The 56857-nt window shown below is 68.7% G+C and carries 53 protein-coding genes and 1 pseudogene (2 of these 54 only partly in view); 34 read left to right on the top strand and 20 right to left on the bottom strand.

Annotated features, from left to right (window positions below):
• Positions 1-135, top strand: the 3' end of a protein-coding gene (locus J2850_RS25835; protein WP_209988462.1) for a polyphosphate kinase 2 family protein. The gene continues 723 nt to the left of window position 1, outside the view; the window shows 135 of its 858 coding nt (coding positions 724-858); its start codon lies beyond the left edge, outside the window; it ends in the stop codon at positions 133-135.
• Positions 136-274: 139 nt separating this feature from the next.
• Here J2850_RS25835 and J2850_RS25830 read toward each other — a convergent pair whose 3' ends face one another.
• From J2850_RS25830 to J2850_RS25815, 4 genes are all read right to left on the bottom strand, one after another.
• Complete coding sequence (locus J2850_RS25830) at positions 275-1069, bottom strand: hypothetical protein (RefSeq protein ID WP_209988459.1); 795 nt, start codon at positions 1067-1069, stop codon at positions 275-277.
• Positions 1070-1448: 379 nt separating this feature from the next.
• A complete protein-coding gene (locus J2850_RS25825; RefSeq protein WP_209988454.1) occupies positions 1449-4223 on the bottom strand; it encodes a hybrid sensor histidine kinase/response regulator in 2775 nt (924 codons plus the stop codon).
• A 391-nt stretch (positions 4224-4614) separates the two neighbouring features.
• Positions 4615-5016 (bottom strand): VOC family protein, encoded by a 402-nt coding sequence (locus J2850_RS25820; RefSeq protein ID WP_209988451.1) that lies wholly within the window; start codon positions 5014-5016, stop codon positions 4615-4617.
• Positions 5017-5192: 176 nt separating this feature from the next.
• Positions 5193-5558: a winged helix-turn-helix transcriptional regulator gene (locus J2850_RS25815; protein WP_209988449.1), complete on the bottom strand. Its 366-nt coding sequence runs from the start codon at positions 5556-5558 to the stop codon at positions 5193-5195.
• A gap of 99 nt (positions 5559-5657) precedes the next feature.
• On the opposite strand from J2850_RS25815, the gene J2850_RS25810 reads away from it, so the two are divergent.
• Both J2850_RS25810 and J2850_RS25805 read left to right on the top strand, forming a co-directional pair.
• Positions 5658-6773, top strand: a complete 1116-nt coding sequence (locus J2850_RS25810; protein WP_209988445.1) for an NADH:flavin oxidoreductase — start codon at positions 5658-5660, stop codon at positions 6771-6773.
• Between the two features lie 35 nt (positions 6774-6808).
• On the top strand, positions 6809-6946 hold the full coding sequence (locus tag J2850_RS25805; protein WP_209988443.1) for a hypothetical protein: 138 nt from the start codon (positions 6809-6811) through the stop codon (positions 6944-6946).
• A gap of 58 nt (positions 6947-7004) precedes the next feature.
• On the opposite strand, the gene J2850_RS25800 is transcribed toward J2850_RS25805, so the two are convergent.
• Positions 7005-7778, bottom strand: coding sequence for an SDR family oxidoreductase (locus tag J2850_RS25800; protein WP_209988437.1), 774 nt, complete (start codon positions 7776-7778; stop codon positions 7005-7007).
• Positions 7779-7836: 58 nt separating this feature from the next.
• Between J2850_RS25800 and J2850_RS25795 the strand changes: the two genes are divergently transcribed.
• Entirely contained in the window at positions 7837-8751 is a 915-nt protein-coding gene (locus J2850_RS25795) for a LysR family transcriptional regulator (RefSeq protein WP_209988434.1), read from the top strand.
• 209 nt (positions 8752-8960) lie between these two features.
• On the opposite strand, the gene J2850_RS25790 is transcribed toward J2850_RS25795, so the two are convergent.
• Positions 8961-9470 carry a hypothetical protein gene (locus J2850_RS25790; protein ID WP_209988431.1) on the bottom strand — a complete coding sequence of 170 codons (510 nt, stop codon included), beginning with the start codon at positions 9468-9470 and terminating at the stop codon, positions 8961-8963.
• A 28-nt stretch (positions 9471-9498) separates the two neighbouring features.
• Entirely contained in the window at positions 9499-9876 is a 378-nt protein-coding gene (locus J2850_RS25785) for a VOC family protein (protein ID WP_209988429.1), read from the bottom strand.
• 298 nt (positions 9877-10174) lie between these two features.
• Here J2850_RS25785 and J2850_RS25780 point away from each other — a divergent pair, with 298 nt between their 5' ends.
• Entirely contained in the window at positions 10175-10417 is a 243-nt protein-coding gene (locus tag J2850_RS25780; RefSeq protein WP_209988426.1) for a DUF4167 domain-containing protein, read from the top strand.
• Positions 10418-10597: 180 nt separating this feature from the next.
• Here the strand turns inward: J2850_RS25780 and J2850_RS25775 are convergent, their stop codons facing one another.
• The 4 genes from J2850_RS25775 to J2850_RS25760 form a co-directional block, all read right to left on the bottom strand.
• Entirely contained in the window at positions 10598-13798 is a 3201-nt protein-coding gene (locus J2850_RS25775; protein WP_209988423.1) for an efflux RND transporter permease subunit, read from the bottom strand.
• Positions 13799-13810: 12 nt separating this feature from the next.
• Positions 13811-15031, bottom strand: a complete 1221-nt coding sequence (locus tag J2850_RS25770; protein ID WP_209988421.1) for an efflux RND transporter periplasmic adaptor subunit — start codon at positions 15029-15031, stop codon at positions 13811-13813.
• Between the two features lie 711 nt (positions 15032-15742).
• The gene (locus J2850_RS25765; RefSeq protein WP_209988419.1) at positions 15743-16495 is read right to left on the bottom strand and encodes an SDR family NAD(P)-dependent oxidoreductase; all 753 of its coding nucleotides are present in this window, start codon (positions 16493-16495) and stop codon (positions 15743-15745) included.
• A 112-nt stretch (positions 16496-16607) separates the two neighbouring features.
• Positions 16608-17372, bottom strand: coding sequence for an SDR family oxidoreductase (locus J2850_RS25760; protein WP_209988416.1), 765 nt, complete (start codon positions 17370-17372; stop codon positions 16608-16610).
• Between the two features lie 121 nt (positions 17373-17493).
• Between J2850_RS25760 and J2850_RS25755 the strand changes: the two genes are divergently transcribed.
• The 7 genes from J2850_RS25755 (at position 17494) to J2850_RS25725 (ending at position 23739) form a co-directional block, all read left to right on the top strand.
• The gene (locus tag J2850_RS25755) at positions 17494-18432 is read left to right on the top strand and encodes a LysR family transcriptional regulator (protein WP_246513547.1); all 939 of its coding nucleotides are present in this window, start codon (positions 17494-17496) and stop codon (positions 18430-18432) included.
• Between the two features lie 247 nt (positions 18433-18679).
• Positions 18680-19315, top strand: a complete 636-nt coding sequence (gene catB / locus J2850_RS25750; RefSeq protein ID WP_209988409.1) for a type B chloramphenicol O-acetyltransferase — start codon at positions 18680-18682, stop codon at positions 19313-19315.
• 240 nt (positions 19316-19555) lie between these two features.
• Positions 19556-20029 carry a DUF305 domain-containing protein gene (locus tag J2850_RS25745; RefSeq protein WP_209988405.1) on the top strand — a complete coding sequence of 158 codons (474 nt, stop codon included), beginning with the start codon at positions 19556-19558 and terminating at the stop codon, positions 20027-20029.
• A gap of 1 nt (position 20030) precedes the next feature.
• A complete protein-coding gene (locus J2850_RS25740) occupies positions 20031-21521 on the top strand; it encodes a YncE family protein (RefSeq protein ID WP_307354531.1) in 1491 nt (496 codons plus the stop codon).
• Between the two features lie 64 nt (positions 21522-21585).
• Positions 21586-22110 carry a sigma-70 family RNA polymerase sigma factor gene (locus J2850_RS25735; RefSeq protein ID WP_209988402.1) on the top strand — a complete coding sequence of 175 codons (525 nt, stop codon included), beginning with the start codon at positions 21586-21588 and terminating at the stop codon, positions 22108-22110.
• Positions 22107-22898, top strand: a complete 792-nt coding sequence (locus tag J2850_RS25730; RefSeq protein WP_209988399.1) for an anti-sigma factor family protein — start codon at positions 22107-22109, stop codon at positions 22896-22898. The genes J2850_RS25735 and J2850_RS25730 overlap by 4 nt, the downstream gene beginning before the upstream one ends.
• Positions 22899-23148: 250 nt before the next feature.
• Positions 23149-23739, top strand: a complete 591-nt coding sequence (locus J2850_RS25725) for a LysE family translocator (protein ID WP_209988396.1) — start codon at positions 23149-23151, stop codon at positions 23737-23739.
• Between the two features lie 3 nt (positions 23740-23742).
• Here J2850_RS25725 and J2850_RS25720 read toward each other — a convergent pair whose 3' ends face one another.
• Both J2850_RS25720 and J2850_RS25715 read right to left on the bottom strand, forming a co-directional pair.
• The gene (locus J2850_RS25720; protein WP_209988393.1) at positions 23743-24579 is read right to left on the bottom strand and encodes a helix-turn-helix transcriptional regulator; all 837 of its coding nucleotides are present in this window, start codon (positions 24577-24579) and stop codon (positions 23743-23745) included.
• Positions 24580-24781: 202 nt separating this feature from the next.
• Positions 24782-25516, bottom strand: a complete 735-nt coding sequence (locus J2850_RS25715; RefSeq protein WP_209988390.1) for an SDR family NAD(P)-dependent oxidoreductase — start codon at positions 25514-25516, stop codon at positions 24782-24784.
• 85 nt (positions 25517-25601) lie between these two features.
• Here J2850_RS25715 and J2850_RS25710 point away from each other — a divergent pair, with 85 nt between their 5' ends.
• The 3 genes from J2850_RS25710 (at position 25602) to J2850_RS25700 (ending at position 28560) form a co-directional block, all read left to right on the top strand.
• Positions 25602-26048, top strand: a complete 447-nt coding sequence (locus J2850_RS25710; RefSeq protein WP_209988387.1) for a winged helix-turn-helix transcriptional regulator — start codon at positions 25602-25604, stop codon at positions 26046-26048.
• 328 nt (positions 26049-26376) lie between these two features.
• Complete coding sequence (locus J2850_RS25705) at positions 26377-27627, top strand: hypothetical protein (RefSeq protein ID WP_209988384.1); 1251 nt, start codon at positions 26377-26379, stop codon at positions 27625-27627.
• Between the two features lie 264 nt (positions 27628-27891).
• Positions 27892-28560: a hypothetical protein gene (locus tag J2850_RS25700; RefSeq protein ID WP_209988382.1), complete on the top strand. Its 669-nt coding sequence runs from the start codon at positions 27892-27894 to the stop codon at positions 28558-28560.
• 50 nt (positions 28561-28610) lie between these two features.
• On the opposite strand, the pseudogene J2850_RS25695 reads toward J2850_RS25700, so the two are convergent.
• Positions 28611-29368 (bottom strand): annotated as a pseudogene (locus J2850_RS25695) (IS5 family transposase).
• Positions 29369-29579: 211 nt separating this feature from the next.
• Positions 29580-30734 carry a hypothetical protein gene (locus tag J2850_RS25690; protein ID WP_209988374.1) on the bottom strand — a complete coding sequence of 385 codons (1155 nt, stop codon included), beginning with the start codon at positions 30732-30734 and terminating at the stop codon, positions 29580-29582.
• A gap of 613 nt (positions 30735-31347) precedes the next feature.
• On the opposite strand from J2850_RS25690, the gene J2850_RS25685 reads away from it, so the two are divergent.
• Positions 31348-32796 carry a methyl-accepting chemotaxis protein gene (locus J2850_RS25685; protein WP_246513545.1) on the top strand — a complete coding sequence of 483 codons (1449 nt, stop codon included), beginning with the start codon at positions 31348-31350 and terminating at the stop codon, positions 32794-32796.
• A gap of 121 nt (positions 32797-32917) precedes the next feature.
• Here the strand turns inward: J2850_RS25685 and J2850_RS25680 are convergent, their stop codons facing one another.
• The 5 genes from J2850_RS25680 to coxB (J2850_RS25660) all read right to left on the bottom strand — a co-directional run bounded on the left by J2850_RS25680 (position 32918) and on the right by coxB (J2850_RS25660) (position 39863).
• The gene (locus J2850_RS25680) at positions 32918-34522 is read right to left on the bottom strand and encodes an MFS transporter (protein ID WP_209988369.1); all 1605 of its coding nucleotides are present in this window, start codon (positions 34520-34522) and stop codon (positions 32918-32920) included.
• The gene (locus J2850_RS25675; RefSeq protein ID WP_246513543.1) at positions 34519-35697 is read right to left on the bottom strand and encodes an HlyD family secretion protein; all 1179 of its coding nucleotides are present in this window, start codon (positions 35695-35697) and stop codon (positions 34519-34521) included. Before J2850_RS25675 ends, J2850_RS25680 begins: the two co-directional genes overlap by 4 nt.
• Positions 35698-35937: 240 nt before the next feature.
• Positions 35938-36300, bottom strand: coding sequence for a hypothetical protein (locus J2850_RS25670; RefSeq protein WP_209988366.1), 363 nt, complete (start codon positions 36298-36300; stop codon positions 35938-35940).
• A gap of 21 nt (positions 36301-36321) precedes the next feature.
• Positions 36322-38865 (bottom strand): cytochrome c oxidase subunit I, encoded by a 2544-nt coding sequence (gene ctaD / locus J2850_RS25665; RefSeq protein ID WP_209988363.1) that lies wholly within the window; start codon positions 38863-38865, stop codon positions 36322-36324.
• Positions 38862-39863 (bottom strand): cytochrome c oxidase subunit II, encoded by a 1002-nt coding sequence (coxB, locus tag J2850_RS25660; RefSeq protein WP_209988359.1) that lies wholly within the window; start codon positions 39861-39863, stop codon positions 38862-38864. Before coxB (J2850_RS25660) ends, ctaD (J2850_RS25665) begins: the two co-directional genes overlap by 4 nt.
• 492 nt (positions 39864-40355) lie before the next feature.
• Between coxB (J2850_RS25660) and J2850_RS25655 the strand changes: the two genes are divergently transcribed.
• From J2850_RS25655 to J2850_RS25570, 18 genes are all read left to right on the top strand, one after another.
• Positions 40356-41009, top strand: coding sequence for a cytochrome c3 family protein (locus J2850_RS25655; protein WP_209988356.1), 654 nt, complete (start codon positions 40356-40358; stop codon positions 41007-41009).
• Positions 41006-44089, top strand: a complete 3084-nt coding sequence (locus J2850_RS25650) for a TAT-variant-translocated molybdopterin oxidoreductase (RefSeq protein WP_209988350.1) — start codon at positions 41006-41008, stop codon at positions 44087-44089. The genes J2850_RS25655 and J2850_RS25650 overlap by 4 nt, the downstream gene beginning before the upstream one ends.
• A complete protein-coding gene (gene nrfD / locus J2850_RS25645; RefSeq protein ID WP_209988345.1) occupies positions 44073-45455 on the top strand; it encodes an NrfD/PsrC family molybdoenzyme membrane anchor subunit in 1383 nt (460 codons plus the stop codon). The genes J2850_RS25650 and nrfD overlap by 17 nt, the downstream gene beginning before the upstream one ends.
• Positions 45452-46030: a DUF3341 domain-containing protein gene (locus tag J2850_RS25640; RefSeq protein WP_209988342.1), complete on the top strand. Its 579-nt coding sequence runs from the start codon at positions 45452-45454 to the stop codon at positions 46028-46030. The genes nrfD and J2850_RS25640 overlap by 4 nt, the downstream gene beginning before the upstream one ends.
• The gene (locus tag J2850_RS25635; protein WP_209988340.1) at positions 46027-46596 is read left to right on the top strand and encodes a c-type cytochrome; all 570 of its coding nucleotides are present in this window, start codon (positions 46027-46029) and stop codon (positions 46594-46596) included. The genes J2850_RS25640 and J2850_RS25635 overlap by 4 nt, the downstream gene beginning before the upstream one ends.
• The gene (locus J2850_RS25630) at positions 46593-47726 is read left to right on the top strand and encodes a hypothetical protein (protein WP_209988337.1); all 1134 of its coding nucleotides are present in this window, start codon (positions 46593-46595) and stop codon (positions 47724-47726) included. Before J2850_RS25635 ends, J2850_RS25630 begins: the two co-directional genes overlap by 4 nt.
• Positions 47719-48228 carry a hypothetical protein gene (locus J2850_RS25625; RefSeq protein ID WP_209988335.1) on the top strand — a complete coding sequence of 170 codons (510 nt, stop codon included), beginning with the start codon at positions 47719-47721 and terminating at the stop codon, positions 48226-48228. Before J2850_RS25630 ends, J2850_RS25625 begins: the two co-directional genes overlap by 8 nt.
• Positions 48225-49037 carry an SCO family protein gene (locus J2850_RS25620; protein WP_209988333.1) on the top strand — a complete coding sequence of 271 codons (813 nt, stop codon included), beginning with the start codon at positions 48225-48227 and terminating at the stop codon, positions 49035-49037. Before J2850_RS25625 ends, J2850_RS25620 begins: the two co-directional genes overlap by 4 nt.
• On the top strand, positions 49034-50059 hold the full coding sequence (gene coxB / locus J2850_RS25615; RefSeq protein WP_343206897.1) for a cytochrome c oxidase subunit II: 1026 nt from the start codon (positions 49034-49036) through the stop codon (positions 50057-50059). Before J2850_RS25620 ends, coxB (J2850_RS25615) begins: the two co-directional genes overlap by 4 nt.
• Entirely contained in the window at positions 50056-51699 is a 1644-nt protein-coding gene (ctaD, locus tag J2850_RS25610; RefSeq protein WP_209988330.1) for a cytochrome c oxidase subunit I, read from the top strand. Before coxB (J2850_RS25615) ends, ctaD (J2850_RS25610) begins: the two co-directional genes overlap by 4 nt.
• Positions 51692-52360, top strand: a complete 669-nt coding sequence (locus tag J2850_RS25605) for a cytochrome c oxidase subunit 3 family protein (protein WP_209988327.1) — start codon at positions 51692-51694, stop codon at positions 52358-52360. The genes ctaD (J2850_RS25610) and J2850_RS25605 overlap by 8 nt, the downstream gene beginning before the upstream one ends.
• A complete protein-coding gene (locus J2850_RS25600) occupies positions 52357-52704 on the top strand; it encodes a cytochrome C oxidase subunit IV family protein (protein WP_209988324.1) in 348 nt (115 codons plus the stop codon). The genes J2850_RS25605 and J2850_RS25600 overlap by 4 nt, the downstream gene beginning before the upstream one ends.
• Positions 52705-52744: 40 nt before the next feature.
• Positions 52745-53224, top strand: a complete 480-nt coding sequence (locus J2850_RS25595; protein ID WP_209988323.1) for a hypothetical protein — start codon at positions 52745-52747, stop codon at positions 53222-53224.
• Between the two features lie 164 nt (positions 53225-53388).
• Entirely contained in the window at positions 53389-53643 is a 255-nt protein-coding gene (locus tag J2850_RS25590; protein ID WP_209988318.1) for a hypothetical protein, read from the top strand.
• Between the two features lie 148 nt (positions 53644-53791).
• Positions 53792-54610 (top strand): formate/nitrite transporter family protein, encoded by an 819-nt coding sequence (locus J2850_RS25585; RefSeq protein WP_209988315.1) that lies wholly within the window; start codon positions 53792-53794, stop codon positions 54608-54610.
• A 126-nt stretch (positions 54611-54736) separates the two neighbouring features.
• The gene (locus J2850_RS25580) at positions 54737-55588 is read left to right on the top strand and encodes a TIGR02587 family membrane protein (RefSeq protein ID WP_209988312.1); all 852 of its coding nucleotides are present in this window, start codon (positions 54737-54739) and stop codon (positions 55586-55588) included.
• Between the two features lie 22 nt (positions 55589-55610).
• Positions 55611-56066 (top strand): TIGR02588 family protein, encoded by a 456-nt coding sequence (locus J2850_RS25575; RefSeq protein ID WP_209988309.1) that lies wholly within the window; start codon positions 55611-55613, stop codon positions 56064-56066.
• A 485-nt stretch (positions 56067-56551) separates the two neighbouring features.
• Positions 56552-56857, top strand: partial view of a LysR family transcriptional regulator gene (locus J2850_RS25570; protein ID WP_209988307.1) — the 5' end (the start) only. The gene runs 723 nt beyond the window's last position; only the first 306 of its 1029 coding nucleotides appear in the window; its start codon is at positions 56552-56554; its stop codon lies beyond the right edge, outside the window.

The following is a 56857-nucleotide window of genomic DNA, read 5'->3' as shown; positions in this document are numbered from 1 at the left end:
GCGCTGAAGGCCGGGGTGAACGTCGCGCCGCCGCCGATCGACGGCAACGTCGCCCGGATCGCCGCGGAGGTGCTGGGCGTCGACCCGGACACCGGCCAGGGCCGGGAGAAGGCCCGGTCGAACGGCGACAAATAGGCGGCGGGGCGGGAGCGGCGCCGGTCGCGCTGCCGTGACGCCCTGGGGCCGGCCGGCAGGCGGTGGATGGGATGGAACGTTTGAAACCGTGTGAACCATCGCCGGCCCCCTGTTCACCGTTCACCCGCGGGAGCGGCGGCTATCGCCAGCCGGACCGGCCGAACGCCCCCTGCCCGCCCCTGCGCTCCCCCGCCGAGCCGAGGCTGGGGAAGAGGTCGTCCGGGTTGTGGGTCCAGGGAAAGACCCCCTTCGGCCCCTCGGCCTCCGGCCGGGCGAGGATGGCGGCGATGACCCGCGGATCGGGCGGGTTGCGCTCGCGCAGGGCGCCGGGGATGTCGTCCTCGTCGTCGAGGAAGGCGGTTTCGGCAGCGGCTGCTGCAACGACGGCGGCGGCGATGTCGGCAGCGGCGGCCGGCGTTTCCGGGATGGGGCCGGGGATGGGGGCGGGGATGGCGTCCCGGTCGCGGGCGGGTGGAACCGGCGAGGGCATCGGGGACGCCGCGGAAGCGTCGCGCCCGTCGGGGAGTGCGAAGAGCCCGAGCTTGTCGGCCAGCCAGCGCACCGTGGCCGGGTCGCCGGCCGACACCAGCCGTTCGACCTGCTCGGCCACCAGGGCGCGCAGCGAGGCCAGCCGCAGATCGGCTTCCCGGTTCAAGGCCTGCCGTTCCCACCAGACGCGATGCCGGAATGCCTGCGAGCCGTAATAGGCCCGCCACAAGGTGGTGCGGCTGCAGCCCATGGAGCGTGACACGGCGAGAAAGGAAGCCCCGCGAGCCAGCATCCCGGCGGCCATGACCCACTGTTCCTCATGGAAGCGCGAGCCAGGAACCAGCGACCCTTCGGGCGGCACCGGCGGCTCATCGGCCCAATGCGGAAAGCTGCCGGCGGGCGGGGTGGCGGCCTGGCCGGCGGGATGAAGGCAATCGGGGGACATAGAAACCTCCGCGGCTGGAATGAGGTTATAATTCCTATTATAGGATGGAATCGGCCGCAATGCCTGGTTTTAAAAAGCACCGAAGGCTGGAGCTTGAGGCGGCCGAGAGAAGTGACGCAAGTGCAAGAGGAGTGCGCAAAGCGGTGCCGTTTGGGAGGCCAGCGGGTCAGGAGAGCGCCAGAGAAGCCGTAGACAGAACTCATGAACCAAGCTGTCGTTCTCGCGAGAGTGCCCATTGCATTGCGGGGAAAGCGGCTGTTTGACACCAAGCACGTTCAATGAAAGCTCTCGGGAGCAAGTGCCCCCAAGATCGTCCACAAGCAGAACCAAACCCGTCGGCCGCCCAGATGGTGTCGCCGATGATCTCCAGCCGTTGCTGCTACATACGCCGTCGTGTCAATCGGCGGAGCACACGCGATACATCGTCAACGGCGTAGGGCTTTTGCAGCAGTTCGAAGCCGTGCCGCCCCTCTTCGGCCAAGACATGGCTGTAGCCGGAGGTCAGCACCACCGGGAGACCTGGAAAGCGCTGCCGTATCTCCCGTCCCAGCTCAATGCCATTCATCCCAGGCATTACGACGTCCGAGAATACCACGTCGAAGCGAGCAGCATCCTTATCAAGGAGTGTGAGGGCCTCGCGCGCATTCGCCGCCCAGGTCGGTTCATAGCCGAGGTCCTGGAGAAGCTGTGTCGAGAAACGCCCCACCTCGATGTTGTCCTCGACCACCAGCACGCGCCGTCCACCGCCATCCTCGTCCTGCCCGGCATCACGGCAGTGGTCCGGGGCGCCGCCCGGTTCGACGTCCCGCTCGACCATCGGCAGGTAGAGGGTAAAGGTCGTGCCTTTCCCGAGTTCGCTCGCAACGGCGACGTCGCCCCCGGACTGTTTGGCAAAGCCGTAAACCTGGCTCAGGCCCAATCCCGTGCCCTTGCCGATTTCCTTTGCCGTGAAGAACGGTTCGAAAATCTGGCCGAGCCGATCCGCCGGGACGCCCGACCCGGTATCGCCGATGGACAGCGCCACGAATTTGCCGGAGCCGCCGGCATGCCCGCGGATCGGCGGCATCTGCGCCTGGGGATTGACATGAACCGTCAGGATCCCCTCGCCATTCATGGCATCACGGGCGTTCACCACCATGTTCACGACAGCCGTTTCGAACTGGACGACATCCGCTTCGGCAAAGCACCGAAGGCATGTGGCGTCGATTACGATCTGGATGCGGCCTCCGACGATGGTGCGCAACATGTCGGTGATGGCCTGGATCCGCTCAGGCACGTCGAATACCTCGGGCTTGAGCGCCTGCCGCCGGGCAAAGGCCAGCAACTGTCCGGTAAGCTTGGCAGCACGGTCCACGGTGTCGGTGATCGCATCGATGTAGCGGCGGCGGCGATCCTCCGGGAGATTGGGACGGCGCAGGAACTCAACCGACGACCGGATGATGGTGAGCAGGTTGTTGAAGTCGTGAGCCACACCCCCCGTGAGCTGCCCCACCGCTTCGAGTTTCTGCGATTGGCGCAGGGCGGCCTCGGTCTTCTCACGCTCGGCGACCGCGTGGAGCACGCGGGTTTCCAAGTCCTCATTGAGGGCGCGCAGGGCTGCCTCGGCCTCGCGACGGTCGGTGACGTCGAGAACGAACTCCACCACTTCGTCGCCGACCTTGCGCGGCGCGAACAGCCCCCACCAGCGCGAGCCGTCCTTGCGGAAATACTGCTTCTCGTAAGGTGTGGCCTCGCCCTTCGTCATCACCTGCTCGACCGCCCGCAAGGACTCCGGGAAGAACTCTTCCGGCGTGAGCTCCTGCCAGGTCTTGCCGAGCGCCTCCTCGCGGCTGAAGCCGGTCATCGCCAGGAACGCGTCATTCACCTCGGTGAGCCCGAAACCCGGCCCCCAGAACAGTACCCCGACGGTGCTGATTCCCATGGCTGTCCTGAGGCGCTCCTCGCTGCGGCGCAACGCCTCCTCGGCGCGCACCCGCTCGCTGATGTCGCGGTAGAAGACCGCCACTCCGCCCGGCACCGGGTAGATGCGCAGCGCGAGCCAGAGGTCGTGTCCGGTCGCCGCATCCTGGTAGTGGTGGTTCAATTCCACCGGCACGCGCTCGGCCATGACCCGGTGGTAGGCCGCCTGGACCGGGGTTCCGATCGAGGCGGGGAACAACTCCCAGTGGCTCTTTCCCAGGATCTCGCTCTTGGGTCGGCCGTCGATCCGCAGGCCTTCGGCATTGATCTCGGTGACGCGGTAATCCTCGTCGAGAACAAGGAAGCCCTCGCTCATCGCCGCCAGCACGCCGCCGTATCGTGCGTTGCTGGCGTCGATGGCAGGCTGGGCCAGATGCGCCTCGGTGACATCGTGGCCCTCGCAGAAGATCCCGGTGACGCGACCGGCCTCGTCCCGCACGGGCTCGTAGATGAAGTCGAGGAAGCGCTCCTCCGCCATCGAACCGGGCGAGCGCCGGAAACGGACCGGCTGGTGATGGGCAGCGAAGCGCTTGCCGCTGGTGTAAACGTCGTCGAGCTGCTCGAAGAAGCCTTGCCCGACGAGTTCGGGGAAGACCTCGCGCACGGTCCTGCCGACGAAGTCACGGTCGCCGAACAGGCGCCTGTAAGCCTGGTTGACGAACTCGAAGGTGTGATCCGGCTGAGCCAGCACCGCCACGAAGCCCGGCGCCTGTTCGAACAGCCGTTGCTGCCGCTCGGTCTCTGCTGCAAGCCGCCGCTCGGCCATGATCTGACCCGTGATTTCGTTGCAGGGGCAGAAGAAACCGGTGATGGCTCCGGCCTCGTCGCGCACCGGCCTGTAGGAAAAGGCGAAGTGTGCCTCCTCCAGATAGCCGCGGCGTTCCATCATGAGGGTGATGTCATCCATGTGGACCGGCTCACCACCATAGGCCTGCTCGACGATGGGCAGCAGGTCGGTCCGGATTTCATGCCAGACCTCCAGAAAGTCGCGGCCCAAGGCAGCCGGATGCTTCCGGGCAAGGATTTCGGCATAAGCATCGTTGTAGAGCAGCGTGCGGTCCGGACCCCAGGTGACGAACATCGGCTGGATGGACCCCAGCATGACCCCGACCAGGGTCTTGAGGCTGGAGGGCCAGCCGGCGGGCTCCCCGAGTGGCGTTGCCGTCCAGTCATGGGCACGGATGAGCGACGCCATGCCGTCCCCACCAGAGAGGAAGTCCAGTCTGCCGTTCGGTCCAAGGCTGCCGTGCATCGCGTCCGATCTCGTTGGTACGCCGGATGGTGAGCCGGTATGGGCCAACTCAAGCCCAACCAGGCAAGACGTCAGTCCCGGCTCATGGAAGAAGGCGTGAAATGGGAAACCGAGCGGGGGCTGTAAAGACGCCGTGCGGCCATCGGCTCCATATTGCTCCGCTGCTACCCGCATCTTCAGAGGAAGAATGAGGCCCTAAATCCCGCGCATCATCGAGATATAGTGCATGCAGCCCCTCAGAAACGGGCCAGGGGTCGGCCCGTGCCTGGGAAACGGCAAAGATCGGCGGCTGAGCGCCGGCGGCTTCGCTGCCGCGAATAGATGGGGACAGGCATCAAAGGGCCATGGCTTCTACGCCGATTCGTAGGCCGCCGCCATTCCCGCATCCCTGCACCACCCCGGCCGGGGTGGAAAGCGGACGATCCGCCTTTGTTGATGTCTTGGATCTTTCGGACGTGCGGGGTTCGATCAGGTCCCAGCGATTTCCGTAGAGGCGCTCGAACTTGGCGACCATCCCGTACGGCTCCGATCGCGGTGGTTCGCGGAATACGACGCCCACCGCGAGGTGACGGGCATGATCGCGGGCGAAGTCGTCCGCCTCAAGGAACAGGAAGACCCGACCGCCGCCCTGCCGGCCGACGGTCGCCCTCCGCTGTTCCCCGATCGAGCGTCCGGCCGGGCCGTTCGGTGTCCGGGTGGCGCCTAACGCCTGATCGGCGCCAGCCGGGCGGAACATCTGCGCGAGAATTCGGCCGCGCTGGGCATCGTGCTGTGCTCCGAACAGCAGGCGTGCATGGTCGCGGCGGGGATGCTGCCCAGGCTCGACTCCTGCTTCATCGTCAACCTGCCGCGTCCCGCCATCTTCGGTGGGGGGACGTCCGGCCGTGGAGGCGAGATCGGCGGCGCCTCAGGTCACTCGGCGGCGCGGGCGTCGAACGCCTGGCGCGCCTGCTCCACCTCATCCAGATGCGCAATCATCCAGGCATAAAGCGCCTTGAACGGCGGTTGCAGCGAGCGCCCGAGCGGTGTGATGGCGTATTCCACCCCGATCGGCGAGGCCATGATGACCCGGCGGGAAATGAGGCCGTTGCGTTCCAGCCGCCGCAGGCATTGCGTCAGCGCCTTCTGCGTCACGCCCTCCAGGTGCCGCTTGATCTCGTTGAATCGCATCGGCCCGGCGTCCAGCACGGTGAGCACCATCATCGACCACTTGTCGGCGATCTGGTCGAACAGCAGGCGGCTGGGACAGTTCACGTCGAAGTGCTGGCAGACGGGCATGGGGGTTTCCTCGGCGATACCTAGGCGATCGCAAGTGCGTTCTTGCACCTTGGTATCACATGTATACCTTTCACGCAAATCAACGAGCGAGGCTTCCCCATGTCTTCGACAGACGTCCTGTTCCGCCCTTTTCGCATCGGCTCGATGGAGCTGGCGAACCGCATCGTCATGGCCCCGATGACGCGCAGCTTCGCACCCGACGGCATTCCCGGCCCGGCGCATGCCGCCTATTACCGGCGGCGGGCCGAAGGCGGCGTCGGCCTGATTCTTTCGGAGGGCACGGTGATCGACCGGCCCGCCTCCCGCAATGACCCGGGGATCCCGTTCTTCCACGGCGAACGGGCGCTTGCCGGCTGGAAAGGCGTGGTCGACGCCGTCCACACGGCGGGTGGCCGCATGGGACCGCAGTTGTGGCACACCGGCGGGGTCAAGAGCTTCCTCACCGACTGGGTCCCCGACGCGGCGGTGGAAAGCCCCTCGGGGCTCGATGCGCCCGGCATCGCGCGCGGGAAAGCGATGAGTGACGCGGACATCGCCGATACGATCGCCGCCTTCGCCAAGGCGGCGGCCGACGCGAAGCGGCTCGGCTTCGACACGATCGAACTCCATGGCGCCCACGGCTACCTGATCGATCAATTCTTCTGGAGCGGAACCAACCTGCGCGGCGACCGCTACGGCGGCGCCACGATCCGCGAGCGGTCCCGCTTCGCCGCGGAGATCGTCGCCGCGATCCGCGCCAGCGTCGGGCCGGGCTTCCCGATCATCCTGCGCGTCAGCCAGTGGAAGCCGCAGGACTATGCCGCGCGCATCGCCGAGACCCCCGATCTGATGGCCGACTGGCTGCAGCCGTTGGTCGAGGCGGGCGTCGACGTGCTGCACTGCTCGCAGCGCCGCTTCTGGGAGCCCGAGTTCCCCGGGATCGACGGCACGCAGGGGCTCAACTTCGCCGGCTGGGCCAAGAAACTGACCGGTGCCGCCACGATCAGCGTCGGCTCGGTCGGCTTGACCGGCGACGTCATGACCGCCTTCAGCGGCGAGGGCTCGACCAGCGTCGGCCTCGACGCGCTCGTCGAGCGGATGGAGCGTGACGAGTTCGACCTCATCGCGGTCGGCCGCGCCCTCATCAGCGACCCGGCCTGGGTCAGGAAAATCCGGAGCGGCGATACCGAGGGTTTGAAGGGGTTCGACGCCAAGGACCTCGCCGAACTGGTGTGAGCGGCGGTTGTTTTCCCGTGGTGCCGGACCGATCCATGCTGGTCGACGGACCAGCTATCGCCGGCATCACGGTGCTCTTCGCGATGGGAAAGGCCTGCCGCTACGCGCGCGGCAGGCCAAGTTTAGAGGTGGTTTTCCAAACCATCGCCCATGGGCCGATGCCGGAAAGCTGACGGCGGATCACCGCCAAGTGTTCATCAGGCCGGTACCTGCGCCCGCCGCGCTGGTCCGTCACACCAGACGTCCGCCACCATCGACATGCAAGACCTCGCCGTTCATATGGCCGTTCACGAGCAACAGCAGGATCGCCTGAGCGACCTCGTCGGCTTGGCCAATCCGGCCGCCGGGCAGGCTGCGAGCGGCCTGGACCAACAAGCCGTTGCGCGCAGCCTCGCCCATGACGTTGAACAGCGGGGTGTCCACGAAGCCGGGCGCGATGACGTTTACGCGGATGGGCTTCAACTCCAACGCCAGAGCCTGCGCGAGAGCCTCGATCCCGCGCACCGCTGCGGCCACCACTGAGAAGCCGGCGGACGGACGGTCGGAGAACTGGCCACCGGTCAGAACGATGGATCCGGTCGGCGACATGAGCGGCAAGGCGGCCTTGATGGCGTAGAGCGGCCCGGCGATCCGCTCCTGCAACGCGGCCAGCAGGACGTCCGGGTCGGTGACGGCGATGGGGCCGCCGCCCAGGGCACCGGCGGTGATAACCAGATGGTCGATCGGATCGCTCTCAACGAACACGGCCTCTACCGCGCGACGATCGGTGATATCGGCAATGGCGGTCCGCGCGCCAAGAGGTGCTGCAGCGGCGGCGAGTTTGGCCGGGGTGCGTCCAACCAGGGTCACACGAGCGCCGCGGGCGTGTGCCGCGGTGGCAGTGGCAAGGCCGATCCCTGTGGCGCCGCCAAATACGACGACGTGTGCACCTTTCAAAGGGTCGGGAGCAGTCGGGTTCATGCAAGGGCCTTTCGAGCGGAGTTGACGGCTGCTGGAATAGGCCATTCCAATTCTTCTCAGAACTGGGTATAGCTGACTAGGCCTTATGCCAAGGAGGCATGAGTTGGATCGGCTTCACGCCCTGCGGCTGTTCACCCGCGCCGTCGAACTCGGCAGTTTTTCCGCTGTCGCCCGTGAAGCGGGCGTTTCCCAGCCAACGGTGAGCAAGATCATTGCCGCCCTGGAGCGGGATATCGGCGTGCGGCTGATCGAGCGCACGACGACCAGCCTCTCCACGACCAACGAAGGCCGGCGTTTCTATCAGCGCTGTCGGCAAATCGCCGACGACTATGCCGACGCCATCGCGGAGGTGCGCGGGCAAGTGCAGCAGGTGATCGGCAAGCTCACGGTCAGCGCTCCCCTGGGCTTCGGCGAACTCCGGCTCAACGCGCTGGTGACGGCCTTTCTAAGCCAACATCCGGGACTCGAAGTCGAGCTGATCCTGAACGATCGGATGGTCGATCTCGTCGAGGAGGGCGTCGATGTCGCGGTCCGGCTAGGGGGGCCATTGCCGCCGGAAGCCGTGGCGCGCGAGGTCGCGACCTCTCCGCGTATATTGGTCGCCTCGGCTGTCTACCTCGCGGGAGCGCCGGTTCTACGCCACCCCGATGACGTTGAAAGCCACCCCTATATCGGGTACGCCGGGCTGGAGCCCCGCGGGACCCTCACCTTCACCAACGGTGCAGAGCATGTTTCGGTGGCCACCGTCGGCCCCTATCGGGTCAACAGCTCCCTGTCGTTGCGGCAGTGCTTTCTCGATGGCATTGGAATCGGCAGTGCGCCGGCTTGGCTGGTTCAGGACTTGATAGAAAAAGGTGACCTCGTTCAACTGCTACCGGAATGGACATTGCCCTCCCAACGTGTCCATCTGCTGTACCCGACAAGGCGCTACCTCCCGCGCCGGACCCAGGTGTTCCTTCAGTCGATGACGGCGGCCATCCGTGCACTCCCGGGATTTACCTTGCCGGCCGCCGCCTGATCCGACAGCGTGAGCCCAAGCGAAGCCCTCATTCACCGACCGCCGGTTTACCGGCTATGTGTCCGATGCCAAGGGCATGCCGACAAGTGACGACAGCCGCCTTTCAGAGGCGCTTTCCAGAGCCCTCATCCGACGATCACACCTGCGGAAACCAGCTCAGCAGCCCACGACTGTCGCCGGGTCTTGCCGACGGACGCTCGATCTGACTATCAAGTGCAGGGGCGGGGCACCGCCACACGGCGGTCAGCTTTCAGATGCATGCCGTTCCACGGTCCCGAAACGGAGCAGAGCGTCGCCAGCGGCAAGGGACATTGCGGGATGCCGATGCACTCTTCGCGAAGATCTCGCACGATCCGGCGGGAAACATCTCCGATGAGCAGATGTCGGGCCGGCTTGCCGCGCGGGTGGATCCGGACAGTTTCGGAACTGCCCTGTCCGATTTCCTGAACATCGATCTGTCGCCACCGGATGCGAAACGGCAGTTGCTTGGCCGGCTGACGGGCATCGGCTTGACCAAGGATCAAGGCGGCAAGCGTCTCCGGGCAATCGGCTGGAAACACCGGAAACCGACGATCCCGCCCTCCCTGGGTCAGGACGCTGATGCTTGGCGGCGTTCGGGCACGGCGTTGGAGGGTGGGGTTGGCGGCGGCCTCCAGTGCCAGGACGGCCTCCGAGCGGCCTTCGAGCGCGTCGGGGACGATCCCGGCGGGTCGCCGCATTCTCGCGGCACCGTCCCCATCGGAAAGGCTATTTCGCGGAGTAGGTGACAGCTTCCAGCTTGTGTCCGTCAGGATCGCGGACGAACGCCCCATAATAGTGAGCGTCGTATTCCGGCCGCAGCCCAGGTTCCCCGTCGCCGACCCCGCCATTGGCAAGTGCCGTTGAGTAGAAGCGGTCAACCATATCGCGTTCCTCTACCGCGAACGCAATGTGGGTGCCGTTACCGACCGTGGCCGGCTTGCCGTCGATGGGGGGTTGAACACTGAAATGAAACGTACCGCTCCCATAAGCCAGACCTTCTCCGGTGCTGGTCATCGGCATCATGCCGACGACGGGCAGCACGGCATCATAGAACCGTCTGGCTCTCTCGACATCGTTGGTGCCGAGCGACACATGGTGGATCATCCGTCATCCTCGCCTGTTTTCTGGAGCATACACGTCGCCGGGCCGATCCGCACATGCCCGAAACTCTCCACGAACGCCGGTGTCCGTTTGGCGATCCGGATGCCGGCGGTGAGGGTCCGGATGGCGGGAGCAATCGGTGCCTGGGCGGCCGGCCGTGCCCTCGATGTCGGCCGGCGCGTCGGCAGGCGTTGGCGCCGCCGCGTCACCGGAGAATTTTCGCGCATCCTGGCAAATTGCAGCGTAGACTCTGCCGGGTCACGGATGACCCCGTACTCTTTCAAGGAAGTCGGTAGGCCCCATGCCACCCTCCAGGCCCCGCGTACCAGTGCCGCGACCGAATTTCAGCAAGTCCCGCCACACCACTGCCGCCTCCTCCGGGGGGCGGCCAGCACCCGCCCGTGTAAACGGGTCGGCGCTTCAAAAACAGTCCCAGTGGCTCGCCCGCGCTGCCGACGCCGAACGCGTCGGCGACGGCATCGAGGCCGAGCTGTGCCGGCAGTATGCCGAGCATTGGTTCCGCGTCTCCCGCGGGCAGGATTGACGCCGAAGCGTTGCGAAAGCGGGGCCTGCTGCTTCCAGGCAGCAGGCCCGATGCCTGTCGAACAATGAAGGCGTGTCGTCGGTCGAACCGGATGACGGCCGATCGGCCGATTCGGCTTGGCGGGCGGCGGGCGGCGGGCGGCGGGGACGATGCCCTGCCCCGCCCTGCCCCGCCAAGCCATCACTCCCCAGGCTGATGCCGCGATTGCAGGCCGACCTCTTCCTCGGCTGCGGCGGGGTGCTGGTTGACCGCCAGCGGTCCGCTGAAGAGGCGGCGGACGACCGTGTAGAACACCGGGGTGTAGATCAGGCCGAAGATGGTGACGCCCAGCATTCCCGTGAACACCGCGGTTCCCAGGGTCTGCCGCATCTCCGCCCCGGCTCCCTGCGCGATCATCAGCGGCACGACGCCGAGGATGAAGGCGAGGGAGGTCATCAGGATCGGGCGAAGCCGCGTGCGCGCCGCCTCCACCGCCGCCTCGAAGCGGTTCTTCCCCTCGAACAATTCGTTCTGGCGGGCGAACTCGACGATGAGAATGGCGTTCTTGGCGGCAAGGCCGACCAGGACGACGAAGCCGACCTGGGCCAGGATGTCGACGGCCATGCCGCGCATCATCAGGCCGGTCACCGCCGCCAGCAGGCACATCGGCACGATCAGGATGACCGACAGCGGCATGGTCCAGCTCTCATACTGGGCGGCAAGCACCAGGAAGACGAACAGAACCGACAGGCCGAAGACCATCAGGCCGCTGTTTCCCGCAGCCCGTTCCTGGTAGGCCAGCTCCGTCCACTCGAAGCCGAAGCCGTCCGGCAGCACCTCGGCGGCCGCCTTTTCCATGGCGGCCAGGGCGTAGCCGGTGGAGACGCCGGGCAGCGTGTTGCCCTGCAGCTCCGCCGCCGGGTAGAGGTTGTAGCGGGCGGCGCGGTAGGGGCCGGTGATGTCGGTCAGCGCCGCCACCGCACCGATCGGCACCATCTCGCCGCGCTCGTTGCGCGTCTTCAGGTTGGCGAGGTCTCGCGGGTCCTGGCGGAAACGGCCGTCGGCCTGCGCGGTGACCCGGTAGGTGCGTCCCAGGAGGTTGAACTCGTTGACGAAGGCCGAGCCGACATAGATCTGCAGCGCCTCGAACACCTGATCGGCGGTCACCCCCAGCATCTCCGCCCGCTGCCGGTCGATATCCGCGTAGATCTTGGGTGTCTTGGTGTTGAACAGCGTGAACACGCCGACCAGTCCCGGGATCTTGTTGGCCGCGGCGGACAGTTCGGACACCGCCGCATCGAGGGCCGGCAGGCCGCGGCCGCGCTTGTCCTCCACCATCATCTTGAAGCCGCCGGCGCTGCCGATGCCGCGGACCGGCGGCGGCGGGATGGTGATGATGAAGGCGTCCTCGATCGAGGCCAGCCGCTGCCTCAGGTCGGCCAGCACCGCATCGGCGGAATGACCGTTCCTGATGCGATCCTCGAAGGGGGCGAGGGTCACGAAGATCGCCCCGGCGTTCGGCGCGTTGGTGAAGGTGGCGCCGTCGAAGCCGGCGAAGGGGACGGCATGGGCGACTCCCGGCGTCTTCAGCAGCACGTCCACCGACTTGCGCACCACCTCGTCGGTCCGGGCGAGCGAAGACCCCGGCGGCAGTTGCACCACGGTGATCAGGTAGCCCTGGTCCTGGTTGGGGATGAAGCCGGTCGGTGCCCGGCTGAACTGCCAGCCGGTCACGCCGAGCAGCAGCAGATAGACCGGCAGGACGATGAACGGCAGCCGCACCAGCCGCCGCGTCAGCCCGGCATAGCCGTTGGACAGCCGGTCGAACCCGCGGTTGAAGCCGCGGAAGAAGGCGGCGACCGGCCGCATCGGCAGCGACGGCCTGGGCGGGTTTTCCCGGTGCGGCTTGAACAGCAGGGCGCAGAGCGCCGGGCTGAGCGTCAGGGAGACGAGGCAGGAGATCACCGTGGCGCTGGCGATCGTCACCGCGAACTGCCGGAAGAACTGGCCGGAAATGCCGCTGACCAGGGCGGCGGGAACGAACACCGCGGTCAGCACCAGGGCGATGGCGATCAGCGCCCCGCCGACCTCGTTCATCGTCTCGTGCGCGGCATCCTTGGGCTTCATGCCGCGGCTGATGAAGCGCTCCACATTCTCCACCACGACGATGGCGTCGTCGACCACGATGCCGATCGCCAGCACCAGGCCGAACAGCGACAGCGTGTTCAGCGAATAGCCCAACGCCGCCAGCACGGCGAAGGTGCCGACCAGCGAGACCGGGATGGCCAGGATCGGGACGATCGAGGCGCGCCAGGACTGGAGGAACAGGATGACGACGATGACGACCAGGATGACCGCTTCGTAGATCGTCTTGTAGACCTCCTCGACCGACTGGGCGATGAACTCGGTGGGGTTGTAGACGACGTCGTAGCGCATGCCCTCGGGGAAGCCCTTGGAGAGGTCGGCCATGGTCGTCAGGATGCGGTTGGCGGTGTCCAGGGCGTTGGAGCCGGGCCGCTGGAAGACCACCAGCGGCACCGCGGACTGGCGGTCGAGGTAGGCGTTCAGGTTGTAGTCCTGGGCGCCGAGCTCGATGCGGGCCACGTCGCGCAGGCGGGTGACGGCGGCGCCGTCGGTCTTCACGATGATGTTGCCGAATTCGCGGGCGTCGGTGAGGCGGCCCAGCGTCTCGACATTGAGCTGGAAGGCTCCGGGCGTCGGGACCGGCGGCTGGTTGATGACGCCGCCCGACACCTGGACGTTCTGCGCCTGGATGGCGCGGACGACGTCGCCCGCGGTGAGCCCGCGCGCCGCCACCCTGTCGGGGTCGAGCCAGACGCGCATGGCGTAGTCGCGGGCGCCGAACACCTGCACGTCGCCGACGCCGTCCAGGCGTGCCAGCACGTCCTTGATCTGCAGCAGCGCGTAGTTCGACATGTAGAGCTGGTCGCGCTCGCCGCCCGGCGAATTCAGGTGGATCACCATCAGCATGTCGGGCGAATTCTTGCGCACGGTCACGCCGATGCGCCGCACCTCTTCCGGCAACCGCGGCTCGGCGACGGCAAGGCGGTTCTGCACGAGCACCTGGGCGGTGTCGAGATCGGTGCCGAGCCTGAAGGTGATGGTCAGTTGCAGGCGGCCGTCGCTGGTCGCCTGCGAGGTCATGTAGAGCATGTTCTCGACGCCGTTGATCTCCTGCTCCATGGGAGCGGAGACGGTGTCGGCGACGACCTGCGCCGAGGCGCCGGGGTATGTCGTGTTCACCACGATGGTCGGCGGCGCGATCTCGGGATACTGCGCCACGGGCAGGGTCAGGTAGGCGAAGATGCCGACGAGGGTGATGACGATGGACAGGACCGCCGCGAAGATCGGCCGGTTGATGAAGAAGTGCGAGATGTTCATGGCTGTCGCCCCTCACCCGGCCGGAGGTTTTGGCGGCTCGATCGATCCTTCCTGCGGGGTCACCTTGGCGCCGGGCCGGGCACGGACCAGCCCGTTGATGATCACCCGGTCGGTTTCCGCCAGTCCGGAGCGAACGACGCGCAGGCCGTTTTCCATCGGGCCGAGCCGTACCGGCTTTGGCACCACGGTGCCGTCGTCGCCCACGGTCAGCACGATCTTGCTGGCCTGGTCGCTGACCACCGCCTGGTCCGGGATCAGCGTCGCGGTGTAGCGGTCGGACCCCGGCAGCCGCAACCGCCCGAACTGGCCGGGCGTCAGGACGCCGGTGGGGTTGCTGAAGACGGCGCGCGCCCGGATGGTGCCGGACCCGGCATTCACCTGGTTGTCGACGAAGTCGAGCGTGCCTTTCAGCGTCCAGTCGCGCTCGTCGAACAGGCGGGCCTCGACCTCGATCCCGCCGTCGCGCTGCGAGCGCAACCTGCCGTTCTGGGCCGCACGGACATAGGCGAGGAAGTCGGCTTCGCTCATGTCGAAGGTGAAATAGATCGGGTCGAGCGACACGATGGTGGTCAGCAGCGTCGCCGCCCCGGCCTCGCCGCCGGCGATCAGGTTGCCCACGCTGACCTCGCGCCGGCTGATGCGGCCGGAAAGCGGCGCCAGGATGCGGGTGAAGCTGAGGTTCAGTTCGGCGGTGCGGACGGCTGCCTTGGCGACTTCGACCCCGGCGGCGTCGACGCGGACCTGCTGCTGGCGCTCGTCGAAGACGCTGGCGGCGACATTGTCGCTCCGCCGCAGTTCGGCGGCACGGGCGAGCTGGCGGTTCGACAGGTCCAGCCTGGCCTCGGCCTGCTGCAACTCGGCCCGCACCGAGGCAAGCGTCGCCTCGAAGGGGCGCGGGTCGATGACGAACAGCAGGTCGCCGGCCTTGACCATCTGGCCGTCACGGAAATTGACGGAATCGAGATACCCGCTGACCCGGGCGCGGATCGCCACGGAATCCACGGCCTGGAACTGGCCCGTGAACTCGTCCCACTCGATGATGTCCTGGCGCAACGGCCGGCTGACCGTCACCGGCGGGGCGCCGGCCGCCTGGGCACGGGCCGGAGCCGGACCGCCGCCGGCCGGGCCGGCCAGCCACAGGCCGGCGGCCGCGGCGGCGGCCAGGAGCAGCCCGCCGCGGCCGGCCGCCGCCGGCCGGGCCGGGGCGGTGTTGGACGCCGGTGCCGCGATCATGGCGCGCCCCCGCCCGCTGGGAGGCCGGTCCCTATGTCGTGAGCCATCGCTTTTTCCCCATTCCGCTGGTGCCGGTTGCATCGGGTGCCGATGACGCCCGGGACATCGGCGTTGAAACGCCGGGGACAGACCTGGGCCGGGCCATCGCCCCGGAAACCCTTCATGCCGACGACCGGCATCCGGGCCTCCCGGACATCGCCGGACGGCCGCCGGCCGTGGGAGGACAGTATGAGGCGCCCCGGCCCCGGCCCCGGCCCCGGCCCCGGCCCCGGCCGTGGTACGCGATCCTGGCTCCATCCGTGAGGCTGATGACGTCCATCATCATGACTCCTTTCCAGTTGGATCTGGTCGGCTTGCCGGTTCCGTGCCCTCCCGAAGGAGCAGGCGCAACGAATACCCGCGCTATGTTCCGTAACGGCGCCACTGAAGCGAAGCTAGGCGATCTGTCCGCCATTTTGTCGAAAGCGCATCTTCCATGCGGCGAACCTGCGCCGAACATGTAAAAACAAACGACTCTTCAAGTCTTGTCACAAGCAGACACGGCGTCCGACGAACATTTATGCACGGCAACCGCGGTGATGGAAGAGGATATCGCGCCCGGCATCGAAATCAGGCATCCGGCGTCTTCCACCGGCATTTCACGGCCCCACCCCACCTCTTGGCTCAAAGCGGCGCCCGGCATCCGCCGTCGAGGTCGCCGCCATCCCGCGTTCACAGGGACAGGCCACCATCGACGGTCAGCGTCGCGCCGGTGATATAGCCGGCCTCCGGCCCGACAAGGAAGGCGACCGCGGCGGCAACGTCCTCCGGCTCGCCGTAGCGGCCGAGCGCGGACATGCCTTTCAGGATATCCGCGACAGGACCCTCCTTGGGGGCCATGTCGGTGTTGATGGGGCCGGGCTGGACGACGTTGACGGTGATGCCGCGCGCGCCGAGGTCGCGCGCCCAGCCGCGGCTGTAGGCCGCGACCGCCGCTTTCGAGGCGACGTAATCGGCGATCCCCGGAAAGGCCGCGCGATGGCTGGCGCCGGCCGTGCCGATGGACACGATGCGGCCACCGTCGCCGAGCAGGGGGATGGCGGCCCGGACGGCTCCGACCACGGCCTTCAGGTTGATGTCCAACTGGCGGTCGAGCGCCGCCGGGTCGGTGGCGGGATCGCCGGCGACGCCCGTTATGAACACGCCCGCCGATTTGACCAGGATGTCGAGCCGGTTGAACGCCCCATGGGCGGCCTTCACCAATCCCTCGACCTCCGAGCCGACCGCCTGATCGGCCCTGATGGCGACGGCCCGGCGGCCGAGGGCCTCGACCTCCCCGACCATGCGCCCGGCCTGCTCCGTCGACGAGCCGTAGCTGAACACGATGTCCGCACCGTCGGCGGCGAGCCGGCGGACGATTGCGGCGCCGATGCCCCGCGAACCACCGGTGACGAGGGCAACCTTGCCCGAAAGCGTTTGCGTCATGATCCTGTCCTTATCCTGTCGCCGCATGGGTGGCGCGGCCTTGCCGGCGCCGAGGTCGGCCCGAGCCCACGCGGCACCGAGATCGACGGTGAGCGACACCGGCCCCTTGCCGTCAGACGAGGCGGGCACCGCCGTCGATGTGCAGCGTCTCGCCGTTCATGAAGCCGTTGCCCATCAGGAACACCGCCGCCGCGCCGACCTCGTCCGGCGTTCCCAGGCGGCGAAGCGGCAGCTTCTCCTTCAGGCCCGCCACATAGGCGTCTCGCCCGTCACCGAGCGTCCGCCGCAGAAGCGGCGTGTCGGTGGTGCCGGGCGACAAGGTGTTGACGCGGCGCGGCGCCAGTTCGAGCGCCAGCCCCCGGGCGAAGGCCTCCATGGCGGCCGACGCCGCCGCCAGGATGGCGGTGCCGTAGGCGTTCGGGCGGTCGGCGAGCACACCGGACACCAGGGTGATGGAGGCGTCCGCCGCGAGACGGTCGCCGAGGGTGCGGATCGTCGTCACCGCCGCCCAGATGCGCTCTTCGAACGCCCGGCGCAGGTGGGCGACGTCGGCGTCCAGGATCTTGCCGGCGACGAAGGTCCCGGCCAGCAGCACGAGATGGTCGACGTGGGGAATGTCGGCCAGGGCCGCCTCGATGGCCCGGCCGTCCGTCACGTCGGCAGCGCGCCAGCCGTCGAACCCATGGTCGGCGGCCGCCTGGGCGGCACGGTCGGGGTCGACGCCGATGACGATGACCCGGGCACCGGCGGCCTTCGCCTGGATCGCGGTCGACAGGCCGATCCCCGACGTGCCGCCGATGACCACGACCTTGCGGTCGCGAAGTGCGGCAAGGCCGGCCGGCGGGAGCGGCGGGGCGGCGGGGGACAGTGTGGACATGCTATGCTCCTGGATGGCGGGGCGCCCCGGTGGGGCTGTTGGAAGAACCCTAGCCGAGTGAGTCCAGGTTGATAATCGCGCCTGATTTCGCTTTACTCATTCCATGACGGAACAAATTGGTTTGGAGAGGCTGACCGGCCTCATCGCCTTCGCCCGCGCCGCGTCGTTGGGCAGCTACACGGCGGCGGCGCGGGCGCTGTCCGTGTCGCCGTCGGCAGTCAGCAAGAGCGTTCAGCGGCTGGAGCAGCAGCTTGGACTGTCGCTGTTCACGCGCACCACGCGGTCCCTGACCCTGACGGCCGAAGGACGCGACCTGCACGAGCGTGCCTTGCGCCTGCTTCAGTATGCCGAGGACATCGAGCAGGCCGCGATGGCGGCGCGTGCCGAGCCGGCGGGCACGTTGAAGATCACGGCCCCCCTGCCGATCGGCGTGCATGTCCTGTCACCGGCGCTTCCACGCTTTCGGGCGCGCTACCCCAAGCTGGCGATCGACCTGCGGCTCGGAGACCAGGTCTTCGACATCATCGAGGCCGGGATCGACGTCGCGATCCGTGTCGGCGATCTCGCGGATTCGCGCCTGATCTCACGCCGGCTTGCCTCGCAGCGGCTCTGCGCCTTCGCGTCGCCCGACTATCTCGCCCGGCGCGGCGTGCCGCAACATCCGGACGAGCTGGTGAACCACGACTGCGTGAACTTCCGCTACCAGAGCTCCGGCCAGGCGCTCCGCTGGCCCTTCCGGATCGGCGACCGCGTCGTCGAGATCACGCCGCCGACGGGGATCGTGATCGACGTCAGCGACGCCGTCGCCTCGACCCTGGCCGCCGGGGGCGGCATCGGCATCTCGCCGACCTACATCGCCGCCCCCTATGTCGCCCGCGGGCACCTGGTGCCGATCCTCACCGCCTTCGCGGTCGACCGCTTCACCATCACCGCCCTGTGGCCAGAAAGCCGGCGCGGCAGCCCGAACGTCCGGGCCTTCCTCGCCTTCCTCGACGAGGTGTTCCCGTCGCCGGCGCCATGGGATGCCTGCCTGCAGGCGGTGCCGCACACGGCGCCCTGAGCGCTGCGGCCGCGGCGTCGCCGCCCCGGTACGGCCCGGCCGCAAGCCCTTCATTGGCAACCGGCCTCCGCTGCTGTAGGATCCCAGTCATGAAGGCGAGTCCAAGTACCACCTGCATCGTGCTCCCGCGCGCCTGACGCCGGGAGCTGAGCGCGAGCCACCGTAACGGTGGCCCGCGGTGTCCGCCTGCGCCCGGGCGCAGGCAGGAAGCCGCCGACTCGGCGGCCCTCACGCAGCGAGCGACTCGATGACCAATTTTTTCGAAAGCCCCTTCAAGGGCGTCCTGTTGGAAAGACAGGTCGCCAACCCGAACATCATCGTCGGCCGGTACAGCTACTATTCCGGCTATTATCATGGTCACGGCTTCGATGACTGCGCCCGCTTCCTTCTCCCGGACGAGGGTGCCGACAAGCTGGTGATCGGCAGCTTCTGCTCGATCGGGTCCGGCGCGGCCTTCATCATGGCGGGCAACCAAGGCCACCGGAACGACTGGGTCAGCACGTTCCCCTTCTTCTGGATGCCCGAGGTCCCGGCATTCGCCGGCGCGCGGAACGGCTATATGCCCGCGGGCGACACGGTGATCGGCAATGACGTCTGGATCGGTTCGGAGGCCATCATCATGCCCGGCGTCACCATCGGCGACGGTGCCGTGATCGGCACGAGGTCGCTGGTGACGCGGGACGTCGAGCCCTATGCGATCGTCGGCGGCAACCCCGCCAGGGTGATCCGGAAGCGCTTCGCCGAAGACGTCATCGACTTGCTGCTGGAGATGGAGTGGTGGGCCTGGACCGACGACCAGTTGCGGGGTGCCATGCCGATCCTGACCAGCGGCGACGTCGCTTCGCTTCACCGTCACTGGCGGGACGTGATCAGGCACATCTGACTGCGGGGAAAGGCCGGCTCCCGGCTGCTGCGCACGGGGCTGCTGCGCACGGAGGGGCGGCCCCGGCCGCCCCGGTGCCGTAGGAAGAAGGCGCCGCCGTTCCGCCCGATCGGGATTTTGCAGCCCGGACCGGCGGGCCACCGCCCACGCCGAGAGAAAAATCGGAAGGCCCCGGAATAAACCGGTCCGCCGCGAGTCCAAACCCTCGCTGCGATTGACCATCCCCCTCCCGGAGGCCTCATGCCCAAGCCGCCACGCACGCTCGCCCTCGCACGGGCCCTCCTGTTCGGCGCCACGCTGGCGCCGGTGGCGCCGGCCTTCGCGGCCGACCCCCAGGAGGCTCCGTTCCTGGCCGAAAACGATGCGGCCATGACCCGGATGATGCAGGACATGGCCGTCAAGCCCACGGGCGACGTGGACCGCGATTTCGTCGCGATGATGATCCCCCACCACCAGGGCGCCATCGACATGGCGGTCGCCGAACTGCGGTACGGGCGCAACGAGCAGCTCCGCCGCATCGCCCAGGAGATCATCGTCGAGCAGCAGCAGGAGATCGCCGCCATGCAGTTGGCCATCGGCGCCCCCCTGCCGCCCCAGGCGGCGGTGCCCACGCAAACGCCGCCCCCCGCACCGGAGGCCGCTGCACCGGACGCCGCTGCGCCGGAGGCCGCCGCCCACCATCCGCACATGATGTCCACACACCAGGAGCCCTGACGTGACCCGCTCCCTTTTCGCCGCCGTGCTGGTTGCCACCACGGCGATATTCCCGCTCGCTGCCGCCCGGGCCGGCCAGGCCCCCGGCATGGTCTCCCAGCCCGACGTGCCGGTGAGCCACCGCGACCGCGTCTATGCCGCCGAACAGTTTTCCAACACCGTCTCGGTCACCGACCCGGCCGACAACAGGCTGCTCGGCGTCATCCGGCTGGGCGATCCCCAGCCGGGCAACCTCAGCCCGCTCTACCGCGGGCAGGTGCTGGTGCACGGCATGGGCTTCTCGCCCGACCACAAGACGCTGGCCGTCGTGTCGATCGGCACCAACGCGGTCTCCTTCATCGACACCGCCACCAACACGGTCAAGCACACGACCTATGTCGGCCGCGCCCCGCACGAGGCCTTCTACACCCCCGACGGGCGCGAGGTGTGGGTCACCGTGCGCGGCGAGGACTATGTCGCCGTGCTCGACGGCAAGACCTTCGAGGAGACGGGGCGCATCAAGACCCCGGCCGGGCCGGGCATGCAGATCTTCTCGCCGGACGGCAAGTACGGCTACATCTGCTCCTCCTTCAACCCGGAAACGCTGGTCGTCTCCGTCGCCGACCATCAGGTCGTCGGGCGGGTGAAGCAGGCCAGCCCCTTCTGCCCGAACATCGCGGCGACGCCGGACGGCAAGCAGGTGTGGTTCACGCTGAAGGACGTCGGCAAGACCCAGGTCTTCGATGCCCGACCGCCCTTCGACCTGATCAAGACGCTCGACACCGGCCCGATCACCAACCACGTCAACTTCGCCGCCACCGCCGGCGGCACCTTCGCCTACGTGACGATCGGCGGGCTGAACGAGGTGAAGGTGTTCCGGACCGACACGTTCGAGCCGGTGGCGACGGTGCCCGTCGGCAACCTGCCGCATGGCGTCTGGCCGTCCGGCGACGGCAGCCGCGTCTATGTCGGGCTGGAGAACGCCGACGCCCTGGCCGCCATCGACACCAGCACCAACAGGGTGGTCGCGACCGTTCCCATCGGGCAGGCGCCGCAGGCCATCGCCTATGTTCCGAACGCGGTCCCCGACGGGGACGGCACGGCGAACCTGCAGCCGCTGGGGACGGCCGGCGATACCGCCCACCTCGCGCTCGGCGCGGTCGGTGAGGGCGGCGCGGCCGGCGCAGACGGCGCAGGCGGCAGGGACGCCAAACCGGCGTCGAGCGTCACCCTGTTCAGCCAGGGCCTGACCCAGGTGCTGCAGGCGTCGGTCACCGGGCTGGAGCCGAAGACCGGCTATGTCCTGGCACTGTCCGACCGGCCCGACGGCAAGGGCAAGCTGGAACCGCTGACCGCCTTCACGACCAACCCGGCGGGTGCGGCGATCGTCAACACGGTCGGCCCGATCCGGCAGATCGTGCAGGGTCCGGCCAAGGACGACCGCCGGTACCTGACGATCGCCTCGGGGACCGCCGACCAGCCGGGCGAGCCCGTCCAACTGCAGTTGCCATGAGGTGCCGCCGCCCGGATGCGGTCTTGAACCGGCGCATCCGGGCGGCCTTCGGGAGCGTTGGAAGATGAAGGACATGATGCTCCTCGTCGAGCCGCTGATCCCCGCGCTGCGCCGCTACGCCAAGGCGCTGCTGCGCGATCCCGCCGGGGCCGACGACCTGGTGCAGGATTGCCTGGAACGGGTGATCGCCCGCTGGCACCAGCGGCGCGCCGACGGCGACGCCCGCACCTGGGTGTTCTCGATCCTGCACAACCTCGCGATGACGCGCCTCAGCCGGGCGCGGCGGCGCTGGCACGTGGCGCTGGAGGATGCCGATGAGACCGCCACCGCTGCCCCGCCGACGCAGGAGCATGGCGTGATGCACCGGGACCTGATGCGCGCGCTGGAGACCCTGCCGGAGGAGCAGCGCAGCGTCCTGCTGCTGGTGTCGGTCGAGGATCTGAGCTACGCCGAGGCGGCGCGGGTGCTGGACATTCCCATCGGGACGGTGATGTCGCGCCTGGCGCGCGCCCGGGAAAAGCTGTTGCGTGCCACGGAGGCGGAGGCGCCGGCCACCGGCCGCGGCACGTCGTTGCGGAGGGTGAAATGACCGGTCGTCCGATCGCGGAAGAGGATCTGCACGCCTACATCGACGATGCGCTGGACCCGGTGCGGCGGGACGAGGTCCAGGCCTATCTGGACGGCCATGCCGACGTCGCCCGCCGCGTCGCGGCGATGGCGGAGCAGCGCCGGGCGCTCCGCGCCGCCTTCGCGCCGGTCGCCGAGGAGCCGGTGCCGTCCGGGTTGAGCCTGCCCTGGCTGATCGAGAAGCGGCGGCGCTCCTGGCTGGCGCCGTGGCAGGGCTCCTGGCGGTCGGCGGCGGCGGCGCTGCTGCTGCTGGGGCTCGGCGGCCTCGGCGGCTGGTTTGCCCACCTCCTGTCGCCCGAGGCGACCGGCATCGCGGCGCTCAAGGAGGAGGCGGCGGCGAACTACGCGGTCTACGCATCGGATCGCGTCCGTCCGGTCGAACTCCGCGCCGCCGACCGGGACGAGCTGCTGGCCTGGGTATCAAAGCGGCTGAAGCGGCCGGTCGCCCTGCCCGACCTGTCGGCGTCGGGCTACCGCTTCATGGGCGGCCGGCTGGTGGCGACGGCGCATGGGCCGGCCGGGCTGTTCCTCTACGACGACGACCGTGGCACCCGCGTCGCCATGCTGGTGCGGCCGATGGCCTTCGAGCGCGACACCCCGATGTCGGCGCACGAGCAGGGCACGCTGGCCGGCTTCGCCTGGGCGGACCAGGGGCTCGGCTACAGCCTGATGGCGACCGCCCCGGCGGAGAGGCTGCACCCGCTGGCGGACGAGGTGCGCCGGCAGGTCGACGGCCAGTTGCGGAGCTGAGGGCGGTCCGGGCGTATCGGGCCGATTGCAGAATCGGCCGGGACCCCGGGCAATTTCCTTCAATACCCCTGCCCTGGCGACCGGCGAAAGTCCGCCGGCTTCACCCATCTCCAGGAAAGGGAACCGGACATGACACGCGGCACCTTCATCATCGACAGCCCCCCGCCACCTGGGCCGATCGCCTGCACCCCGGCGGCGCCGGTGCGCGCGCTGGCGGGTTCGCTGCCGGTGATGACGTAGGGGACGGCGGATGCCGACGCTTTACCTGTCGATGGCGGGCTTCGCGCTGGCCGCCTCGATCTCGCCCGGTCCGGTCAACATGGTGGCGCTGGCCAGCGGGCTGGCCCATGGGCTGCGTGCATCCCTGCACCATGTCGCCGGCGCCACGGTCGGCTTCACCGTGCTGCTGGTGCTGGCCGGACTGGGGCTGGCGGAGCTGCTGCGCGGCTGGCCGGCCGTCGAGGCGCTCACCCGCTGGCTGGGCGCGGCCTTCCTGGCGTGGATGGCGTGGAGGCTGTGGGGCGGAGGCGGCGACGTGGCGGCCGATGCGGTGGCCCCCAGCCCCTCCTTCCTGCAGGGTGCGGCGATGCAGTGGCTGAACCCGAAGGCGTGGATCGCGGCGCTGGCGGGGGTGGGCGCCTATGCCGGCGACGATCCGGCGCGGCTGTGGAGCTTCGCGGCGCTGTATTTCGTGATCTGCTACCTCTCGGTCGGCGCCTGGGCCTATGCCGGCGCACGGATGCGCCATCTGCTCGCGGACCGGCGGCGGATGCGCCTGTTCAACCGCGCAATGGCCGCCGTCCTGGCGGCGAGCGCCGTCCAAGTCGGGCTGGCGGGCTGATCGTCACGCCGGGAGGTCCCGCCGCATGTACTGGCCGGGCGTGGCGGCGACATGCCGCTTGAAGGCGCGCTGGAAGTGGGCCTGGTCGGCGAAGCCGGCGTCGAGCGCGACCTCAACGATGGGCCGCCCCAGCCGCAGCTCCCGCTGTCCGAACTGGATGCGCCGGTTGATCTGGTAGGCATGCGGCGTCAGGCCGAAGCGGGCCTTGAACGACCGCACCAGATAGGAGGGCGACAGGCCGGCCGCCCCGGCGATGTCGGCGAGCCGCAGGGGCTGCGTGCAATGGGCGGTGATGAAATCGGCCGCCCGCTCCAGCGCCGCATGGCCGCCGGCGTCCTGCGCCGCGGCGGCCGGTCCGGCCGGGAGGCCACCAAGCGCCAGCCGCAACGTGGCGAAGAGATCGCCGACGGCCGCCTCCTTTTCCGGGCTGCCGGCGGCCGGATCGAACAGCAACCCGAACAGGCGGGCCATCCGGCGCCCCAACGCCGGGTCGCGGCTCAACGGCGGGGCGTAGGGCCGGAACGCCGGTTCGCCCTGGATGTGCGCCAGCCATGCGGTGTCGACATACAGCATCCTGTAGGACCAGGGCAGACCGTCCAGCGGGTTGCAGGCGTGCGGCTCGTCGGGGTTCATCAGCACGGTGGTGCCGGCGGACACCCGGTGGCGGTCGAGGCCGATGCGGAACTCGCTGACGCCGCCGGTCACCAGACCGATGGAGAAGGTCGAGTGGCTGTGCCAGTCGTAGCAGACCTCGCGCCCGTCCTGGATGCTGCGCGCCTCCAGATGCGGAAGGGCGGGATCGCGCCAGAAGCGATGAACGTCCTTCGAAACGCGCGCCATGCCTGGGGGTCCGTTACCGCCGATGCCGGACGGCGATCCTAGACCGGATCGGGCGCAGCGTCAGCCGTCTTCGGTCGGAAGCGAGGTGGCCGAAGGCGGAGGGCGGGGGCGGAGGGCGGGGGCGGAGAGCGGGTGTCGCGGCGGAGACGCCGGAGGGCTCCGGCCCCGGGTGCCGAAGCCCTCGCCTAGCGCCCGCCGGGGATCAGACCTGGGCGAACCCGCCGTCGACGAAGACCTCGCCGCCGGTCATGAAGCTGCTGTCGGAGGACGCCAGGAAGGCGGCGACCGCACCGGTTTCCGCCGGGTCGCCGACGCGCCCGATGGGCGTCGTGCCGCCGAGCGACTCCATCGCCTCCTCGCCCACCACCTCCAGGGCCAGCTCCGTCCTGGTCGGGCCGGGAGAGAGCACGTTGACGCGGATGCCAGTGCCGCGCAGGTCCATCGCCCAACTGCGCGCCAGGTTGCGGACCGCGGCCTTGGTGGCGCTGTAGATGCTGAACTGCGGCGTGCCCATCACCCCGGTGGTCGAGCCGGTCAGGATGATCGACGCCCCCTTGCCCATCAGCGGCAGGGCCTTCTGCACCGTGAACACCACCCCCTTCACGTTGACGTCGAAGGTCTGGTCGTAATGCTCGGGCGTGATCTCGCCGAGCGCGGCGAAGGACCCGGTGCCGGCGTTGGCGAACAGGATGTCGAGCCCGCCGCGCTCGGCCTTCACCGCATCGTACAGCCGGTCGAGGTCGGCCGGGTCGGTCACCGAGCCCCTGACCGCCCGCGCCGAGGAGCCCAACTGCGCCACCGCGGCATCAAGCGCCTCCTGCCTGCGGCCGAAGAGGTAGACGAACGCCCCCTCCTCGACGAAGCGCTTTGCGGCGCCGAGGCCGATGCCGGTTCCGCCGCCGGTCACCACCGCCGTCTTTCCTTGTAGCCTGCTCATGATGTGCTCCTTCATAGAGATTGCACAGAGCTGGCGAGCTACCCACCTATCGACAAGTATGCACCTTTTTGTAAGTGCCCCGAAAATGACGAACGACCGATCCGACCCCTCCCCGCCCCTGACGCCGCCTTCGGAGCGGGCAAGGCCTGTGGAGGGCAATTGCACCCCCACCCTGGCGGGCTTCACCTGCGGCCTCGACGCGACCCTGCGGCTGATCGCCGGCAAGTGGAAGCCGCTGATCCTGTATTTCCTCGCCCAGGGCGGCCCGTACCGCTACGGCGAACTCCGACGGGCGGTGCGCGACGCCAGCGACAAGATGCTGATCCAGCAGCTCAAGGAACTTGAGGCCGACGGGCTGGTGAAGCGGACCGACTACAAGGAGGTCCCGCCGCGGGTCGACTACGACCTCACCCCGCTGGGCCGCAGCCTGGCCGGGGCGCTCGTCCCGCTCTGCTCCTGGGGCACGGAGCATCTGGAGGAGGTCAACCGGGTCTTCGCCGAGCGGGAGAACTGGGCGGCCAAGTGCCGGTAGCCGGCAGTCGAGGTCCGGCGGGCGCTGGACCCGGACGGCCGGGTCAAGCCCGTCAAAAGCGAGCCGGCCCCGGGCCGGCCATCGCGCCCGGCTGAGACAGGCGTCGAGGGGCCAGTTTCAGCGGAACGGTCCCGGCCGCCGATGGAAGGGCGATTACTCAATAGGACGGAATGGCGCTTCACCGAAATCCGCAACCGGCGCCCACACGGATTAATTTACTCCCTCCTTGGTCGTCCATGCGTGTCCCGCATGAATATATACGACTCATACCTGACATCTTTTTCTATTTTTCTTCATAATGAGCGATAAATCAGCGAGGAGGCGTAAAATGCTTCGCTCATTTGCTCTTGCTGTTGCTGCCGTGCTCCTGTTGGCAGGCACATCGCGCGAGGCTCCGGCACAAGGGTTGATGGTGCTGTGGGTCGATCCCGTTGCAGGCCCGATTTGCGCCGGACCGCTGGGGCCGGGGCCATGCGCCGTGGTCGCACAATGGTTGGCCACACACCCACCTCCCCCAATGATGGCCGAACCGCAGATGGGTGGGAATCCGTTTGGCGGCGCGGTGCCGCGGGTGGAGCGTCGCGGAGGGCAGCGAACCAGGATACTGCCTGGCGACCCCATTCCAAACCCCTCGGACATTCCGCCATTGGAAGCGACTGTTCCGGTCAACGGGCTGGACGGTGCGCTACAGTGCGCGCAGATGACCCAGCAAGACCGTCAACCGGATGTCGATAGCTTCCTGAGCTGTACTCGCGGCGCCATCGTGCTGGATCGTGACAGCATGACGTTGGTGAACTGTGCGGAGCAATCCGACGGCAGCAAAGACCAATTGGCGGAATGCGCCGCTCGCGGCGTCATCGCGGGAAAGCTCAGCGAAGATCAGATCAGGACGATAAGCTGTGCGTCCGAAAACTATGACGACAGGGATAACTTCCTGGGCTGCCTCGGCAATGAATTCATTGGAAGGCGACTGAACACCCAGCAACGCGCTGTACTGACTTGCGCAGCGGAAAACAGTGGTGACAGCAGTGACTTCGCCATCTGCGCAGGAGAGGCGTTGCTCGGGGACAACCTCTCACCGGAGGCACAGGCAGCCATCGGCTGCGCAGTCGAATCACAGGGGGATATACAGCAATTCGGTGGCTGCGCGGTTAACAAATTTCTCGACCTCGGCCTCAATCCCGAGCAGCAGATCGCGCTCGAGTGCGTCGTTTCCAGTGGCGGCCAGCCTTATGTGGCGGCAGGGTGTGCCGCGTCGCGGTTGACCGCGCGCGAATTGGAAAAATGCGCACAGAATGGCTTCGGCGGCAGCGACGGCTGCTTTGGCGACAACAATGATCTGGTTGGAAAGAACGGCTTTCTGGTCCGCAACGTCGCCGGTCTTGCAGGCGGTCCCAACTCCATGGTCCGTGACCCGCTGCAGGTGCTTGGTGGGCCCGGTTCGGTGTTCAACAATCCGAGGCAGGTTCTCGGAGGACCAAACTCGGTGCCGAACCAGCTTCTCAGGGGAGTGCCCTCGCCTCCCCCCATCGAGGTCGGCAAGATCGGCAACCACAGGATCTGTATACCCTGGTGCTAGGGTCCGGACCTATAAAAGTCCTTTTCTAGAGGGAGCCTTTGTGATTCAACGCCCTAGAAAGGGGCATTGTGATGAGCGACGATCAGTTCTGGTTGACGGTGGATGGCGCTACAACGCAAAGGAGGTTGCCGGCGCATCGCAAGGCAACTGGCATACTGGCTGGTCCAATCCTAGGATACCGCTCGCCAGCGGCGAACTTTTGCGATCAGTGGCTTTCTGCTATCACCGCGTGGTCCCCAATTTACCAAGTTGGTGGGCGCAAACATGATGGGAGCGATCACCGTGGAAACATTTGCTTTTGATCCTGCAACAGTCGGCACCGGAAAGATTTTCCCGAACGAGATCGAAGCTCAGGATTGGATCGGCTATCACGGAACCTCATCCTTTTATTCCGATAACATTGAAAATGGCGGATTTTCCAATACTAAGCCTGTCCCAGAAGAGCTTTTGGACGCCCTCAAGCAAACACTTCAAAAATATGGAATGGACCATTCGGGTATTGATAGCTTTAAGAAACTTAGGTCAGTAAGTTTTTCTCCGGTCTCAGAGCTTTGCCTTTCATATTGCTCTGCATCAAAATTAGGCGGTCAGGGACTTGGAATTATATCCAACGCCATCAACGCGCTTCGCGATAAGCCACTAAAGGATGAAGATAGGGAACTTGCTGATAAAATCGACAACATTATAAAAGAGATAAGGTCAAGGCATCCGGTAATATACGCCGTAAATCTCAAAGGCATTCAGCGGCAACGATACGACAGCGTGACAAAGGCGGTTCTCGTACACGAGGCGATTACGCCGGATAGGATTATAGCTAAGCTGATTATCAATTACGACATCACCTCCCTTCCCATCGATGAAAATGCTATTAAAATGCAAATAGGGCGGATATTTCATGGGGCGGCTGACCATTATATCAAAATAATCTCGTGACTTTCGCTTAGCAGATAGCTCCGTCTGGCGCACATCACTAGGGTCTGGACTCATAACCAGTAGGCGACGGTTGCGGCGATGTGGACGGCCGCCATGAAGTTGGTAGCGGAGCGGTCATAGCGGGTGGCGATGCGCCGGAAGTCCTTGAGGCGTCCGAAGATACGCTCGATGACGTTGCGGTTCCGGTAGAGGTAGGGAGAGAAGCAGTTTTTCCAGCGCTTGTTGGCGCGTGGCGGGATGTTGGGTGCGGCCCCTGCCTCTTCGATCTTCCGGCGAACAGCGGCACTGTCGTAGCCCTTGTCGCCGTGCAGGAGGTCGGTGGCAGGCATCCGGTCGAGCAGACGGTCGGCGGCGGTGCAGTCGGCGACCTGACCGCCGGTCAGCAGGAAGGCGAGTGGCCGCCCACGCGGATCGCTCAGGGCATGGATTTTGGTGGTTCGTCCGCCACGGGACCGTCCGATGGCCTGGGCACGCTCCCCCCTTTGCCGCCGCTTGCCGAACGATGGGCGCGCACGGCCGTGGAGTCGATCATCACCTGGGCCGGTGGGCCACCCGCCGCCGCCAAGGCATGGAAGATGTCCTCCCACACGCCCTTGGACGCCCAGCGGACGAAGCGGTTGTACAGCGTCTTGCAGGGGCCGTAGACCGGTGGAGCATCCGTCCAGCGCCCGCCCGACTTCAGCACATGGACGATCCCGCTGATCACACGGCGATCGTCCACGCGCGGCTTGCCGCGGGTGGCGCGCGGAAGGTGCGGCTCAAGGCGCCCAAACTGCTCCACCGTCAACCAGAACTCACCGTCGCTCATCGCAAAGCCCCTTTCCAGGCCGTTGAATCACAACGGCTCCCTGCCGGAAAGGCTCTTTATGGATCCGGACCCTAGAGTGTGAGTCACGGTTCGAGCGGACTCGCTCGAACCGTGACTCAAGGTGGGAAACAAAAGCCCGGAGTCCGTCAGATGCTTGCTGAAGCGGCTGACGGACTCCGGGCTTCTGCCTTTCCCGTGCGACTCAGGTCCGTTACTGCCGGGGCCGGTAGGCGAAGGTGCCGCAGGTCTCGTTGCGGGCGAAGCTGTAGAGTTCGAGGGGCATGCGCCCGGTGTTGAAGAAGGCGTTCTCGGACGCCGAAGCGCCCTTCACATTGGTGCAGTAGGTGGCTTCCGGCGCACCCTTGCCCGTCCCGCCGGCGGTGTCGAAGCGATAGTCGAGCGCAGCCGCCTTGCCCGGTGAGGCGAGTGTGACCGTGGTCCCCGGCGGGAAGGTCGCGCCATCGAAGCCGGCCTTCGAGGCCGGCGGAGGCGGGCAGAAGGGGGCCTGCCCCTGCTCGCCGCTGTAGACCCATAGGTTCATGGTGGACATGCCGGTGTCCAACAGCATGGTGCCGCACAGCGGCCGGGATTCCGGCTTGCCCGGTTCGGTCACACGCACGCAGCCCTCGGGCGACATCCCGCCCCTGCTTGCGGGAACCATCGGCGCCCAGGCGGAGAAGCCCTGCGTCGTCTCGGTGTTGAGACCGACGACGATGCGGCCGCCCGGCTCGAATATCCAGCCTTGCGTCGCCACGCCGTGCACCTGCTGGAAGACGTTGGTGTGGGTGGCCGGAGCGGTACCACCGCCGGCGACCTTGACCACCAGGTTCGGCGTCGGCTGGAAGCCCACGCCCATCATGCCCACGCTGCGGCTGTTGATGGATGTGGCGGCGACACAGTGCTTGTCCGAGCCGCAGACCTCGGTGATGGCGAAAACCTGTACGTCTTCCGCGTCAACCGAGGTGCCGCCGGCACCGTGCACCCTCACCGGGACCTGGATCAGGTAGCCATTGTAGGAATTGCCGCTGCTGGAATACCCGTAGGGCAGCTTGCCGGAAACCACCATGCCGGAGTGGTCGTTGTCCGGATCCTTGGGGAAGCCCTTGATCTTCCAGGAGGGCACGATCAGGGCATTCGAACCGGTGTCCACCATCACCCCGGCAGGATCGCTGCCGTTGACACTGACGGCCAGATGATAGCCGCCGGCGACGGAGAACACCGTCCCGTCGACGCCCGTCGCCTGCAGCGCGATCGAACGGCCGGTCGGAGATACGGTGCAGGCCGGGGCCTGGGAAAAAGCGGGGAACACAAGGGCGGTATTGCCGAGCATGATAGCGATGGCGGCGAGACGAGCGACCCTGGTCATGGAGCCTCCTGGATGTCGGCGAGCTTATGATCACCTGTTTTGGAATTGGTGCGAGGCAACGATACACGTACCATTAGGGGAAATCACGGAGACATTTAAGCTTCAGGTGGAGGTATGTGATGCACGCTCCACCGGCCACGCCGGGGAGAGCGGGCAACCTTCCGATGGAGGCGAGTCTTCAACGCAGCCCACGACGCTTCGCGGCAGGCTGGGCCATGGCTGATAGGCGGTGGGCGGTGGGCGGTGGGCGGTGGGGCGATAGCGCTCCGTTGCCGGACGCCGCAGCCCCTGCCATAGGAAAGGTTCGGCGTCTTACTGATCGGCAGGACGTCGTCCATGCCCTCGACAACCTTCCAGAGCATAGCCGCAAACCTTTCGTTAAGATTTCATATTATCGTCTTTGAATATGCTGGTGTTCATTGAGCAGAGGGAGCCGCGTCACTGTGCCTGCACTGGATGACCGAGGTAGCAATCAGGGCCACTCCTTATAATATCACAATTTAGCGAATTTTTTCTGCTGCCGCGGGAAATGGTCGTATGTACTATGGCCGGTATCTGGCAGGCATCGGCGAGGCGGTTGGAGATGTTCGGGCGCGCAAGAAACAATCAGGCATTGGCCCGCAAGATGGCGGCGCTCGATGCCTTGCGGGCGAAGGTGATGGTCGCGGACGAGGATTTGACCATCGTCCACGTCAATCCCGCGGTGGTGGCGCTGCTGCGCGAGGCGGAGGCGGACCTGCGCAAGGAGCTTCCGCGGCTCGACGTCAGCCGTCTGGTCGGCAGCAACATCGACATCTTCCACAAGAATCCGGGCCACCAGCGCCAGTTGCTGGGCCGATTGACCAAGCCTTACGGCGCCACCATCAAGGTCGGCGGCCACCAGTTCGACCTGCTGGTCACGCCGCTGACCGAGAACGGCAAGCGCATCGGCTTCGTGGTCGAATGGGCCGACGCCAAGGAGCGGCTCGAAAACCTCGACTATGCGGCGCAGATGGCGGCGATCAGCCGGTCGCAGGCGGTGATCGAGTTCACCACCGACGGCATCATCACCAGGGCCAACGAGAACTTCCTGCGGGCGATGGGCTACCGCCTGGACGAGGTGGTCGGCAAGCACCACAGCATGTTCGTCGAGGCGTCCTACCGCAGCAGTTCCGAATACGCCCTGTTCTGGGACACCCTGAAGCGGGGCGAGTTCCAGGCGGCGCAGTACAAGCGGATCACCAAGGCCGGCGAGGCGGTCTGGATCGAAGGCGCCTACAACCCGATCTTCGACGAGACGGGGAAGGTGGCGAAGGTCGTGAAGTTCGCGGTGGACGTCACCGCGCAGGTCACGCTGCTGAACAACCTGAAGCTCCTGATCGACAGGAATTTCGGCGAGGTGGATCAGGCGCTCCACCAGTCGACTAGCGAGGCCGCCACCGCCGCCGCCGCCGCGGATTCCACCTCGGCCAGCGTGCAGATGGTCGCGGCCAGCGCGGAGGAGCTGGTGGCCTCGATCGGCGAGATCGCGCAGAGCATGACCCGCGCCCGCGCGGCGACCGACGGCGCCTTCGACCGCACCGTCACGGTGGCGGAAAGCACCGACCGGCTGGCGGCCGCCGCCCAGGCGATGAACGGGATCGTCGGGCTGATCAACAGCATCGCCGGCCAGATCAACCTGCTGGCGCTGAATGCCACCATCGAGGCGGCGCGGGCCGGCGAGGCCGGCAAGGGCTTCGCCGTCGTGGCGTCGGAGGTGAAGAACCTCGCCAACCAGGCCGGCAAGGCGACCGAGCAGATCTCCGCCGAGATCGAGGGCATCCAGACCACCTCCACCGAGGTCGCCAACGCGCTCGCCGCCATCCGCGAGGCCGTCGCGACCGTGCGGGAGCATGTGACCGGCACGGCGTCGGCGGTCGAGGAGCAGAGCGCCGTGACCCAGACCATGTCGTCGGGCATGCAGAGCGCGTCCGCCGCGGTGTCGACGGTCACTTCCAACATCACCGCCATCTCGGCCGCGGTGCAGCAGGTGGCCGGCGCCGTCGGCCGCACCAAGGAGGCGGCGCACGTCCTGGTCCGCTGACCGCCCGCCGGCGGCGTGAAGCCCGGCGGGGGCCTCACGCCGCCGGGCTTCGCGGCGCGACCTGCACGGCCCAACCTTCAAAGGCCCGACCTTCAAAGACCCGGCTCTCAGGACCCAACCTTCAAGGCTTCGGCGCCGGGCGCAGCAGGGCGATCAGCAGCAGGCCGCCGACGATGAACCAGGCGATGACCAGGAAGCCGTCGATGTAGGTCAGCACATAGGCCTGCTTGCGCACCGTCGCCGACAGCAGCGACAGCGCCCGCTGCGTCGCCTCCTCGTTCCCGGTCGAGCGGGCCGCCACCCGCGCGACGGTGCCGGCCACCCGCTGGACGGTGTCGACATCGCCCACCACCACGTCGGAGACCAGCCGGAAGCTGTGGAACTGCTCGCGCATGCGGACGAAGGTCTGCATGAAGGCGGCCCCCAGCTCGCCGCCCAGCAGGCGCGCGGTCTGCATCAGCGCGCCGAGCGCCAGGATGTGGGCGGGCGACAGGTTCTTGACGTTGAAGAAGATCAGCGAGGTCATCGCGAAGGACTGGCCGAAGGCCTGGAGCATCTGCGAGGGCAGGAAGTCGGCGCCGATCCAGTCCGCCGTCAGGTGCGAGGCGAGCCAGCAGGCCAGCCCGACCGCGACGAAGCCGGCGGCCATCACCACGCGGGGATCGGCATGCCGCAGCAGCGTGCCGACCAGGGGCGCCAACAGGAATTGCGGCAATGCGATCAGCAGCAGCGTGTCCCCCACCTCCAGCGCCCGGTAGTTGTTCACCGTGATGAGGAACTGCGGCACGAGATAGGCGGTCGACAGCATGATCAGCCGCAGCAGCACCAGCAGCAGGCACAGCAGCGGGATGTTGCCGCGGAACAGGACGCTGAAGGTGATCCAGGGCTTGGGACAGGTCAGCTCCTGCACGATGAAGGCGGCGATCAGCAGCGCGCCGCCGAGGAACAGCCCGATGATGAGGCCGGAGTTGAACCAGTCCAGCCGGTTGCCCTGGTCGAGCGCGGCATAGAGCAGCGCGAAGCCGAGGCTGGCGTAGCCGATCCCCCACCAGTCCCCGTCCTTGAGCAGGTCGCGGCGCACCGGTTCGGCCGGCATGCCGAAATGGACGCACAGCGCCATCAGCGGCGCCAGCATCGCCGTGTCCCAGAACAGCCAGCGCCAGTCGAGATTCTCGATCACCCACCCCTCGATGGAGGCGGAGAAGTTCAGCGACAGCTCGACGTTCATCGCGTAGATGGCGATGCCGTAGACCAGATAGCGCGGCGGCAGGTTGCGGACGATGAAGCCGATGGTCAGCGGGATGAAGGTGCCCGACGACAGCCCGGCCAGCACCTGGAAGGTCAGCACCCCGGTCAGCGTCCCGGTCAGCGGCAGGGCCAGCGTCGCCAGCCCGTAGGTGACGGAGGAGACCAGCAGCACCCGCCGCGGCCCGAAGACCACGCCGAGGAAGGCGGCGGCCGGCGCCACCAGCATCTGCGCCACCGTGTAGGCGGTGGTGATCCACGCCCCCTCGTCGAAGCCGGCGCCGATCGCCCCGCGGATGTCGGCCAACCCGAAGGTGGTGATGCGCGAGGTCAGGGTGGAGACCAGCGCCCCGAGCAGCACCCCCAGCAGGCCGATGAGCGGATGATGCGTCAGGACCGGCGGGGCGGCCTGGGCCGGACGCCGCAGCGGCAGCAGCGGGAAACGGCGGGCGGCCGGTTCCCCGGCGGCATCGGCGCTCACGATCCGCCCTCCCCGGCCGTGCTTTCCCCGGCCGTGCTTTCGGTGTCGACGGTGACGACCACCGACATGCCGGGCCGCAGCCGGTCCTGCAGCGGGTTGGGGCTGTCGAGGACGATCTTCACCGGGATGCGCTGGACGATCTTGGTGAAGTTGCCGGTGGCGTTCTCCGGCGGCAGCAGGGCGAACTGGCTGCCGCTGGCCGGTGATTCGCCGGAAACCCGGCCGGTGAGCGCGGTGTCGGGAAAGGTGTCGACCCGGATCGTCGCCGGCTGCCCGGCGCGGATGCGGGTCATCTGGGTCTCCTTGAAGTTGGCGATCACCCATACGGACGGGAGCGGCACCAGCGTGATGATCTGGCTGCCCTGGCCGACATACTGCCCAGGGCGGACCTGCCGCTGCCCGACCATGCCGTCGGCCGGCGCGCGGATGGTCGTGCGCTCCAGCGTGATGCGGGCGAGATCGAGGTCGGCCTGACGCTGCTGCCGGGTGGCCTCGGCCTGCCGCACCTGGACGTCGATGCCGTCGAGCGCCGCCTTCTGCTGGTCGACCTGGGCCTGGCCGCCCTCCAGCGCCGCCTGGGCGCGGCGGGCGGTGGCCTGGGCCTGCTGCAGCGCCTGCAGGGTGCCGGCCACCCCCTGCTCGGTCAGCGAGCGCTGCCGCGCCTCCTCCAGCCGCGCCCTCCAGGCCTCGGCCTCCAGCCCATGGACGTTCGCCTCGGCCTGATCGACCAGGGCGCGCTGGGTGCGCTTCTGGATGTCGAGCTGGGCGATGGCCGCATCGGCCGCCGCCAGTGCCGCCTCCGCCTGTTCGACGCGGGCGCGGTAGTCGTCGTCCACCACCACCGCGACCGGATCGCCGGCCCGCACCCGCTGGAAGTCGACGACCGGCATGTCGCGGACCACGCCCGACACCTGGGACGACAGCGGCGTGATGTCGGATTGCAGGTAGGCGTCGTTGGTGGTCTGGCGCTTGGCCGAGCCCACCCACAGGTCCCAGCGCGTCGCCAGGGCGACCACCAGCACCACCGCCAGCCCCAGCACGGCCAGCCGCACCAGCCAGGGGCTCCAGGCCACCGGCGGGGCGGCGGCGGGCGGCGGCGGCGGCGGCGGAGGAGGAGGAGGAGGTTGGGACGGCTGGTGCCCCGAGATCTGCGGTGGCGCGGCGGCGTCGGTCATGCGGGACACTCCCTCCAGGTCGGCCTACTGAAAACGGCGCCTCCGGCGCTGCGGCCCGGGTCGGGCGGAGCGGTTTCAGCCTGCCGACCCTACGCAAAGTCCGGGGGGAAAGGTCACTGCACCAAGGTGTACCCCCCGCTTGGCACGGCATCTGCCTCCACCATCGGGGGGGTGGACCGGCGGTACGGCCTGACGGTTCGAAGGAGGCCGCACGGGGGGCGGCCCCGGCCGCCTCCCGCCTCAGCCGCAGGCCGGCACCATCAGCGCCGGCAGGGCGACCCACAGGATGGCGACCAGCGCCGTCCCGGCGCCGGCCGCCACGAACCAGCGGGCGAAGCGGCGGGGATCCTCGGCGGCGACATGGTCGGCGGGGCCATGGCCGCCCAGCGCCCGCGCCATCAGCATCGCGACCCAGAGCAGGGCCAGAACGGTCACGATGCCGATCAGGGCCGGCGACAGCGGGTATCCCAGCAGGCGGGCGTCCTGCAGGTGGCGGGCACAGATGATGCCGTTGATGCCGTAGACCAGCCCGAAATGGGCCGCCCAGACCAGGAAGGGCGACATCAGGGCGGCGAAGGTGACGGCGAAGCTGCGATGCGCCATGACGGTCCTCACACGGCAGGGTCATATGGCGAGGCGGGGAAACAGGTGGAGAAGCAGCAGGGCGGCCCCGCCCTGCGCCGCGCTGTACCAGCCCATCAGCATGGTGTTGTCGAGCGTCACCCGCCGCTCGGCGTGCAGCAGCCCGGCAAGGGACCGCGCCAGCGTATAGCCCAGCATGAGCGTCATCACCCCGACATGGAAGCCCTGCCAGCCCACCAGCATGTAGGTGATCGCCCCATAGGCGCTGGCCGAGCCGCTGAGGCCGGTGCCGATCTGGGCCCAGGCGTCCACCACCACCCCCGCCACCATGGCGATCCAGGCGAGGCCGAGGCCGAGGCGGACCCCGCCGTGGCGGTTGCGGTCGACCGAACGCCGTGCCCAGCCGATGGCCAGCGCCGACAGCCCCCACAACGCCAGCCCGCCGGCCAGCCAGGGCAGGCCGGGGAGAGCGGCCAGTTGGCCGGCTTGCGGCCAGACGTCGGGGCTGACGGTCCACAGGAAGACATAGGTGAAGACCAGGCAGGCGAAGGCGGTGCCGTCCACCAGCAGCAGCACCACCATCGCCCACCAGGAATGGTTGGCCGGCCCCTGCACGTAGACCGGCACGCGCCAGCCGCCGCCGACGTCCTGCGGCGGGCTGTCGGCGCCCTTGTCCAGCTCCCACAGCCACCACATCACCATGGCGACGGCCAGCACCGCCGGGACCAGGGACGCGTAGTACCATTGCACGGTCAGGCAGAGGAAATGCGCCGCGGTGAACAGGCCGGCCAGGAAATGCGCCCAGTGGGGGCCGGGCAGCGGCATCAGGTACTGCGGCTTGGCCTCGATCGGGCTGGTGACGATCGTCTCGCGCCGGCCGGTCGGGGCGCCGGGCAGGAAATGCGCGCCTTCCGCCACCTCGCGCGGCAGGTCCGGATTGTCCCACAGCGGGTAGAGGCCGGTGACGTGCGGGATGCTGCGGGTGGCGTAGTTCTCGTTGGGCAGCCATTCCAGCGTGCCGGCGTTCCAGGGGTTGGGCGGCGACTTGCGGCCGCCGCCGAAGGCGCTGCGCGCCATGTCGGCGAAGACCAGCAGCACCCCCAGCGCCAGGACGAAGGCGCCGACGGTCGAGACGAGGTTCAGCACGTTCCAGCCGAGGTCGCCGGGATAGGTGTAGACGCGCCGCGGCATGCCGAGCAGGCCGCTGAGGTGCATGGGGAAGAAGGCGACGTTGAAGCCGACGAACATCAGCCAGAAGGCCCAGCGCCCCAGCCGCTCCGACAGCAGGCGGCCGTTCAGCGTCGGCCACCAGTGGTAGAGGCCGGCGAAGACCGGGAAGACCATGCCGCCGATCAGCACATAATGGAGGTGGGCGACGATGAAGTAGCTGTCGTGCACCTGCCAGTCGAAGGGCACCACCGCCACCATCACCCCGGTCAGCCCGCCGAGGACGAAGATGAAGAGGAAGCCGAACAGGAAGTGGGCCGCCGCCGTCCATTGCACGCGGCCGGCCCCAAGCGTGGCGATCCAGGCGAAGACCTGGATGCCGCTCGGCACCGCTACCGCCATGCTGGCGGCGGAGAAGAAGCTGAGGGACAGCGACGGGATGCCGGTGGCGAACATGTGGTGGACCCACAGCCCGAAGCTGAAGAAGCCGGTCCCCACCAGCGCCAGCACCACCCAGTTGTGGCCGACCAGCGGCCGGCGGGCCAGCGTCGGCACCATCATCGACACCAGGCCGGCGGCCGGCAGGAAGATGATATAGACCTCCGGGTGCCCGAAGAACCAGAACAGGTGCTGCCAGAGCAGCGGGTCGCCGCCCTTGGCGGCGATGAAGAAGGGCCAGTGGAAGGCGCGCTCGATCTCCAGCAGCCCGGTGGCGACGATGACCGCGGGGAAGGCGAAGATGATCATCCCCGCCATCACCAGCATCGACCAGGCGTAGATCGGCAGCTTGTCCAGCGTCATGCCGGGCGGGCGGGTGCGCAGGATGCCGACCACGATCTCGATGGCGCCGGCGATGGCGGAAATCTCGATGAAGCCGATGCCCAGCAGCCAGAAGTCGGCGTTGATGCCGGGCGAGAATTCGTAGCTGGTCAGCGGCGGGTACATGAACCAGCCGCCGTCCGGGGCGGCGTCGAAGACCAGCGAGCAGAAGAAGGCGACCCCGCCGAAGAAATAGGCCCAGAAGGCGAAGGCCGACAGCCGGGGAAAGGGAAGGTCGCGCGCCGCCAGCATCGCCGGCAGCATGTAGACGCCGATGGCCTCGACGATCGGCACGGCGAACAGGAACATCATGCCGGTGCCGTGGACGGTGAAGAACTGGTTGTAGGTGCCGTGGTCGAGCAGCCCGTTCTCCGGCACCGCGAGCTGGACCCGCATGACCAGCGCCAGCAGCCCGGCGACCGCGAAGAACAGCAGGGCGGTGCCGATGTACCAGACGCCGACGATGTTGTTGTTCAGCTCGGTCAGCAGCGACAGGCCGCGCGGCATCCGCCAGACGCGGCGCAGGGCCGTCTCCTCCCCCGCCGGGCGGGGAAGCGGGCTGGGCATGCCGTCGCGGCCGCCGGTGGGATTCACGCTCATTTCAGGCTCTCCAGCCAGGCGGCCATGGCATGCAGGGTGTCGCCGTCCATCACGTCGAAGGACGGCATGCGGCTTTCGGGCTTGATGTGCTGGGCGGCCTGGATCCAGGCGGCGATCGTCTCCACCCGGTTGGGCAGCGTTCCGGCGGCCAGCGACGGCCGGGCGCCGATGCCGCTGAGGTCCGGGCCGACGAGGCCGTCGGCGGCCGTGCCGTGCACGGCGTGGCACGCATGGCAGCCGACGGCGAAGAAGGCGTCGCGCCCGCGGGCCAGTTCGGGCGTCGCCGGCTCGGGCGGCGGGCGGCGGCGGGCGGCGAGCCAGGCGTCGAACTCGCCGGCCGGCAGGACGCGGACGTCGAAGGCCATCAGGGCGTGCTGGGCGCCGCAATATTCGGCGCACTGGCCGCGGTAGAGGCCGGGCCTCTCGGCGACGACCGGCAGCCGGTTCACATGGCCGGGGATCATGTCGATCTTGCCGGCCAGCGACGGCACCCAGAAGCTGTGGATGACGTCGGCGCTCGTCACCCGCAGCTCGACCGGCCGGCCGGCCGGCAGCACGATCTCGTTGGCGCCCCGCACCGGATCGGCGCCGTCCGCATGATAGCGGACGTCCCACCACCACATGACGCCGGTGACCTCGACCACCAGCGCCGGGTCGGGCGCCAGGACGGCGAGGCGACGGGCCAGCCCGAATTCGTGGATCTGCAACGCCGTCAGCGTGACCACCGGGAACAGCAGGCCGCCGCCGACCACCCAGGACAGGCGGCCGGGAAAGCGTTCCGGCCGCGCCAGGGCGGCGTAGAGCGCCAGCCCCATCACCGCCAGGAAGATGACCGTGCCGCCGACGAACAGAGCCCAGCCGGTCACCAGGATGTCGCGGGCGGCGGCCCCGGCGGCGTCCAGCGCCGACTGCCGCCCCTCGCAGGCAGCGAGGACGGCCGGCAGGCCGGCGAGCATGCAGGCCCGCAAGAGGTAGCGTCCGGTCCGTCCCACCGCCATGCGTCCCGTTCCGCCGTGCCGTTGACCCGATGCCTCCCCGGTTCAACGCAGCATGGGCTGGGCGGTTTCATCGGGGAGCGCCGATTTCCCGCGGATTGCAGGGGGATGGCTCCAGGCGTCCGGTCGGGAAGACGGGAAAAAGGATGGTGCCGGAATTCCCGGCCCGAAAAGGGTCGTCCATCTGTGGCATTGCCAATCGGCCGCCCGGTGCAAAGCTGAACAAGCGTTTGCGCAGCTCCCGGCCGCGGGAGAGGCGCCTGGACCGTGACCGGCGGATGGACCCGGATCGAAACCGGCGGGACGCGGCGGCAAAGCCGTTCCTCACCCATGCCCGCTGCGGCGGTGCAGGCAAGGACAGGGAGAGCAGGCATGGGCCAGGACCGGGATGGGAACCGGGGTTGGGGCCGGAGGTCGGGCCAGAGGTCGGATTGGGGCCGTCGGGAGGCCACCGCCGTAGCCGTAGCCGGAGCCGGCCCGGCCGGGGCCTGAGCGATGCCCGGGGTCTTCAGTCCGGCCGCGAACATCGCGACCAAGCTGGTGCTGTACGCGCTGCTCGCGGGGCTGGTCACGCTGGCCGGCGGCGCCTGGTTCTTTCCCAACACCACCTACGCGACGCGGCAGGGCATCGCGGTGCCGCAGCCGGTGCCGTTCAGCCACGACCACCATGTCTCCGGCCTCGGGCTGGACTGCCGCTACTGCCACAGCGCGGTCGAGGTCTCGGCCAACGCCGGCCTGCCGCCGACCCACACCTGCATGACCTGCCATTCGCAGATCTGGACGAACGCGGAGATCCTGGCGCCGGTGCGGCGGAGCCTGGCCGACGGCGAGCCGATCCGCTGGAACCGCGTCAACACCCTGCCCGACTACGTCTTCTTCAACCACAGCATCCATGTCGCCAAGGGCGTCGGCTGCACGACCTGCCACGGGCCGGTCGACACCATGCCCCTGACCTGGAAGGGAGCGAGCCTGCGGATGAGCTGGTGCCTCGACTGCCATCGCAACCCGGCCCCCAACCTGCGCCCGCGGGAGGAGGTGTTCGACACCGACTGGCGGCGGACCGCCGCGACGCCCACGGGCGAGACGCTGATGGCGCGCTACCACATCCATCCCGAAAGCCTGACCGACTGCTCGGTATGCCACCGATGAGCCGGCGGGACGCAGACGACCGCGGCGGAGCGCGGTCCGCAGGGCTGGCGCGGGACGTCGCGGGGCGGCTGGCCGGAAAGAGCGGCCGGGCGCTGTGGCGCAGCCTGGACGAGCTGGCGGGCGAACCGCGCGTGCTGGAGATGCTGCGCAACGAGTTCCCCGGCCTGCCCGACCTGGCCGAGGCGCGGGTCGGCCGGCGCCGGATCCTGGAGCTGATGGGCGCCTCCTTCGCGCTGGCCGGCCTGTCGGGCTGCGGCGGGGGAGAGGCGCCGGACGAAGCCATCCCCTATGTCGTGGCCCCCCCCGGCGTGGTGCCGGGAGTCGCCCGGCATTTCGCAACCGCCGTCACCCGCGGCGGCTATGCCGACGGCGTGATCGTCACCCACCAGATGGGCCGCCCGGTGCAGGTGGAGGGCAATCCCGAGCATCCCGCCAGCCTGGGGGCACTCGACCCGATCATCCAGGCCAGCATCCTCGACCTCTACGACCCCGACCGCTCGCGCACCGTGCTGAAGGCCGGGCGGATCGCCGGTGCCGACGCGCTGGTGAAGGCGCTGTCCGACCGCGCCGCCGCGCTTGCGGCACGCGGCGGCGAGGGGTTGCGCATCCTCAGCGGCACCGTCACCTCCCCCACCCTGGCCGGCCAGATCGGGGCGCTGCGGCAGCGCTTCCCCGCGCTGCAGTGGCACCGCTGGGAAGCGGACGGGCGCGACACGCTGCGGGCCGGCGCCATGCTCGCCTTCGGCCGGCCGGTCGACAGCGTGCTGCATCTGGACCAGGCGAGGGTGATCCTGGCGGTGGAGAGCGATATCCTCGACGGCGCCCCCGGCCACCTGCGCTACGCCCGCGACTTCGCGCGCCGCCGCCGCGCCGCGGAGGAGGGCGATGTCGGCGGCATGAGCCGCCTCTACGCGGTGGAAAGCGTGCCGACGCTGGCCGGCGCCCGCGCCGACCACCGATTCGCCCTGCGCCCGCACGAGGTGGAGGCGGTGGTGCGGGCGCTCGCCGCCACGCTGGGCGCCGGGCCGGCGGAGTGGCGCCAGGGCGCGCCCGGACGGATGGCGACCGCCGTCGACGCCATGGCCCGCGACCTCGCCGCCAACCGCGGCGCCGTCCTGGTCCATGCCGGGCCGGCCCAGCCGGCGGCGACCCATGCCCTGGTCCATGCCATCAACGCCGCACTCGGCGCGCCGGGCCGGACGGTGACCTACATCGAGCCGGTGGAGGCGGAGCCGGTCGACCATGGGGAGTCGCTGGACCGCCTCGCCGCCGACATGATCGGCGGGCGGGTCGACACCCTGCTGGTCCTGGGGTGCAACCCGGTCTTCACCGCGCCGGCCGACCTGGACTTCGCCGCCGCGCTGGCGGCGGTGCCGGTCTCGGTCCATCTCGGCACCGCGGTCGACGAGACGGCCATGCACTGCACCTGGCATGTGCCGGAGGCGCACGAGTTCGAGCGCTGGGGCGACGCGCGGGCCTTCGATGGCACCGTCACCATCCTGCAGCCGCAGGTGAAGCCGCTGTGGGGCGGCTGGTCGCCGCACGAGCTGCTGGCCGTGCTGGGCGGAGAGACGCGGCCGGACGGCCATGCCATCGTCCGCGCCGCCTGGGCGCGGCGGTTCGACGGAAGCGGCGGCGGGACGGACGAGGCGGACGGGCGCCGCTGGGCGGACGCCGTGCGCAGCGGCGTGGTGCCGGACAGTGCCGCGGCCGAGGCGGCGGTGTCCGTGGCGCCGGGCCTCGCCGGGCGCCTGCCGCCGGCATCGGTCGGTCCGGAGGGCGGCGCGCCGACCGCGCTGTTCCGCCCCGACCCCTGGCTGCGCGACGGGCGCTACGCCAATCTCGGCTGGCTGCAGGAGCTGCCGCGGCCCTTCACCACCCTGACCTGGGACAACGCCGTGCTGATGGCCCCGGCCACCGCCGCGCGGCTCGGCCTCGCCAACGAGGACGTGGTGGCAGTGACGGCGGCGATGACGGGGGCGGCCGGCAGCGTCGAGGCCCCTGTCTGGACGGTGCCCGGCCATGCCGAGGATTGCATCACCCTGCCCTTCGGCTTCGGCCGCAAGGTGGCCGGCCGCGTCGGCCGCGGCGTCGGGTTCGACGCCTTCCGGCTGCGCACGAGCGACCATCCCTGGGAACTGCCGGGGGTCGAGCTGCGCCGGACCGGGAAGATCCGGCGCCTCGCGGTGACCCAGCACCACCAGATGATCGATTCCCCCGACCTCGTGCGCCATGCGACGCTGGACGAGTTCCGGCGGAACCCGACCTTCGCCAAGCGCCCGGAGCCGGAGCAGTCGCTCTATCCCGCCTACGAGTATCCCCGCAATGCCTGGGCGATGGCGATCAACCTGGACTCCTGCATCGGCTGCAACGCCTGCACCGCCGCCTGCCAGGCCGAGAACAACATCGCGGTCGTCGGCAAGGAGGAGGTGCTGCGGAACCGGCAGATGCACTGGATCCGCATCGACACCTGGTACGAGAGCGGCACGGAGGGCGGCGCGGCAGGGCGCGGCGAACCGGAACAGACGCTGTTCCAGCCGATGACCTGCATGCATTGCGAGAACGCGCCCTGCGAGGTGGTCTGCCCGGTCGGCGCCACCATGCACGACACCGACGGGCTGAACGTGATGGTCTACAACCGCTGCGTCGGCACCCGCTTCTGCTCGAACAACTGCCCCTACAAGGTACGGCGGTTCAACTACTTCAACTATTCGGAGGACGACAGCCGCCTGTCGCTGTCCTGGAACCCCGACGTGTCGGTGCGCCCGCGCGGCGTCATGGAGAAATGCACCTACTGCATCCAGCGCATCCGCGAGGCCCGCATCGCCGCCGACCGCGAGAACCGGCCGATCCGCGACGGCGAGGTGAAGACCGCCTGCCAGCAGGCCTGCCCGGCCGAGGCCATCGTCTTCGGCGACGCCAACGATCCCGACAGCGCGGTCAGCCGGCGCCAGGCGAGCCCGCTCGACTACGGCGTGCTGACCGAGCTGAACACCCGGCCGCGCACCAGCTACCAGGCGCGGCTGCGCAACCCGAACCCCGAGATCGCGGAGGGCCGGGACGATGCCTCCCACTCCTGACGCGGTCGCCGGGCCGGACAGCGCGCACCCGGTGATCGAACCCGGCGTGACGGCGATGTCGGTGACCGCGCATGTCAGCGACCTTGTGCTGGAACGGCGCACGCCGCTGTGGTGGTGGGTCGGGTTCGGCCTTTCGCTGGCGCTGCTCGGCGTGTTCGCCGTGGCACTGGGCTGGCTGTTCATCCGCGGCGTCGGCATCTGGGGGATCGACTGGCCGATCTCCTGGGGCTTCGCCATCGGCAACTATGTCTGGTGGGTGGGGATGGCCAGCGGCGGGACGCTGATCTCCGCCCTGTTCTTCCTGACCCGGTCGGACTGGCGCAGCGCCACCAGCCGCATCGCGGAATCGATGACGGTCTTCTGCGTCGCCTGCGCCGGCATCATGCCGGTCATCCATCTCGGGCGCTGGTGGTATTTCTACTGGCTGTTCCCCTATCCCAACACCATGTCGCTGTGGCCGCAGTTCCGCAGCCCGCTGCACTGGGATTTCGTCGCCATCCTGGCCTATGTGATGGGGTCGGTGCTGTTCTGGTATGTCGGGCTGATCCCCGACCTCGCCACCCTGCGCGACCGGGCGCGGCGGCGCTGGCAGCGGCTGCTGTACGGCGTGATGGCGATGGGCTGGCAGGGATCGTCGGGCCACTGGCGCCAGTTCAAGATGCTGTACCTGATCCTGGCCGCGCTGATGGCGCCGCTGGTCTGCTCCATCCACAGCATCGTCGGGCTGGACTTCGCCGGCGGCCTGACGCCGGGCTGGCACGAGACGCAGTTCCCGCCCTATTTCGTCTTCGGCGCCGCGCTGTCGGGCTTCGCGGTGGTGCTGATGCTGGTGATGCCGCTGCGCCGCGCGCTCGATCTCCACGGCGTCATCACGCCGCGCCATGTCGACGTCCTGGCCCGGCTGATGCTGACCGCCAGCCTGCTGCTGTCCTACTGCTACCTGATGGAAGTGTTCATGCCCTTCTACCGGGGGGAGAGGGCCGACATCATCCAGGTGATGGCGCAGCTCGGCGGCTACTACGCCCCCTGGTACTGGGCGAAGATCGTCCTCAACGGCGTGATCCCCCAACTCCTGTGGTTCCGCCGGGTGCGCCGGAACCAGCCGCTGCTGTTCCTGGTGGCGCTGGGCGTGGTCGTCGGCATGTGGATCGAGCGGTTCGTCATCGTCGTCGGCAGCCTGCACCGCAACCATTCGGAATCGAGCTGGTTCATCTTCGTCCCCACCGTCTGGGACTGGGCGACGCTGGCCGGGTCGGTCGGGCTGTTCCTGACCGGCTTCTTCCTGCTGCTGCGCTTCATCCCGATGGTCTCGATGTTCGAACTGCGCGAGCTGATCCACAAGAAGACGGCGGGAGACGGCCGATGACCGCCCGCCCCGCATCGCACCGCGACCACACCGGCCGGGGCACCGGCCATGCGCTCCGCGGGACGGTCGCGGCCTTCGACCATCCCGACGCCATGCTGGAGGCGCTGCGCCGCCTGCGGCAGGCCGGCTTCTCGCGGCTGGAGGTCTACAGCCCCTATGCGGTGGAGGAGGTGGACGAGCTGCTGGGCCGCAAGCGGGCGGCCCTGCCGCTGGTGGTCGCGGCCGCCGGCGTGCTGGGCGGGATCGGCGGCTTCTTCCTGCAATACTGGGGCATGGCGGTGAGCTATCCGCTGAACATCGGCGGACGGCCGCTGAACAGTTGGCCGGCCTTCAGCACCAGCACCTTCGAGATCTCGGCGCTGTGCATGCTGCTGGCCGGGCTGCTGGCCTTCTGCGCCGCCTGCCGCCTGCCCCGCCCCTACGACCCGATCTTCGACGTGCCGGGGTTCGAGCAAGCCTCGCAGGACCGTTTCCTGATCTGGATCGCCGCACGCGAGGGCCGCGACGACCGCGCGCTTCTGCACACCCTGCTGCCCGAGGGCCAGGGCGTCCGCATCGACGAGGTGCCGGCATGACCGCGCGGGCCGCGCCCGCCCTCCTGACGGCCATCCTCCTGCCGGCCGTACTCCTATTGGCCGCGGCGCTGCTGGGGGCTTGCGACAACATGGCCAAACAGCCGCGCGACAAGACATGGACCCCGGCCGGGCGGACGGCGGACGGCGACCCGGACCGCAAGTCCTGGCCGCCGGTGCCGCCCGCCGACGCCATCGCGCGGGAGGACGTGGCGCAGCCGCCCCCCGCCCTGACGCCGGCGCTGCTGGAACGCGGCCGCGAGCGCTACGAAATCTACTGCACGCCCTGCCACGGCTATGCCGGCGACGGCGACGGCATGATCGTGCGGCGCGGCTTCCCGCACCCACCCTCCTTCCACGGCGACGCCCTGCGCACGGCGCCGACCCGGCATTTCTACGACGTCGTCACCAACGGCTGGGGTGCCATGTACTCCTACGCCGACCGCGTCGGGCCGGATGACCGCTGGGCCATCGCCGCCTATATCCGGGCGTTGCAGGCCAGCCAGAACACCGCGGCGGCCGACCTGCCGCCCGGCCTGCCGCCAGCGGCACGGGAGGCGCTGAAATGAGATGCCGGTCGTCCCTCGCCCTCTCCCTCCTGCTGGCGGCGGCCGGTGGGGCGGCCTGCGCCGCCGGTGCGCTGGTCGATCCGCAGGCGGTGCTGCGGGGCTGGCTCGCCTCGCTCGCCTTCTGGATCGGGCTGCCGCTCGGCGCCATGATGCTGCTGTTCGCCCACGACCTGACCGGCGGGCGCTGGGGTGCCGCGGCGGTGCCGCCGCTGCGCGCCATGGTCGCGGCGCTGCCGCTGGCGCTGCTGCTGCTGCTGCCGGTCCTGGTCTGGCTCCCCCAGATCTATCCCTGGGCGCGCCCCGAGGAGGCGGCGCATCTGAGGAACCAGTTCTACCTGAACACGCCGTTCTTCCTTGCGCGCGCGGCGACCTACGCGGTGGTGTGGCTGCTGCTGGCGTGGGCGGCGCTGCGGCGCCCGGGCACCGGCGCCAACCCCGTCGCGGCACCGGGGCTGATCCTGCTGGGCCTGACCGGCAGCTTCGCCGCCGTCGACTGGATGATGTCGGTCGAGCCGGACTGGGGCTCCAGCATCTACGGGATGATGATCATCAGCGGGCAGTTGCTGGGCGCGCTGGCGCTGGCGACGCTGGCGGCCGTTCTTGGCGGGCGGCCGGATGGAGGAAGGGTGGATGGCGGGCGGGTGGATCCTGGCCAAAGGAACGACCTGGGCAGCCTGCTGATCGCGGCGGTCCTGCTGTGGTTCTACCTGTCCTTCATGCAGTTCCTGATCGTCTGGCAGGAGAACCTGCCGCAGGAGATCACCTGGTACGTCCGGCGGCTGGCCGGCGGCTGGGGCTGGACGGCGGTGCTGGGTGCGCTGGCGCAGGGGGCGGTGCCCTTCCTCGCCCTGGTCTGGTGGCCGGTGAAGCGCAGCCGCCGCGGTCTGGCCGCGGTCTGCGCCCTGCTGCTGGCGGCGCACCTGATGGAATGCTGGTGGCTGATCCTGCCGGGGCTGGAGGGCGGCTTCACCTGGTTCGCCCCGGCCGCCGCGCTGGCGATGGGCGGGGCCGGGGCGGCGGTGTTCCTCCGGCGGCTGGGCCGCCGGGGAGCAGGGCGTGCGCCGGCCCGGGCGGCGGACGGCCACGTCGCCGCCCCCGCGGCCTTGCCGGACGGAGCCCGCCATGGATGAGTCCGCGCGCATGAACCGCCCGAGGCGCACCGGCATCGCCGCGCTGGCGGCGGCCCTGCTGCCCGGCCGCCGCCGGGGCGGTGGACGCCCGCCCGACGCCGGGGAGGCGGAGCGGCACACCCCCGCCACCCGCTTCGAGACGCGCGACACGCCGCCCTGGCTGATCCTGCTGCTGGGCGCGCTGGCGGCCGGGCTGCTCGGGCTGGTGGTGGTGGCGCTGCTGCTGATCTTCCCGGACGCCACCGGGAAGGAGCATAAGGCGCTATCCGTCCCGATGCCGGAGCCGGCGCTGCAGGTCGATCCCCCCGCCGACTTCCAGCGCTACAAGGCGCAGGCGATGGACCGGCTGGCGGGCTTCGGCTGGATCGACCGCGGGCGCGGCATCGTCCATGTCCCGATCGCCGACGCGATGCGTCGGATCGCCGAGCGGGGCATCCCCGATTGGCCGGCGGATGCGCGACGGGATGCGCGGGCGGATGCGGGGCGGGAGGGGCGGCGATGAGGACGATCCAGGCCCTTGCCCTGGCCCTCTGGATGCTGGCCGCCTGGATGCCGGCCGCTCCGGCGGCGGCGCTCGGCACGCCGTCCGCCCTGCTGCCGTCCGGCTTCGCGGATCTGGCCTTCGACCAGCATCCGGGCGCGCGGCTGCCGCGGGACGTCGTGCTGCGCGACGGCGGCGGGCGCGAGGTCGCGACCGGCAGCCTGTTCGACCGCGGGCGGCCGCTGGTGCTGGTGTTCGACTATTTCCGCTGCACCACGCTGTGCGGCGTGGTGCTGGGCGACCTGGCGGCGGCGCTGCGGACCGTGCCGCTGTCCCCTGGCAAGGACTACGAGGTGATGGCGGTCAGCATCGACCCGGAGGATCGGCCGGCCGACGCCCGGGCCCTGTTGGACCGGCATTTCGACCGCGACCCGCGGCTGGCCGGCGCCATCCACGCGCTGGTCGGCGAGCCGCGGGAGGTGGCGCGCCTCGCCGGGGCGGCCGGCTTCCCCTACCGCCGCGACGAGGCGACCGGCCAGTACGCCCATCCGGCGGGCGTGGTGCTGGTATCGCCGGGGGGAACCGTCTCCCGCTACATCCTGGGCGTCGGCTACGACCCGATGGACCTGCGGCTCGGGCTGGTCGACGCCGCGGGCGGGGCCGTCGGCTCGGTCGCCGACCATATCCTGCTGCTGTGCTACGGCTACGATCCGGCAGAGGGCAGATACAACGCCGCGGTGGGCCGCCTGATGCAGGCGACCGGCGCGCTGTCGGTGCTGGCGCTGGGGCTGGTGATCGCCCGCGCCGCCCGCCGGACGGGGAGGCCGTGACCGCCGCCATGGGAAGCATGCAGATCCTCCCCGCCACCGCGTCGAGCCATGCCGCCGACATGGACTGGCTGTTCGCGGCGCTGGTCGGCACCAGCGGCTTCATCCTGCTGCTGGTCTTCGGGCTGATGATCACCTTCTGCGTCCGCTACCGGGCGAACAGCAAGGTCGAGCGCGGCAACCGGCTGGGCCGCACCTGGCGGCTGGAGGCCGCCTGGACCGCCGCCACCTTCGCCGCCTTCCTCGCCCTCTATTTCTGGGGTGCCGACCTCTACATCCGCATCCACCGGCCGCCGCCGGACGCCACCGACGTCTATGTCGTCGGCAAGCAGTGGATGTGGAAGATCGAGCATGCCGGCGGCCAGCGCGAGATCGACAGCCTGCATGTGCCCGTCGGCCGGCCGGTGCGGCTGGTGCTGACCTCGCAGGACGTGATCCACGACTTCGCCATCCCGGCCTTCCGCATCCGCCAGGACGCCGTGCCCGGCCGCTACGAGACGCTGTGGTTCACCCCGACCGAGGTCGGCGAATACCCGCTGTACTGCGCCGAGTTCTGCGGCACCTACCATGCCCGGATGGGCGGCAGCGTCGTCGTGATGGAGCCGTCCGATTTCCAGCGCTGGCTGGACGGCCAGGGCGCCGGGCCCAGCCTCGCCCAGGAGGGCGAGGCGCTGTTCCGGCAGTATGGCTGCAGCGGCTGCCATGGTGCCGCCAGCACCGTCCACGCACCGCGGCTGGAGGGCCTGTTCGGCCGCCCGGTCCCGCTGGAGGGCGGCGGCACCGTCATCGCCGACGACCGCTACATCCGGGATTCGATCCTGCTGCCGAGGTCGGAGATCGCCGCCGGCTATCCGCCGGTCATGCCGTCCTTCGCCGGGCAGATCGGCGAGGACGAGCTGCTGAAGCTGGTCGCCTACATCAAGTCGCTGGCCGACAGGACGGCCGGAAACACAGAAGCCGGCCCCCCGGCCGGCGGCAAGCAGGCCGGCCCCCCGGCCGGCAGCGCGGAAAAGGACGCCCGATGACCACCGCGACCGTGACCGGAAAGACGGACGAGCCCGTCGTCGGAACCAGGAACTACCTGACCGAGGGCGGCGTCACCCTGCGGTCCTGGCTGCTGACCAGGGACCACAAGCGGATCGCCATCCTCTACACCCTGTCGATCACCCTGTTCTTCTTCGTCGGCGGCGCCGCGGCGACGCTGATCCGGCTGAACCTGGTGACGCCGCCCGGCATCTTCACGCCGGACGTCTACAACCGGCTGTTCACGCTGCACGGCATCGTGATGGTCTGGTTCTTCCTGATCCCGTCGATCCCCAACACGATGGGCAATTTCCTGATCCCGCTGATGATCGGGGCCAAGGACCTGGCCTTTCCACGCCTGAACCTGCTGAGCTGGTACCTCTACATGGCGGCCGGGCTGCTGGCGCTGTTCGCCATCGTCATCGGCGGGGTCGACACCGGCTGGACCTTCTACACGCCCTTCTCGTCGATGTACTCCAACGGCTACGTCGTGCTGGCGCTGGCGGCGGTGTTCACCGCCGGCTTCTCGTCGATCCTGACCGGGCTGAACTTCATCGTCACCACCCACAGGATGCGGGCGCCGGGCATGACCTGGTACCGGCTGCCGGTGTTCGTCTGGTCGAACTACGCGACCTCGATCATCATGGTGCTGGCGACACCGGTGCTGGCGATCACGCTGGCGCTGGTGGCGGTGGAGCGGCTGCTGCAGGTGGGCATCTTCGACCCGGCGCTGGGCGGCGACCCGCTACTGTTCCAGCACCTGTTCTGGTTCTACTCCCACCCCGCGGTCTACATCATGATCCTGCCGGGCTTCGGCGTGATCAGCGAGGTGGTGCCCTGCTTCGCCCGCAAGCCGCTGTTCGGCTACAAGTTCGTGGTGTGGTCGAGCATCACCATCTCGGTGATCGGCTTCTTCGTGTGGGCGCACCACATGTTCGTCGCGGGCATCTCGCTCTACGCCGGGCTGGTCTTCTCGCTGCTGAGCTACGTCATCGCGGTGCCGTCGGCGATCAAGGTGTTCAACTGGACCGCCACCCTGCACAAGGGCTGGATCAGCTTCGACGCGCCGATGCTCTATGCGCTGGGGTTCATCGGGCTGTTCACCATCGGCGGGCTGACCGGGCTGTTCCTCGCCAACCTGGCCTTCGACGTCCACGTCACCGACACCTACTTCGTCGTCGCCCATTTCCACTACATCATGGTCGGCGGCATGGTCAGCGCCTATTTCGCCGGGCTGCATTACTGGTGGCCCAAGGTGACGGGGCGGCTCTACCATGAATGGTGGGCGCGCATCGCGGCATTGCTGATCTTCTTCGGCTTCAACCTGACCTTCTTCCCGCAGTTCATCCTCGGCTATCTCGGCATGCAGCGGCGCTACTTCTCCTACGCGCCGGAATTCCAGCTCTGGAACATCTTCTCCTCGGCCGGCGCCTCGGTGCTGGCGGTCGGCTACGTCCTGCCCTTCTTCTACCTGGGCTGGTCGCTGTTCCGCGGCCAGCGCGCCGGCGCCAACCCGTGGGCGGCGACCGGCCTGGAGTGGCAGACCAGCTCGCCACCGCCCACCCACAATTTCGACCGGACGCCCACCGTCACGCGGCCACCCTACCAGTACCGGCCGGAGCCGGAGCCCCAGGATGTCTGACGCACGGCGGGAGCCCTGGCCCGATCCCTCGCCCGAACCCCAGTACGCGACGATGGCGCAGCAGGCGGAAGCGGCGTCCTTCGGCATGTGGGTGTTCCTGGCCACCGAGGTGCTGTTCTTCGGCGGGATGCTGCTCGCCTATGCCTGGGCGCGCGGCAGCTTTCCCGCGGGCTTCGCCGAGGCCGGCCGCCACACCAAGATCTTCATCGGGTCGGTGAACACCGTGGTGCTCCTGACCAGCAGCTTCACCATGGCCTGGGCGGTGAATGCCGCCGAGCACGGGCGGCGCCGGCCGACGGCGTGGCTGCTGGCGGCCACCGCGCTGCTGGCGCTGCTGTTCCTGGCGCTGAAGGGCGTCGAGTACCACCAGGAGTGGACCGAGCATCTGGTGCCGGGGCTGAACTTCCGCGAGGAGGGCCCGAACGCGCATGCGGTCGAGCTGTTCTACTTCCTCTATTTCATGTTGACCGGCATCCATGGCATCCACGTCACGATCGGCATCGGCCTGATCGCCGTCACGATGGTGCGGGCTTGGCGCGGCGCCTTTTCCGAGCGTTATTACACGCCGGTGGAGGTCACCGGGCTCTACTGGCACTTCGTCGACATCGTCTGGATCTTCCTCTACCCGCTGATCTATCTGGTCGGACGGAGCGGCCCATGAAGTCACCGTCTCCGAAGGGCCTGCCGCGCGCGCTGCTGCTCACCTGGGTGGCACTGCTGGCGCTGCTGGCGGCGACGCTGGCCCTCGCCTACGTGCCGATGAGCGGCCCGCTGAACGTCGCGGTGGCGCTCGGCATCTCGGCGGGGAAGGCGCTGCTGGTGCTGGCGGTGTTCATGAAGCTGTTCCGCGCCTCCGCCCTCACCCGCGCCGCCGCCGCGGCCGGGCTGTTCTGGCTGGGCATCCTGTTCGCCCTCGCGGCGACCGACTACCTGACCAGGACGGTGGAGCCGGCGGGCGAGCTGTCCGCCCCGACGGGGCGCAACCTGCCGGCGGAGGGCCGGTGACGCGGGCGTTGCAGCCGGTTCGACGAAAGGATGGTCCCCCATGCGCTCCGATGCCACCAGCCGACTGGTCGATGCCGTGGTGCGAACCCGGCGGATGATGGCCGCCGGCCGGCAGGAGGCCACCGCACGCTTCTGCGACGACGACGGCGACCGCGATGGCCGCAAGCGGACGGTGCTGGAGCAGATCCGCGACCTGCACGACCGCATCATCCTGCCGATCGTCGACTCCCGGCAGCCGATCGTCCGCGAGGTCGGGACCGTCTGGTTCCAGGAGGACGTCAACCTGCTCCACGAGATGCCGCGGGCGGTGGTCCATTTCGTGTCACGCGATACCGACAAGGCGGCGCCGCGCGCCTACATGACCATCCATGTCGGGGAGGACGGGACCACCTCGGTCTCGCAGAACTTCCTGACCCCGGTGAAGACGACCGATGTGGCGACCCTCCGCCTCGACGACCTGCACAGCGAAACCGTCGCCCGGCTGGTCGACGAGTTCCTTGCCAAGGCGATGCAGGGCTGACGCCCCTCCCGCAAGGCCACGGAAGGACAGCTTGAGCGCGAGAAAAGCCTCCAAATTGGAGGTGGGAGCACACGCTTCGGCAGTAACCATGCTCCACGCCTGTGCAACGACACATTGTTCAGACACTAATGTTTCAAAGACAGTTCATTGTATAGGAGGGGGGAATGATTCCTATTAGCGGAGGCTACACCACTTATTCCGCCGAAGAATGCAAGCGTCTGGAGATGCTGCTGCAAAAGCTGGAGCAGGAATCCCTACTTGTCAGGGCCGAAACTTCACCGTATCTCCGCAAGATGCTCGATGCCCGGATCGACGACGTCGCAAGACGATTGGGCCTGTTGGCGGCACTGTCGCCGAATGGACGGCGCGGCCTCGCAGACTCCAACAATGGCGGGCTCCACACCCAACGGGCGCACTGACTTTACGAAAGTTTATTTTCCGTCTTCCCAACAGATTTCTGACGCGGTGGAAGAGGCGATTGGCCACTTTCCACCGTTTTTTTGTTTACCGTGACGGCGGCTGCCGGATCGATCCGCCGCGCCCCAGCCGGAACGGGAGACAACACCAGTGCCAGACGCCAGCGACAGCGGCCTCGACCGGGACCAGCAGGACGAGGTCAAGGAGCGGTCCAATCCCCCCGCCCTGATCCTGCACGAGGCCATCCGCGTCGAAGGGCAGCAGGAACTGGAACGGCCGGCCTCCTCGCTGCTGTGGTCGGGGCTGGCCGCCGGCTTGTCGATGGGGTTCTCGATGGTCGGCGAGGCGCTGATCACGACCCATCTGCCCGACGAGCCGTGGCGGCCGCTGATCGCCAGCTTCGGCTACTGCTTCGGCTTCCTGATCGTCATCCTCGGCCGCCAGCAACTGTTCACCGAGAACACGCTGACGGTGATCCTGCCGCTGCTCCACCGCTGGTCGACGCGGTCGCTGCTGCAGGTGCTGCGGCTGTGGGTCCTGGTGTTCGCGGCGAACATCGCCGGCACGCTGCTGTTCGCCGCCTTCGCCGCCGGGACGGAGGCCTTTTCCGAACCCATGCGCGCCGCCTTCGTCGAGCTCGGGAAGACCGCCGCACGCTCCGGCTTCATGACGACGCTGCTGCACGGCGTGCTCGCCGGCTGGCTGATCGCGCTGCTCGTGTGGATCACGCCGGCCGTCGGGCAGGCGCGCTTCTTCGTCATCGTCGCCCTGACCTGGCTGATCGCGCTCGGCAAGTTCGCCCATGTCGTCGCCGGGTCGGCGGAGGTGTCCCTCGCGGTCATGGCCGGCCCGATCGGCTGGGGCGATTACGCCTTCGGCTTCCTGCTGCCGTCGCTGATCGGGAACGTGCTGGGTGGCGTCGGGCTGGTGGCGCTGATCAACCATGCGCAAGTTCGGCAGGACCGGTGAGGGACGGCCCCTCCGCCTTTCGGGGTCCGCCTTTCTATCCCGCCCGTCCGACTTTCTCCGGGAAACCTGCCGGCCGTCCGCGGCGTTGTCGAAAGCGACGATGGCAGAACCGTCCGGAGGCGACGCATGACCGCCGGTGACGCGGCAGGGGAGAAACCGTCCTACGAGGACAACCGGTCCTTCCTGGTCGGGCTGGCGCGGGCCTTCGCCGGCGCGCTGATCTTCTCGCTGCCCATGCTGATGACCATGGAGATGTGGTGGATCGGCTTCTACATGAGCCCCTGGCGGCTGGCCCTGCTGCTGACGCTCATGATTCCGCTGCTGGTCGGCCTGTCGGTGGTCAGCGGCTTCAAGGTCAACGCCAGCCTGCGCGACGACGTCGCCGACGCCTTCGTCGCCATCGCGGTGGCTGTGGTGATGTCGACTGTCATCCTGTTCATCTTCAAGGTGCTGACCGTCGACATGCCGGCGCGCGAGATCGTCGGCAAGATCGCCTTGCAGAGCTTCCCGGCCGCCATCGGCGCCATGCTGGCCCGCGACCAGCTCGGCGAGAAGACGCCCGAGAGCACGCAGCGCCAGGCGTCGATGACCTACGGGCAGGAGCTGTTCCTGATGGGCGTCGGGGCGCTGTTCCTCGGCTTCAACGTCGCCCCGACCGAGGAAATGGTGCTGCTGTCCTACATGATGGACCCGTGGCGCGAGATCGCGCTTCTGGTGCTGTCGCTGGTGCTGATGCACGGCTTCGTCTATGCGGTGGAGTTTCCCGGCGGGTCGAAGCCGCGCCCCGGCGTCGGCTTCTGGAGCCTGTTCCTGCGCTTCACCGTCGTCGGCTACGTCCTGGTGCTGGCGATCTGCCTCTTTCTGCTCTGGACCTTCGGCCGGACCGACGGCACCGGCGTCGCGGAGATCCTGAGCGCCACCGTGGTGCTCGGCTTCCCCTGCGCCATCGGGGCCGCGTCGGCCCGCCTGATACTGTGACGGCAAGACGGGAGTGCCTTCCATGGCGATGCACAGCGAGTCGGCCGGCGCCCGCCGGCAGGAGGATGCTTCCCGGGGCGACGGGCAGCAGGAGCATGCGCCGCCGACCTCGCCCTGGGAATGGGTGGCGGCCGGTTTCGGCGTGCTGCTGATCGCGGCGATGATCGGCTACATGGTGCAGTACGGCCTGCGGGAAGGCAGCGCCGTGCCCGGGGACATCAGCGTCGCTGCGGTGGGAACCCAGGCGGGCAGCCATGCCTTCACGGTCCGCTTCAAGGTGAAGAACGAGACCAGCGCCACCGCCGCCGGCCTGCGCGTCCAGGGCGAACTGAAGTCGGGCGACAGGGTGGTCGAGACGGCGGAGACCACCTTCGACTACCTGCCGCCCTATTCGTCGCGCTACGGCGGCCTGATCTTCGAGAACGACCCCAGCCGCTACGAGTTGCACATCACCCCGAGCGGATACAACGAACCATAGCGCCCCGCCCCAGGGCAATCGCATATGGCTCCCTCTCCCGCCCCGGGAGAGGGCATGGAACCGACGGCCGCAGGCCGGACGACTGCAAGGCAGTCGTAGGTGGAATGCGGTCGCGAGCCTTGCGAGCGACCTCGGGGCCCATGCGGAGCATGGGAAGGGTGAGGGGTGATGCAAGAAACCCTGCGGTTCCGGGGTCTTGGAACACCCCCTCACCCTCCCCACTTCGTGGGTCCCCTCCCTCTCCCGGGGCGGGAGAGGGCGATTATCGCCATATGCGATAGCCGTGGCGGCCGCCCCGCCCGGACGCAGTGCCGGTACCCGTCGCGACACCAGCCATGTCCGTCCGGATGATCGACAGCGGCGTCACCCGTGGTTAAATAGCGGCTTCGCCACCGGTGACGGCGGGATGCATCGGCCGCACCGCGGTCGCCGGCAGGCAGTCGCCGCGGGTGGCGGCAGGACAGACAGGACGGGACAGGTCGGACATGGACAAGCTTCACGCGATGCGCGTCTTCGTTCGGGTGGTGGAGGTCAACAGCTTCTCCAAGGCGGCGGACACGCTGGGCCTGCCGCGGGCCTCGGTCACCACGACGATCCAGAACCTGGAGGCGTCTCTGGGGGTGCGGCTGCTGCAGCGGACGACGCGCAAGCTGAACCTGACGCTGGACGGCGCCGCCTACCTGGAAGGGGCCACCCGCATCCTGCAGGAGATCGAGGAGGTCGAATCCTCCTTCACCAGCGCGCGCAAGACGCCGCGCGGGCGGCTGCGCGTCGACATGCCGGGGTCGATC

Source organism: Azospirillum picis, assembly GCF_017876115.1.
GTDB classification, from domain to species: domain Bacteria; phylum Pseudomonadota; class Alphaproteobacteria; order Azospirillales; family Azospirillaceae; genus Azospirillum; species Azospirillum picis.
This window is presented reverse-complemented; position numbering and strand designations above follow the sequence as displayed.

Bases quoted from the DNA above. Each gene is read 5' to 3' on its own strand.
- J2850_RS25830 (WP_209988459.1), bottom strand. From the start codon at position 1,069: ATGTCCCCCGATTGCCTTCATCCCGCCGGCCAGGCCGCCACCCCGCCC.
- J2850_RS25825 (WP_209988454.1), bottom strand. From the start codon at position 4,223: ATGGCGTCGCTCATCCGTGCCCATGACTGGACGGCAACGCCACTCGGG.
- J2850_RS25820 (WP_209988451.1), bottom strand. From the start codon at position 5,016: ATGTTCCGCCCGGCTGGCGCCGATCAGGCGTTAGGCGCCACCCGGACA.
- J2850_RS25815 (WP_209988449.1), bottom strand. From the start codon at position 5,558: ATGCCCGTCTGCCAGCACTTCGACGTGAACTGTCCCAGCCGCCTGCTG.
- J2850_RS25810 (WP_209988445.1), top strand. From the start codon at position 5,658: ATGTCTTCGACAGACGTCCTGTTCCGCCCTTTTCGCATCGGCTCGATG.
- J2850_RS25805 (WP_209988443.1), top strand. From the start codon at position 6,809: ATGCTGGTCGACGGACCAGCTATCGCCGGCATCACGGTGCTCTTCGCG.
- J2850_RS25800 (WP_209988437.1), bottom strand. From the start codon at position 7,778: ATGGCCTATTCCAGCAGCCGTCAACTCCGCTCGAAAGGCCCTTGCATG.
- J2850_RS25790 (WP_209988431.1), bottom strand. From the start codon at position 9,470: ATGCGGCGACCCGCCGGGATCGTCCCCGACGCGCTCGAAGGCCGCTCG.
- J2850_RS25785 (WP_209988429.1), bottom strand. From the start codon at position 9,876: ATGATCCACCATGTGTCGCTCGGCACCAACGATGTCGAGAGAGCCAGA.
- J2850_RS25780 (WP_209988426.1), top strand. From the start codon at position 10,175: ATGCCACCCTCCAGGCCCCGCGTACCAGTGCCGCGACCGAATTTCAGC.
- J2850_RS25775 (WP_209988423.1), bottom strand. From the start codon at position 13,798: ATGAACATCTCGCACTTCTTCATCAACCGGCCGATCTTCGCGGCGGTC.
- J2850_RS25770 (WP_209988421.1), bottom strand. From the start codon at position 15,031: ATGATCGCGGCACCGGCGTCCAACACCGCCCCGGCCCGGCCGGCGGCG.
- J2850_RS25765 (WP_209988419.1), bottom strand. From the start codon at position 16,495: ATGACGCAAACGCTTTCGGGCAAGGTTGCCCTCGTCACCGGTGGTTCG.
- J2850_RS25760 (WP_209988416.1), bottom strand. From the start codon at position 17,372: ATGTCCACACTGTCCCCCGCCGCCCCGCCGCTCCCGCCGGCCGGCCTT.
- catB (WP_209988409.1), top strand. From the start codon at position 18,680: ATGACCAATTTTTTCGAAAGCCCCTTCAAGGGCGTCCTGTTGGAAAGA.
- J2850_RS25745 (WP_209988405.1), top strand. From the start codon at position 19,556: ATGCCCAAGCCGCCACGCACGCTCGCCCTCGCACGGGCCCTCCTGTTC.
- J2850_RS25735 (WP_209988402.1), top strand. From the start codon at position 21,586: ATGAAGGACATGATGCTCCTCGTCGAGCCGCTGATCCCCGCGCTGCGC.
- J2850_RS25730 (WP_209988399.1), top strand. From the start codon at position 22,107: ATGACCGGTCGTCCGATCGCGGAAGAGGATCTGCACGCCTACATCGAC.
- J2850_RS25725 (WP_209988396.1), top strand. From the start codon at position 23,149: ATGCCGACGCTTTACCTGTCGATGGCGGGCTTCGCGCTGGCCGCCTCG.
- J2850_RS25720 (WP_209988393.1), bottom strand. From the start codon at position 24,579: ATGGCGCGCGTTTCGAAGGACGTTCATCGCTTCTGGCGCGATCCCGCC.
- J2850_RS25715 (WP_209988390.1), bottom strand. From the start codon at position 25,516: ATGAGCAGGCTACAAGGAAAGACGGCGGTGGTGACCGGCGGCGGAACC.
- J2850_RS25710 (WP_209988387.1), top strand. From the start codon at position 25,602: ATGACGAACGACCGATCCGACCCCTCCCCGCCCCTGACGCCGCCTTCG.
- J2850_RS25705 (WP_209988384.1), top strand. From the start codon at position 26,377: ATGCTTCGCTCATTTGCTCTTGCTGTTGCTGCCGTGCTCCTGTTGGCA.
- J2850_RS25700 (WP_209988382.1), top strand. From the start codon at position 27,892: ATGATGGGAGCGATCACCGTGGAAACATTTGCTTTTGATCCTGCAACA.
- J2850_RS25690 (WP_209988374.1), bottom strand. From the start codon at position 30,734: ATGACCAGGGTCGCTCGTCTCGCCGCCATCGCTATCATGCTCGGCAAT.
- J2850_RS25675 (WP_246513543.1), bottom strand. From the start codon at position 35,697: ATGACCGACGCCGCCGCGCCACCGCAGATCTCGGGGCACCAGCCGTCC.
- J2850_RS25670 (WP_209988366.1), bottom strand. From the start codon at position 36,300: ATGGCGCATCGCAGCTTCGCCGTCACCTTCGCCGCCCTGATGTCGCCC.
- ctaD (WP_209988363.1), bottom strand. From the start codon at position 38,865: ATGAGCGTGAATCCCACCGGCGGCCGCGACGGCATGCCCAGCCCGCTT.
- coxB (WP_209988359.1), bottom strand. From the start codon at position 39,863: ATGGCGGTGGGACGGACCGGACGCTACCTCTTGCGGGCCTGCATGCTC.
- J2850_RS25655 (WP_209988356.1), top strand. From the start codon at position 40,356: ATGCCCGGGGTCTTCAGTCCGGCCGCGAACATCGCGACCAAGCTGGTG.
- J2850_RS25650 (WP_209988350.1), top strand. From the start codon at position 41,006: ATGAGCCGGCGGGACGCAGACGACCGCGGCGGAGCGCGGTCCGCAGGG.
- nrfD (WP_209988345.1), top strand. From the start codon at position 44,073: ATGCCTCCCACTCCTGACGCGGTCGCCGGGCCGGACAGCGCGCACCCG.
- J2850_RS25640 (WP_209988342.1), top strand. From the start codon at position 45,452: ATGACCGCCCGCCCCGCATCGCACCGCGACCACACCGGCCGGGGCACC.
- J2850_RS25635 (WP_209988340.1), top strand. From the start codon at position 46,027: ATGACCGCGCGGGCCGCGCCCGCCCTCCTGACGGCCATCCTCCTGCCG.
- J2850_RS25630 (WP_209988337.1), top strand. From the start codon at position 46,593: ATGAGATGCCGGTCGTCCCTCGCCCTCTCCCTCCTGCTGGCGGCGGCC.
- J2850_RS25625 (WP_209988335.1), top strand. From the start codon at position 47,719: ATGGATGAGTCCGCGCGCATGAACCGCCCGAGGCGCACCGGCATCGCC.
- J2850_RS25620 (WP_209988333.1), top strand. From the start codon at position 48,225: ATGAGGACGATCCAGGCCCTTGCCCTGGCCCTCTGGATGCTGGCCGCC.
- ctaD (WP_209988330.1), top strand. From the start codon at position 50,056: ATGACCACCGCGACCGTGACCGGAAAGACGGACGAGCCCGTCGTCGGA.
- J2850_RS25605 (WP_209988327.1), top strand. From the start codon at position 51,692: ATGTCTGACGCACGGCGGGAGCCCTGGCCCGATCCCTCGCCCGAACCC.
- J2850_RS25600 (WP_209988324.1), top strand. From the start codon at position 52,357: ATGAAGTCACCGTCTCCGAAGGGCCTGCCGCGCGCGCTGCTGCTCACC.
- J2850_RS25595 (WP_209988323.1), top strand. From the start codon at position 52,745: ATGCGCTCCGATGCCACCAGCCGACTGGTCGATGCCGTGGTGCGAACC.
- J2850_RS25590 (WP_209988318.1), top strand. From the start codon at position 53,389: ATGATTCCTATTAGCGGAGGCTACACCACTTATTCCGCCGAAGAATGC.
- J2850_RS25580 (WP_209988312.1), top strand. From the start codon at position 54,737: ATGACCGCCGGTGACGCGGCAGGGGAGAAACCGTCCTACGAGGACAAC.
- J2850_RS25575 (WP_209988309.1), top strand. From the start codon at position 55,611: ATGGCGATGCACAGCGAGTCGGCCGGCGCCCGCCGGCAGGAGGATGCT.